At 58.5% G+C, this 57,671-nt stretch carries 41 protein-coding genes and 1 pseudogene (1 of these 42 running past the window's edge); 29 read left to right on the top strand and 13 right to left on the bottom strand.

Annotated features, from left to right (window positions below):
- On the top strand, positions 1-522 hold the final stretch of the coding sequence (locus E4631_RS19585) for an NACHT domain-containing NTPase (RefSeq protein WP_133658945.1). The gene continues 3,120 nt to the left of window position 1, outside the view; the window shows 522 of its 3,642 coding nt (coding positions 3,121-3,642); the start codon falls outside the window, past its left edge; it ends in the stop codon at positions 520-522.
- 70 nt (positions 523-592) lie between these two features.
- On the opposite strand, the gene E4631_RS19580 is transcribed toward E4631_RS19585, so the two are convergent.
- The 4 genes from E4631_RS19580 to E4631_RS19565 form a co-directional block, all read right to left on the bottom strand.
- Positions 593-1,183 carry a hypothetical protein gene (locus E4631_RS19580; RefSeq protein ID WP_133658946.1) on the bottom strand — a complete coding sequence of 197 codons (591 nt, stop codon included), beginning with the start codon at positions 1,181-1,183 and terminating at the stop codon, positions 593-595.
- Positions 1,125-6,458, bottom strand: a complete 5,334-nt coding sequence (locus tag E4631_RS19575; RefSeq protein ID WP_133658947.1) for a hypothetical protein — start codon at positions 6,456-6,458, stop codon at positions 1,125-1,127. Before E4631_RS19575 ends, E4631_RS19580 begins: the two co-directional genes overlap by 59 nt.
- 1,399 nt (positions 6,459-7,857) lie before the next feature.
- Positions 7,858-10,002: a P-loop NTPase fold protein gene (locus E4631_RS19570; RefSeq protein WP_133658948.1), complete on the bottom strand. Its 2,145-nt coding sequence runs from the start codon at positions 10,000-10,002 to the stop codon at positions 7,858-7,860.
- Positions 10,003-10,096: 94 nt separating this feature from the next.
- The gene (locus E4631_RS19565) at positions 10,097-11,554 is read right to left on the bottom strand and encodes a phospholipase D family protein (RefSeq protein WP_133658949.1); all 1,458 of its coding nucleotides are present in this window, start codon (positions 11,552-11,554) and stop codon (positions 10,097-10,099) included.
- A gap of 406 nt (positions 11,555-11,960) precedes the next feature.
- Between E4631_RS19565 and E4631_RS19560 the strand changes: the two genes are divergently transcribed.
- A complete protein-coding gene (locus E4631_RS19560) occupies positions 11,961-12,284 on the top strand; it encodes a helix-turn-helix domain-containing protein (protein ID WP_133658950.1) in 324 nt (107 codons plus the stop codon).
- 252 nt (positions 12,285-12,536) lie between these two features.
- Here the strand turns inward: E4631_RS19560 and E4631_RS19555 are convergent, their stop codons facing one another.
- A complete protein-coding gene (locus E4631_RS19555; protein WP_133658951.1) occupies positions 12,537-13,406 on the bottom strand; it encodes a hypothetical protein in 870 nt (289 codons plus the stop codon).
- A 343-nt stretch (positions 13,407-13,749) separates the two neighbouring features.
- Here E4631_RS19555 and E4631_RS19550 point away from each other — a divergent pair, with 343 nt between their 5' ends.
- Positions 13,750-16,794, top strand: a complete 3,045-nt coding sequence (locus tag E4631_RS19550) for a Tn3 family transposase (RefSeq protein ID WP_133658952.1) — start codon at positions 13,750-13,752, stop codon at positions 16,792-16,794.
- Positions 16,795-16,848: 54 nt separating this feature from the next.
- On the opposite strand, the gene E4631_RS19545 is transcribed toward E4631_RS19550, so the two are convergent.
- The gene (locus E4631_RS19545) at positions 16,849-17,529 is read right to left on the bottom strand and encodes a DUF6624 domain-containing protein (RefSeq protein ID WP_133658953.1); all 681 of its coding nucleotides are present in this window, start codon (positions 17,527-17,529) and stop codon (positions 16,849-16,851) included.
- A gap of 349 nt (positions 17,530-17,878) precedes the next feature.
- On the opposite strand from E4631_RS19545, the gene E4631_RS19540 reads away from it, so the two are divergent.
- The 5 genes from E4631_RS19540 to E4631_RS19520 all read left to right on the top strand — a co-directional run bounded on the left by E4631_RS19540 (position 17,879) and on the right by E4631_RS19520 (position 29,033).
- The gene (locus E4631_RS19540) at positions 17,879-21,937 is read left to right on the top strand and encodes a PKD domain-containing protein (protein ID WP_133658954.1); all 4,059 of its coding nucleotides are present in this window, start codon (positions 17,879-17,881) and stop codon (positions 21,935-21,937) included.
- A 19-nt stretch (positions 21,938-21,956) separates the two neighbouring features.
- The gene (locus E4631_RS19535) at positions 21,957-26,597 is read left to right on the top strand and encodes a DUF6443 domain-containing protein (protein WP_166648194.1); all 4,641 of its coding nucleotides are present in this window, start codon (positions 21,957-21,959) and stop codon (positions 26,595-26,597) included.
- Positions 26,598-26,706: 109 nt separating this feature from the next.
- Complete coding sequence (locus E4631_RS19530) at positions 26,707-27,207, top strand: hypothetical protein (RefSeq protein ID WP_133658956.1); 501 nt, start codon at positions 26,707-26,709, stop codon at positions 27,205-27,207.
- A gap of 506 nt (positions 27,208-27,713) precedes the next feature.
- Positions 27,714-27,998, top strand: coding sequence for a hypothetical protein (locus E4631_RS19525; RefSeq protein WP_133658957.1), 285 nt, complete (start codon positions 27,714-27,716; stop codon positions 27,996-27,998).
- A 333-nt stretch (positions 27,999-28,331) separates the two neighbouring features.
- Positions 28,332-29,033, top strand: a complete 702-nt coding sequence (locus E4631_RS19520; protein WP_133658958.1) for a recombinase family protein — start codon at positions 28,332-28,334, stop codon at positions 29,031-29,033.
- A 545-nt stretch (positions 29,034-29,578) separates the two neighbouring features.
- On the opposite strand, the gene E4631_RS19515 is transcribed toward E4631_RS19520, so the two are convergent.
- Together E4631_RS19515 and E4631_RS19510 are read right to left on the bottom strand one after the other, a co-directional pair.
- A complete protein-coding gene (locus E4631_RS19515) occupies positions 29,579-30,532 on the bottom strand; it encodes a site-specific integrase (RefSeq protein WP_133658959.1) in 954 nt (317 codons plus the stop codon).
- Positions 30,533-30,589: 57 nt separating this feature from the next.
- Entirely contained in the window at positions 30,590-31,018 is a 429-nt protein-coding gene (locus E4631_RS19510; protein WP_133658960.1) for a hypothetical protein, read from the bottom strand.
- A 251-nt stretch (positions 31,019-31,269) separates the two neighbouring features.
- Here E4631_RS19510 and E4631_RS19505 point away from each other — a divergent pair, with 251 nt between their 5' ends.
- The gene (locus E4631_RS19505) at positions 31,270-32,190 is read left to right on the top strand and encodes a toxin-antitoxin system YwqK family antitoxin (protein ID WP_133658961.1); all 921 of its coding nucleotides are present in this window, start codon (positions 31,270-31,272) and stop codon (positions 32,188-32,190) included.
- Between the two features lie 39 nt (positions 32,191-32,229).
- Positions 32,230-32,751 (top strand): hypothetical protein, encoded by a 522-nt coding sequence (locus E4631_RS19500; RefSeq protein WP_133658962.1) that lies wholly within the window; start codon positions 32,230-32,232, stop codon positions 32,749-32,751.
- Positions 32,752-32,763: 12 nt separating this feature from the next.
- Here E4631_RS19500 and E4631_RS26005 read toward each other — a convergent pair whose 3' ends face one another.
- Complete coding sequence (locus tag E4631_RS26005) at positions 32,764-32,913, bottom strand: hypothetical protein (protein WP_166648195.1); 150 nt, start codon at positions 32,911-32,913, stop codon at positions 32,764-32,766.
- A 51-nt stretch (positions 32,914-32,964) separates the two neighbouring features.
- On the opposite strand from E4631_RS26005, the gene E4631_RS19495 reads away from it, so the two are divergent.
- Both E4631_RS19495 and E4631_RS19490 read left to right on the top strand, forming a co-directional pair.
- Entirely contained in the window at positions 32,965-33,243 is a 279-nt protein-coding gene (locus E4631_RS19495; protein WP_133658963.1) for a transposase, read from the top strand.
- A gap of 45 nt (positions 33,244-33,288) precedes the next feature.
- Entirely contained in the window at positions 33,289-34,176 is an 888-nt protein-coding gene (locus tag E4631_RS19490) for an IS3 family transposase (protein ID WP_133658964.1), read from the top strand.
- 219 nt (positions 34,177-34,395) lie between these two features.
- Here the strand turns inward: E4631_RS19490 and E4631_RS19485 are convergent, their stop codons facing one another.
- Together E4631_RS19485 and E4631_RS19480 are read right to left on the bottom strand one after the other, a co-directional pair.
- On the bottom strand, positions 34,396-34,830 hold the full coding sequence (locus tag E4631_RS19485) for a two-component system response regulator (protein WP_133658965.1): 435 nt from the start codon (positions 34,828-34,830) through the stop codon (positions 34,396-34,398).
- A 21-nt stretch (positions 34,831-34,851) separates the two neighbouring features.
- Positions 34,852-37,719, bottom strand: coding sequence for a PAS domain-containing protein (locus tag E4631_RS19480; protein ID WP_133658966.1), 2,868 nt, complete (start codon positions 37,717-37,719; stop codon positions 34,852-34,854).
- A 395-nt stretch (positions 37,720-38,114) separates the two neighbouring features.
- Here E4631_RS19480 and E4631_RS19475 point away from each other — a divergent pair, with 395 nt between their 5' ends.
- From E4631_RS19475 to E4631_RS19450, 7 genes are all read left to right on the top strand, one after another.
- On the top strand, positions 38,115-38,717 hold the full coding sequence (locus E4631_RS19475) for a hypothetical protein (protein WP_133658967.1): 603 nt from the start codon (positions 38,115-38,117) through the stop codon (positions 38,715-38,717).
- Positions 38,714-38,884, top strand: a complete 171-nt coding sequence (locus E4631_RS26000) for a hypothetical protein (RefSeq protein ID WP_167797039.1) — start codon at positions 38,714-38,716, stop codon at positions 38,882-38,884. Before E4631_RS19475 ends, E4631_RS26000 begins: the two co-directional genes overlap by 4 nt.
- A gap of 287 nt (positions 38,885-39,171) precedes the next feature.
- On the top strand, positions 39,172-40,089 hold the full coding sequence (locus E4631_RS19470; RefSeq protein WP_133658968.1) for an AraC family transcriptional regulator: 918 nt from the start codon (positions 39,172-39,174) through the stop codon (positions 40,087-40,089).
- A gap of 127 nt (positions 40,090-40,216) precedes the next feature.
- On the top strand, positions 40,217-41,077 hold the full coding sequence (locus E4631_RS19465) for an SDR family oxidoreductase (RefSeq protein ID WP_133658969.1): 861 nt from the start codon (positions 40,217-40,219) through the stop codon (positions 41,075-41,077).
- A gap of 191 nt (positions 41,078-41,268) precedes the next feature.
- The gene (locus E4631_RS19460; RefSeq protein WP_133658970.1) at positions 41,269-41,571 is read left to right on the top strand and encodes a transposase; all 303 of its coding nucleotides are present in this window, start codon (positions 41,269-41,271) and stop codon (positions 41,569-41,571) included.
- Positions 41,568-41,816 carry an IS3 family transposase gene (locus E4631_RS19455; RefSeq protein ID WP_133658971.1) on the top strand — a complete coding sequence of 83 codons (249 nt, stop codon included), beginning with the start codon at positions 41,568-41,570 and terminating at the stop codon, positions 41,814-41,816. Before E4631_RS19460 ends, E4631_RS19455 begins: the two co-directional genes overlap by 4 nt.
- A complete protein-coding gene (locus E4631_RS19450; protein ID WP_133658972.1) occupies positions 41,817-42,437 on the top strand; it encodes an IS3 family transposase in 621 nt (206 codons plus the stop codon).
- A gap of 88 nt (positions 42,438-42,525) precedes the next feature.
- Here E4631_RS19450 and E4631_RS19445 read toward each other — a convergent pair whose 3' ends face one another.
- The gene (locus tag E4631_RS19445; protein ID WP_240735085.1) at positions 42,526-43,419 is read right to left on the bottom strand and encodes a diacylglycerol kinase family protein; all 894 of its coding nucleotides are present in this window, start codon (positions 43,417-43,419) and stop codon (positions 42,526-42,528) included.
- 71 nt (positions 43,420-43,490) lie between these two features.
- On the opposite strand from E4631_RS19445, the gene E4631_RS19440 reads away from it, so the two are divergent.
- From E4631_RS19440 to nadE, 7 genes are all read left to right on the top strand, one after another.
- Positions 43,491-44,495, top strand: coding sequence for an App1 family protein (locus E4631_RS19440; protein WP_133658973.1), 1,005 nt, complete (start codon positions 43,491-43,493; stop codon positions 44,493-44,495).
- 1,518 nt (positions 44,496-46,013) lie between these two features.
- A complete protein-coding gene (locus E4631_RS19435; RefSeq protein WP_240735083.1) occupies positions 46,014-46,475 on the top strand; it encodes a RimK/LysX family protein in 462 nt (153 codons plus the stop codon).
- 280 nt (positions 46,476-46,755) lie between these two features.
- Entirely contained in the window at positions 46,756-48,081 is a 1,326-nt protein-coding gene (locus tag E4631_RS19430) for a TolC family protein (RefSeq protein WP_133658974.1), read from the top strand.
- A gap of 81 nt (positions 48,082-48,162) precedes the next feature.
- Complete coding sequence (locus E4631_RS19425) at positions 48,163-48,639, top strand: enolase C-terminal domain-like protein (RefSeq protein ID WP_133658975.1); 477 nt, start codon at positions 48,163-48,165, stop codon at positions 48,637-48,639.
- 64 nt (positions 48,640-48,703) lie between these two features.
- On the top strand, positions 48,704-49,138 hold the full coding sequence (locus tag E4631_RS19420; RefSeq protein WP_166648197.1) for a nuclear transport factor 2 family protein: 435 nt from the start codon (positions 48,704-48,706) through the stop codon (positions 49,136-49,138).
- A gap of 105 nt (positions 49,139-49,243) precedes the next feature.
- The gene (locus E4631_RS19415; protein ID WP_133658977.1) at positions 49,244-50,221 is read left to right on the top strand and encodes a hypothetical protein; all 978 of its coding nucleotides are present in this window, start codon (positions 49,244-49,246) and stop codon (positions 50,219-50,221) included.
- A gap of 184 nt (positions 50,222-50,405) precedes the next feature.
- Positions 50,406-52,319 (top strand): NAD(+) synthase, encoded by a 1,914-nt coding sequence (gene nadE, locus E4631_RS19410; RefSeq protein ID WP_133658978.1) that lies wholly within the window; start codon positions 50,406-50,408, stop codon positions 52,317-52,319.
- Positions 52,320-52,394: 75 nt separating this feature from the next.
- Here nadE and feoB read toward each other — a convergent pair whose 3' ends face one another.
- Complete coding sequence (gene feoB, locus E4631_RS19405) at positions 52,395-54,518, bottom strand: ferrous iron transport protein B (protein WP_133658989.1); 2,124 nt, start codon at positions 54,516-54,518, stop codon at positions 52,395-52,397.
- A gap of 814 nt (positions 54,519-55,332) precedes the next feature.
- Between feoB and E4631_RS19400 the strand changes: the two are divergent.
- The 3 genes and pseudogenes from E4631_RS19400 to E4631_RS19390 form a co-directional block, all read left to right on the top strand.
- Positions 55,333-56,228 (top strand): annotated as a pseudogene (locus E4631_RS19400) (efflux RND transporter permease subunit); the annotation flags it as partial.
- 215 nt (positions 56,229-56,443) lie between these two features.
- The gene (locus E4631_RS19395) at positions 56,444-56,764 is read left to right on the top strand and encodes a DUF6660 family protein (protein WP_135318625.1); all 321 of its coding nucleotides are present in this window, start codon (positions 56,444-56,446) and stop codon (positions 56,762-56,764) included.
- Between the two features lie 156 nt (positions 56,765-56,920).
- Positions 56,921-57,671: efflux RND transporter permease subunit (locus E4631_RS19390; RefSeq protein WP_133656220.1), on the top strand; the 751-nt coding region annotated here is incomplete at its 3' end.

The following is a 57,671-nucleotide window of genomic DNA, read 5'->3' as shown; positions in this document are numbered from 1 at the left end:
TCGCCAGCGGCCCCGGTCTGGCATGTGTTGACGTTTGCGGCGTTCCACGGGTCGCTGTTTAACGCAGTGGTAGTCAAGCAGCTACCGACCGTGGCCTGGTGGGCTATCTGGCAACACCTGCTAAGCTTCAGCCCCGAGTTAGCGGTTAGCCTGATGGAGCGGCAGTCCGGTCGGCTAAGTTGGATTACGCCCCTGCCCCCCGACCTTTCCGATGAGCACGTAGTCTCCCTGCTTCGATGGGTAATAAGTGAGGTCGGAGTAAGTGAAACGAAGACCCCAAACGGGCGTCGGCCGGTGGGGGCTGACCGGCTGCGTATTTTTCGTAATATGCTCAGCAAGCTGCTGGCCGGCCGCGCCACGGCCGAGGCCTATGAGGCCCTGGCGGCGCTGGCACACGAATACGAATACCCCAGTTGGCTGACCTACCATCTGGAGGAGGCCCGCGAAACCTATAGCCGGCGTAAATGGGAGCCGCTGGCTCCCGCCCAGCTCTTTCGAGTTCTTCGGCAGGCTACTGGTTAATCGTCGTCAAAAGGTTTGGGGAGCGCGGCAGCACTGAGGGGCGCCGGTCAGCAGGGATACGGGCCGGGACTTAGGTAGGAGGTGAAGATGAAACTCGGGCGAAAAACTGCTGCCGTTCTTTCGTAATGAAGGCCAAAAATTCAGCCAGGCGGTCAACCGGTTCCGCCGTGGACGCGGACGTAGTTTCTTCTTGTATTTCACTCCCGTCAATCTCCACCGCTGCTTCCTGGTTGAAGAAAGGCAATTGCGAGGCATTGGTCACGAAATAGAGGATGTTAGCTTCCTCCTCCGATAAGTCACTCTGGTGTTCGGCGAGCAGTTGACGCATCTCTTCCCGCAGTGGGGCTGGAATTTGGTCGCGTATCGCCAGGCAGAAGTAGCGCAGTTCCTTACGTTGTAACTGAAGCAGATTAGTTATCCAGCCAATAAGTTGGTTTTCTTCTGGCCGGCTCTCTCGGGATTCCCATAGCCGAATGATTAAGTCCTGGCACTCGCGCTCGGCAGCTTCTTTCACTGCCGGGTCTACGGAAGCTTCGGCCCGGCGCAGCAGCTCGGCTACGCGCTGAGCCATCCATCGCCCCAGCACGCCGTTTCTATCCTCGTTACCCAGCTCCCGGATTATCAGCTGGCTGAGGCGTACATGGTCCTGCCACTGTTTCAAAGTGGCCGTTGGGGTGGAGCAGGGCGAGGCGTCGGGTTCCGGGGTCACTGATACGCTGTTTTTGGGAATACTCACGGGGCGATACGTTACGTGCTAAGGTAGCGTGAGTTAAGAGGACCTGGCCGGCAGCTGCCAGATAATGCAACAACAGGTCCTGGCGTACCCAAATGCGGTGCCCAAAACTATGGGCTTCGGCACTACGGTTGCTACGCTCCCCGTGCAGACTATCGTCCCAGAACTCGTATTCAACGGCTCGCTGCCCATCCGGGTCAAGATAGTACTGGCCATCTTTGCCCGCCGTAAGCCCGCCGTGCGAGACAAAGTGGGCACTCAACGTAGGATAGCAGGTGTAGACGCTGCGAGCAGCCATGTCGTGGCGCTCGAGCCCCCGTTCATCCCCTCCCATTTCCTCGTCTAACAGCGGCGTTAGGGTAAACAGCGCAGGTATACCATCCAGCATTTCAGGCTCTCTGTCGGAAAGCCCGAACGTTGGAAATACATAGTCATACCGCCACGCTGCCTGTAAGGCCCCCAGCAGCGACCGGCCAGCTTCAGCGGCTACGGCTACGCTACTCACGCTGACACTGCCCTCATATTCGTCTTCTTGGAAGCTATGCCGCCCGTGCAGCACCAGCCACCCAATTCGGCTTGGCTCGCCGAAGCCCAGGACTTCGTAGTAATGTCGTAGGGGCTTCCGCCGCCATGGCTTGGGCAGCACTCCCCAGCATTCGGGACGTAGCGGCGCAGGCCCGCGCCAATCGGACAGCCAGCCCGGCGAACCGCTGTGCGGCAAATAGCGCGTCAGCCATGCTTCCCAGGTAGAGGTTGGCTCGGGGTAGTCATCCATCCGGATAGGGTACTTGTCGACCAAAGAACCGGCCACGCACATCAGCGCGTGATGCGTCAGGTGCATTTCGAGACTATCCACGGTGGTGTCGTCCATTTTGTAGTGCGACAATAGTCCCGATTGGTAACGGTCCTGGTCCTGGAGCCGGTCTGCTTCGCACTCAGCCGCCGTGCGATGCCATTTTTCCAGCATCCACTGCTCAACCAGCGCAGTTATCTTATCCGTGGTTTGGCCAAACGTTTCGGCCAGTGACTCAAACCAGTGGTCGACCGTGTCAAGCTCGTTGAACTTGAACTGGTTGGAGCGTTTCACTTCCGGAAAAGCTTCGACTGCCCGGACGTGTGAGCCACGTTTTACCAGCGAGGAGGCGGGACGATTGCGCGCCTGCACGCGCGCCAAATCGCTGGGGGTAAGCGCCGTGGGGGCATAGGCGTGGGCCTTAAGCAGAATGCGCCGGGCCAGCTCCCGAATCTGCGCGTGCGGAAACTGGGCGTCGCAGAGATGGTGCCTCAGTATCGCCACATGGGGCACCAGTGCACTAGGCTGCTCGTCGGCCAAGCGGTCAACTATTACTAAGGCCCACACCCGCGCACCTTGCCAGTAAAACTCTTCCGAAGTGGGCAGCCAGCTGGTAGTGGTGCGCGTGAGTTTTAGCAGCTCGGCTAGAAAGTGCTGACTGAAATCGTCATTTTCCGACAAGCTCATCAGCTGCCGGGCCGCGTGGGCGGCTTGCCAGCGCACCCGTTTGTCGGGGTCGCCACTCACCGCCCAGATAAGCTGCGCAAACAACGCCGGCGGTGAGACTACGGCGTCCGGGTGGGCCAGTAACTCGCTGAAGGGCAGCGATTTTTTCTCGGCCTGCAACTGCGCCTGCATTCGGTCCAGTAGCCACTGAACGAAGGATAGTAGCTCCGTTGCGGGGCTATTTTTAAGGAGAGTTGTGGCAACCTGGCAAAGGGCCGCCGAGCTGAGCGAGTCTAGTTGCTTGGAAACAGCAGGTAGCAGCAAGGCCGCCCGCGATTGATTTACCAAGGGCAGCTGGCAAAACTGCTCCAGGTGAGCGGGCTGGCCGCTGTCGCCTACCAGGCGCGCCAGGTTAGCGCCGTAGAAATCAGCTAAGCCCCGCACGGCCCATTCCCGCACGGGAATAAGGGTATGCCATGCGCCCAGCAGTTCAGCAAGGGCATTCAATACGGCGTAACCCTGGCTTTCCCGGTGGCTGCGCACCCGCAGCAATAAATCAAGCACTTCCACCCGGCGAGCTGGCAGAACGGCGTAGCCTAGTTGCAGCAAAGCCGGTACCATAGCTTCCTGAGAAGAATTGTTGGTAGTCAACCAGTCATCGAATGCAGCAACATCACCCCGCTGGGCAGCAGTGGCCCATTGCTGCTGGCGTTGTTGGCGCTCTAACTCGTAGTGGCTCGGCTCTTCAGCCGTAGCGCTACCCCCGGCAGGGGCCAGAGCGTTGGTAAAGTCAAGGGTTTGCTGAATGGCCCGAATGGCCGGCAGGTGAGAGAGTTGCCGGTCGGTTGCCCACGCGGCAACCCGTCGCAGCGCGGCCGGCCGGCGAGCCAGGGGCGTATCCCGCGCTACCCAATCGGCTAGCGCACTCAATGACCCGACAAGTTGCTGCCGCTGCGCCGCAGTGGTATGAGGCAGCTTGGCTAATACCTCCAGTGCATCAGGGGAAATGTCCAGAAATTCTCCCCGGAGCTTGAGGAGCCAGAGCGCCTGCGCCGGCTGCCAGCAGTGCGCCCCCGTGGCGGCCTGCACGACCGGCCTGATGCCCTCCGGTAGCCGAACGACATCCAGCGCATCCCAGCGCAGGCCCAGGGCTACGCCCGCCGCCGGACTCAGGGTGGTAGCCGCGGCCAGTACCGCGTGCGTGGGCAGCTGCGCATCGTCTTCTGACAGATAGGGCTGATAGGCTTCCACGAGGCCAGCCAGCTGCGTGGCAATAGCATGGCCCTCCGCCGGCGGCATAGTGTGGCCAAGCTGGCTGGCAGCCTGCGCCCCCACCGCCAGGCGATGAGCCACATCGTCGCCTACGCCCTGATAGGCCGCGTTAATGGCGTCGGTATAAAGGCCCCGGCTGAAGGCTTCGTCGTGCGGAAAGCTGATGGCCGCACAGCTCAGCAGGATAGACCAGCGGGTATGCACGGCCAGCTCGTCGGCGCGGGCATCGGCAGCTACCCGCTCCAGGCACTGAAACGCGAGCCCGGGAGCCGGCCAAAAACGAAATATTTCGCAAGAGGTGTACTCCCAAAGTCTTCGCGCCAGGGCCCGACTGGTCAGGCGCGCAGCCTGGTCGAGCAGTTCGGTAAGCAGGACCTCGGTACCCGAAATCCGGACCAGCAACGAACTAGCGCTGCGCAGCCACTGCGCCTGCCGGCCCCGAAAGCCCGCCGTGGAGGTTCTGCGAGGGGGACGTAGGTCGAGCAGGCGCGTCCGAATCAGCTGCTGCACGGCGTCGGACACCACCGCTTCGCTGAGCCACTGCGCCCAGTGGGTGTAGAGCGCAATAAAATGGTCGAGGTCTCGCCGGTAAAAATCGTCTTCGTGATAACCATAGCTTTTGTACCGGTAGTCACCCTGTTTCAACGGGGGCAACAAGTCCAGACCAGTAAGCGGCTGAGCCTGTAAGTGGGCTCGCAGGCAGGCAATGCGAATAGGGGCCACAAGCTCTTCGTAGCCCGAATCCTTGAAGGCCTCCCGAAACGAAAAGGAGGGTAGCATACCCAGGAGCAGGAGCGTAGTTTCCTTCGCCAACTGCCGGCGAGTAAACAGTTCGGCTAAGTGCAAAGGCCAGAGTAGCCAGCCACTGGCTTCCCAGCCCATTGACCAGTGGGTAAGCGCGGATTTAATTTTCTGTTTCTGTAATAACGGCAGCAGGCGGGCGGCCACGGTACTACTCCAGGCTTCGCTGACTACGTAGCCCGTTTCCCACAGCGCTGCCTGGGCTAGCGCTTGCGCCATGAGGGGCAGCTGCAAGGAGCGCAGCTGCGTTTCCAACGCTGGCCCTGCTACGCGCTTGGCCAGGCGCTGTAGCAGCAGGTAGAGCGCCTCCGCCGCAAACTCAGCAGGTGACCAGCGTTGCAGCATCTGAGAGGCTGCCTCCGGGCCACGTAGCCAGTAGTATGCTTCCGCCTCGCAGGCAATGTCTGAGGCCTCTAATTTCCAGTTATGCCGCTCGTAATCAGAAACACTGAAGTAGCGGTCGACCCAGCTATGGCCGCTACCTAAGTGGTGCTTGGCCCGCGCCCGTTGCCCGGGGTCAGTGGCATAGTAGGCAGCCAGTTGATAATGCACGGTTCCCAACCAGGCGTCATCAGTACCGTCTCGGAAGTAGTCCGTTACGGTGCCGACATTGCCGAAGTGCGCGGCTAACGCGATGTCGGCCGTAACCAGCGCCTTCAGCGCGTGGTTAGCCTGCAGCCGCTCGGCGGCCAGTACCAGCAGCTTGGCCCCGGCGAGGTCAGCGCCCAGCTCGGCGGCCGCCTGTAGCGCCAGTTCCAAGCGCTTCCGTTCGATGCGCACCCGTTCCGCACTGTCCGTAATGAACGTCAGGGGCGGGCTTTCCAGCGCCAGGTCGATAAGCTCTCCGCGGCGCTCCGCGGCCGCGTACTGCTCGGCCACGGCCTGGGCCGCGTAAGCGCTGGTAGTTGCCAGGGGCCGGAAGTAGTCGCCGAGCCGTTGGTGCGTAGCCAGCAGCGGGCCATCGGCCCGGCTACGCTCCCGTAGCTGGGTTTCAAAATCTTCGTCCTGAAAGCTGATAAAGCCGTTTTGCAGCAGAAGACCAGGGGTCAATGAGTGGCAAAACGTAGTTGCCTGGGCTGATGATATGCGGCAGGCTGCCGCAAAAATGTCCAGCGGGATGGGGGTATTCAGGGCCGCCAGGGTGGCAAGCTGTTCGGTAGCCTGCTCCGGCTCGGCCACCTCCACCAGGGCCGCGTTGAGGATATCATCAATGATGGTAGCCGCGCTGGTGGCCGGTCGCGCCAGCGTATGCGCAAGGGCCGCTTCGGAGCCGGGCACGTGAGGACTAGGGTCGAGGCAATAATATTGCACCCGGGGGTTGCCATTCGTGCGCCGGTGAAATGTGGCCGCCTGGGTTGCAGTTGCCGCGGGAAATACCTGCCGCAAACGAAGGGTGGAAGCTGCCAAATCGAACCCTGTCAATGCTAGCTCCCGGGTGCCGGCCGGGGCCTGCAGGCTGGCTAGGCGGTGCGTGCGGGCAGTCATCAGCAGCCGGCAATTAACTGGTAGCACCAACTCCCATAAAAAGGGAATAAAACAGTCGCTTTCCAGGTCTTTGCGGGCTTTAAACGCGGAATTGTCGGCCGCATCCGCCACCAGCACCAGCAGCCCGCCCGCAGCTTCCACTACTTTTGCCGCCGCCGTGAGCCGGCGCTGAAAATGGTCCCGCAAGGTATATTTATCAGCAGGCGGGACAACGAGAAAAGGTAGACCAGTGGCCAGCGCCAACTCATTGCTCAACTGCCAGAAAGCGCGCCGAAGCGTATGGCGACCACTACTTTGATTGGTATATTCTCCCTCGCCGTAACTCCCTCCGTAGCAGTCATATACCAGCACCACGGACTTCGCGGGCAGGTGCGACGGTAATTGCTGAATCGTAGTAGTTTTGCCAACCCCGGCCTCGCCGTGCGCTAAAAACCGCTGGTCAGTGGTTAAGAGGGCTTGTGCGAGCTTCGCCGCCTCCGCAGTAGGAACAGGCTGAGTGGGAACATTAATCTTCGATGGCTCTGGAAATAATTCACTCTCATCAACTACCCCGAGGGCCGCTAATACGCTAGTACGAGTAAGCAGTCGGGGCGAGGCACCGGCATCGTCAGGTGGTAGTGCCTGCCGGCGGACTAGGTCGGTAAGTTGTAGTGTTACATCGCGCCCGCCGTGCGGGACAGATGGTACTAATTCCTGCATTAAGGCCAACTGCTGGCCCATTCGGCTTTCAGCGCCGCACCCGCTCAAGTCGAGCACCCGCCAGAAATCAGTAAATTCCTTGCTTTTCGCGCCCTGCTTGCTTGCTACCCCAAGCAGGTCATACAGCTTATCCAATTCGGCATGGTGCTCGGTTGGCAGCTGCCGTAGCAGCTTGGCGTAGGTGACCGGCGAGGAGCCTACGACCTGTAGGGCTGCTTGAGTAGCGAGCCACAACGACAGGAGCTTGGCATGTAGCGGCTGGTTGCTGATAAGCCGAACCGTAGCTTTTTGCTGCACATCGGCACGAGAATTTCCTGCGGCCAGCAAGTCCTGGTAAGCGGCCAATAGCCGCTCAAAAACCGAGTTGTTTTTGCCTTTGCTTTCGCGCAGCCGAGCGGCTGTCCACGCTTCGTCAGGGTGTTGAGTGCTGTATTTTAATTGGGCGATTACAGTGCGGGTAGCCGTTGCAAAATGCTCTCCACCATAATATTCGGTTAAATCTGCGGCTAAAAAATGTTCTTTATCCGCCGGGAGACCAGCAGTGTCTTCTGCCGCAACGCCCTCCATTCTAACGGCACGCAAGGTGCTGGCAGGGTTAAGAAGCTCGATGATGCGTCGAGTTGCCCAAAGCACATGAAAATCATGGCCGGCGTTGGAGTAATGAACACTAGAAAGCGCCCTGGAAGGAGATGGCGGTGGCATACTGCTGGGGAGAAAGACTGGAAGCTGACACTCGGCGCACGCACGCAGCCTTGAATGGAGGGGTATGTTTTATAAGGGTAAGCGGCAAGCTACTGGTAGGGTTTGCCGGACATTAGTACTGCAAGGAGCGCCCCCTCGCTGTCCCTTTTACTTAACCAGCTCAAGTTATCGCTTTACCCCTAGTTCATTTCGCTGGCGTTGGCGGATGCTGGCACCAGTAAGCAAACTGGCGGAGCAGCAGGTCATCAGCGGCCGGCTGCCGGTAGCCGGCGCTCGGAAAAGTAGGCGGTACCTCCTGGTGAGCCGGCGATAAGAGCCGGGCGAAGGGCGTCGGGTCGAAAAGCGACTGCATGAAGGTGAATTCCGGCTGGCCAAAATCGCTGAGATAAGGCGCTGCCTGCGAGCTGCTATTTGTGGGATAGATGAACGCCCGAATCAACTGTAGTAGGCTGGCCTCGTCGGGTAGGTGCTGGTCGAGGTACTCGCTCAGCGAGGCCTGGCCCCGTACCTGCGCCCAGATTTTAAACAGCAGCTGCACGGCAGTCTGGTGTAGCGCGACCAATGAAACCGGGCCGGCCTCCTGCAAGGCCCGCGCCAGGAGCCGCGTGCTGGCCTGGGTTTGAAGGTCTTTGCTTACCGGCTCCCCCCGCCGCTGGGGGCGGAGTAGCTCGTGCGTCATTTGGTAGAGCAACTCAAACGAGACGGGAGCCGCAAAAACTGCTTCGAGCACCCCTAACTGGTGCGGCGCCGCCACGTTGAAAGTAAGCAGCGAAGCTATTTGCCGGGCGGTATCAAAGTGGTGGTCAAATGAGTCATCGGGCCGCTTTTTAGCCTTGATTTCCACTTCGTGGCCAGCTAATATGGAAATCAAAGCGGTAGCCTGGTCGCTGGTAAACTCGTTGCGCTTGGCGTAGAAGCGAAAGTGTAAATCCCACAGGTTGCCAGCTGCGAGCAACTGCCGCCACAACTCCTCCGCTTTGAGTGGGTCGCCCGAGAGCGCGTTGAAAAAGGCATCGTATACCACGTCCGATACTTCGCCCTTCAAAATAGTGTAGGAGAAGTAACGGTCGAAATAATGCGCGGAGGCAATGCGCTTCTCATTAAAGAGCTCCTCGTGCTCGGGGTGGAAGTACCTGGTTGGCCACAGCTCGGCCAGCTTCGGGAATAGCTCCGCCAGCAGCTCTTTTACAGAAGCCTGGCTATCGGGTGAGAAAGAACTTAAGTGCTGCTCAAAGAACACCGTATGGCGCTTTTTTTCATCCTGCGCCGACCAGTGCCTCACTTCGAAGCTGCCGAGAAAATACCCAGGATGCTCCCTGATAAGGGCGTAGATACTCGGGTAGAAGAGCTTCGTCGCCTCGATAAGCAGTAAATCGGGGTAGTTTACTTCGTTTTGCAGCAGCGGCAAGACAAAGGACAGGCTGTTGACATACCGCTTTGCCAGCCGGGGTGTCGTGAAGCGAGCGAGAAAATACTTGCCAAAGCTTTCCCGAAATTTATCCAGGTCGGCCGCCGGCACGCTTACCCCGACCTCTTCGATAGCTTTGGCCAGCGAGCTAAACAGGTAGTCGCGCAAATCGCGCTTCGTGGCCTGGGGCAGGCGCAGGGGCACGTGAATAATTTTCTCCAGAAATTCGTGCCCCGATTGCTGGCTGCCATCCGCAAATCGTTCGCCGATGGACGAGGCCACTATCCGGTCGTCGAAGCACAAAATGTAGCTCGTATAGGGAAAGTCAGCCGTGAGCCGGACGAGGCGGAAAACAGCGTGAATCTCCGTTTTTTCCAGGCGGTCGATATCGTCAATGATGACGACTATCTTGCGTTGAGCCAATTGCAGAAACTCTTCGATGCGCACTTTGAGCTTTTCCAGGGGCACGTCGGCCAGGGCCTTACCCAGGCCCGGTAGTGCATCGGCCAGGCCGGAAGCGGGCGTGGCCTTCAGCACCGTGGCGTAGCTCGCGTATTTGAGCACGGCCTCCCCGATGCTTTCCTTGCGGGTTTTGTACCAGCGCGTATCCGGGCTCAGCGGCTTTAAGCGTTCGGCCAGCGTGGTGAAAAAGGCCAGTAGCAGCGACGGCTCATCGGAGAAGCGCCACGGGTTGAAGTTGATGACAATGGCGTCGCTGTGGGCCGCGAGCTCCTGTTCAATGAAGCGCATGACCGAAGTCTTGCCTTCGCCCCACGCCCCGTACACGCCCAGGGTAATGCTGCTGCTCTCCCGCCGGTTGAGGAGCACCTGCGCAATCCGGCTGGCGAAGCCGTAGCGCTGGAAGTAGTCTTCGGCCTGGGTGGTGGCTGGCGGGTCAGCCGAGAAGTCAAACTGATTCATGGGCAAGCGCTTACTGGCCGCTGAAGCACTTGCAGAGGCGGAATGATAAAATCATTTTACCACGAACAACCGCTTGAGCAACAGGCAGGTATAATCAATAAATTAGTAGCGGAGCCGGTACTTCTCCAGTAGCTTTTTCAGCCGTGGTACCCGGTCCCCATCCAGGGCGAGTTGCTGGGCGATGCTGGCCGGCTCGTAGTAGCGCTGGCGCAGGGGCTGTTCGTACGCCGCCGCTAGATAGCGCAGGTTGTAGGGAGAAAACTGGTTGTCCAGCTCCTTGAAAGCGGTGGGCGGGGCGGGCTCGTGCTCGTCCCAGAAGGCGGCGCCAAATACGTCGAGCTTTCCCAGCTTGGCTTTGCGGCGGTAGCGCACCGAGCTTTCCATCGCCCAGCTTAGCCACTGCTCGGCCGGCAGGTCGGGCAGCACCGCGCGGGGGACGTCCGGAGCCGGGGGGGCGCTCCCCAAAAGGGAGGGTAAGCTGCTGGTTTAAGGCCTCCGGCGCAGCTTCCAAGTGCGTGCGCACTTCCTCGGTGGCTTGCCAATCGCGCTGCCAGTGGGCGGTCTCATCGCGCTCGCGGGGCAGCAGGTGGAGGGCGGCGGGTAGTTTATCCAGTACCAGCAGGCTGGCCCAGAAGCCGAACTCGCGCAGTTCGGCCGGCGGCAGCGGATGGAGCTGGGGAGCCACGTAGGGCAACGTCTCGGGCGGGCGCACGGCCAGGTGCCGTTGGCCAAACGAAAGGTCGTAGGACGAGGGTACGTTCCGGTCGATAGCGCCCTGGTTCTGAATAACAACGCCGTAATGGGTGGTGAGGCCGGTAGACAAGTCGTAGGCCCGCAGCACCACGGGCGTATTCGCGGCATCGGCCTGAGCGAGAGCGCGGCGCTCGTCGGGGGCCTGGCCCAGCAGCAGCAGCGTTTGGCGCGCCAGCGTGGGCATTCGGGCCGAGTGCCACGCCACCGGCAGCACCAGGCATTCGGGCTCGGGCTCATCGTCGGGCAGGCCTTGCAGCTTTTTGTAGTCGTCAAGCCGCGCCGGGTCAAAGCGGTGGCAGTGCGCATCGGCCCGAATGGCTTCCAGGTAGGCGCGCACCTGCTGATACAGGGCCGAGCCCTGGGTAGTGGTCAGCACCACTGAGGCCTCGCGGTTGGCTCCCAGGAGCGCCTGTTTGGTGAAGTTGTAGCTGCCCACCCACACTTCGGCCTGCCCGAGCGGCAGGTCAAATAATAACAGCTTGGTATGGAGCAGGTGGCGGTGCAGATGGCGCTCGCCGCGCTGGCGCACTTCGTGGCACTGCACAAAAAGCTGCCGCGCCCCCAGGCGATGAAAGGCGTGCAGCTTTTCCACGTCTGTGGGCAGATGCAAGTCTACGCAGCAAAACGACTCGGGCTGGCTCAGTAAGTCTACCAGCTGGGCGTGCAGCACTTCGGGGCCTATCGTCCAATAAGCTACCGCCCCGTACAGCCCCTCCGCGCGGCAAATGGTTGCCCCTAACTGGTGATGAATACTTCTATCGGACCAGGAATTGGGAAAAAAGCGGGTAGAGTTGGGCATAGGGTAAGCAAGGTATCACCCGGCGAAGCGAGCTGCTTAGCGCTAAAGGGATTCGGGTAGACTTGCCGCGGGCGAACGGGCGAGACTGTAACTGCAAAAAGCTGGGTAAGGGAAGCGCAGCCACTGACCTTTTGCATAGAAATGTCCCATCTGCTTTACTTTACAACGCAACGTAGAACATTCAATACGGGCGTTTCTTGATGTGCTAATGGGCGGCCAGCCCGCATTGTTGCTCCGGAGATGGCGTTAGGTTGACGTCTTGTATGCCGAGTAGCCTAGCGTATGACAGGTAACTCAGGCAGGCAAGATAAATTGAATGTGCCGAGTCACTCTTTCACATAAAATGCCGCTTAATGCGCAATAAGCTGAGCATTCGGTGCCGCCATTGCGTAGTATGTTGCGCACTATGGCGAAAGACCCCTTAGTTATGCTGCCCCGGCTGCGGCAGTTGTTAGCGCAAGCAGGCGAAAATATTCGCCTAGCCCGCCTACGACGCAAGCTCAGCACCACCCGCGTAGCGGAGCGGGCGGCTATTAGCCGTAATACCCTACACGCCATCGAGCAAGGTATGTCGACAGTGAGTCTGGGTGCTTACTTACAGGTATTGTTCGTGCTGGAGCTGGAAAAGAGTATTCTGCAACTAGCGGCCAACGACGTGCTGGGGCGTAAGCTGCAGGACGCCGAGCTGATAGTCAGCACGCGAGCACCTAAACAGTCACCCTCCGAGTAGCTTCATGGCCAAGACCATTGAACGCCGCCAGCTGTACGTGTATGCCGACTGGCAGGGCTGCTCCAGGGTCCGCAACTGATGGGCACTCTTTCGGCCGTGCCGGTGCGGGGCAAAGAGGTGTTTTCCTTCACTTACGAAGCGCAGTGGCTGGCCCAGCCGCACGCCCCCGGCGCCAACTGGTAAAGGCCACTTGGGGTCATTGCGCTCGCTAAATCAAAGGTGGCTGAGTACCTCTGCGAGTTGACCCGTTGACTATTGTTCCGCGCTAGGGAGAATGGGCAACAGCTTAGATAATCTGGTTTCGGTACCAACGGGAGTGTGCACGAAGCCATGCTTTTTAAGGTAAAAGTTATGCAGGCGCCCCCGGTGCGCCTCACTAGTAATGGAGTGCGTAAGAAAGCCAAAGATTTCCCCTACCCCCTCCTTCTTGGCCCGTTTCACCAGCCAGTCCATTGCCAGGGAGCTTGCCCCTTGGCTTATGGTCGCAGTCGGCTCAATGTAGAGTTGGTACTGGGTAGGTTTTTGCTGCCAGAGGTCTCTGATAACGGTAATGTGGATATGGGCTTCGAACACCGGCCTTATTAGCATCTGGAGGTCTGCCTGCGCTAAGACCTTCTGTGGTTGCAAGACGACGATGTGAAAAGAATCCGCCTCCTCATCGTCGGCTTTATCGGTCAGCACAACTACCGGCACTCGCTCCACAGGGCCCGCCTCGTCTTTCTTGACAGTAAAAATGGGGACGGGTATAAAGATGTCGGCTTCACTGCCCCGATGCGGCCCCGATTGCTCTTCCGTGGGGATGGTTTGAACGGGGTGCTTGCGGATAGTGGTAAGCGCTAGTAGTGCTCCCCCATTTGCTACATAATTGGCTACAAAGTCCCAGGTGTTTTGGCTGCTCGTCGCTTGCGCCTGAAAACGGGTGAGGTCGGCCGTCAGCCCCGCTATTTGCTCATTGGCTTGACCTAGCTTTTCCAGGGTTTCCCTTTTGACCCTTTCGTAATAACAAGATGACCGGTGCCAGAAATAGGCGCGTTCTGCGGCTATTACGGCCATACAGGCAATTAGGAGTAGGCTGTCAAATAGCCCAAAAACGAGTTGATAACCAGTGGATAACTGCATCATTAAATTTATTTAAATATATATTTGTGCACTATCCTGGTATTCCCTCTCCCAGATGCATATGCTGGTGATGGAGCCGGGTTTTTTGTTTCGCCCTTAGTGGGTATGTCCCTTCGAATTAGCTAGCAGCCGAGGCGCTACGGGTAGAGCGGCGGGTTTGCTCTAGTTCTATCAGGGGTAGCACAAGAGTAGGAACAGAAATTCCCGCTAAGATTATAGAAAATGTTTGCTTCTCTAATACTCCCTAGCCGGTAAGGGAGGGTTAGGTAGCGGCCGTTAGCTTTACCTGCCGCTTTTGCCAGGCTCCCGTATTCCTCTGGTTATCCGAAGCAGGTGCTTCCAAGCAATGCCGGTTGAATTTCTGAGCGACGAGCAAGCGGCCCGCTACGGACGCTACCACACAGACCCTACGCCCGAGCAGCTAACCCAGTTTTTTTACCTCAGTCCTCAAGACCTTGACTTTATCGCGCGGCGTCGGAAGCGGGCAAATCAACTGGGCTGCGCGCTGCAACTCTGTACGCTGCGCTTTCTCGGCACGTTCCTCCTTAACCCTACTCAGCTTCCGGAGCGGGTTGTTCACGTGGTGGCGGAACAGTTGCAGGTGGATGTAGCTGAGTTGGCAGCTTTCAAGCGGCCCAGCACCTGGTACGAGCAACACTCCTTTATTCTAACATACCTGTCCTATCAGGTCTTTGATGCCCGGCAGGGATTTCGTCTCACGCGCTGGCTCTACGCGCAAGTGGCCACGAGCACCGTGCGGCCCAGCGTGCTGTTCGACCTGGCCACGGCCCATTTAGTAGCCCAGCGCATTGTCTTGCCGGGTGTCACAGTACTGGCCCGGCTCATTGCCCGCATCCGCGAGCGCACGGGGCAGCAAACCTACCGGCAGCTAGCCGTCCGCCTCACGTCGGCGCAACGCGACCAACTGGAAAGCCTGCTTGTCGTAGCGCCTGGCGAACGGCTCAGCCGGCTCGAGCAACTGCGGGTGGCGCCCACGCGCGTTTCGGGGCCTGCCCTGGTAGCGGCGTTGCAGCGGCTCGACCAGATTCGGGCGCTGGGCGTCGGCGACCTCGCCCTGGACGACCTGCCGCAAGCCCGACTGGCCCGACTGGCCCGCCACTGCGCCAGCACCTGGGTGCAGAACCTGGCGCGGTTGGGCCCAGAACGGCAGCTAGCCACCCTACTGGCGGGGGTGCAGGCGCTGGAGCGCAGTGCCACCGACGATATCCTGGACCTCTTCGACGGATTACTGACCACGCTGGCCCTGCGCGGCGAGGTCAAGCGTCGGCGCGATCGGCTACGCTCACTCAAGGACCTGGACCAGGCTGCCCTGGTGTTGCAGCAGGCCGTGCGCATCATGCTCGACACCGGAGTGCCCGATGCCGCTATTCGCGCCCAAGTATGGCAACGCATTGGGGAAAGCTCGTTGCGGGCGGCAGCGGCCACCGTTGAATCGCTGGCCAGCGAAGCCGACGAGGCCGCCAGCCAGGCGCTAACTGGCAGCTACCTCACGGTACGGCGTTTCCTGCCCGCCCTGCTGCGCGGCCTCCGCTTTGAGGGCACCCCGGCCGCTAAACCTTTACTTGAGGCCTGGCACTTTCTGCAGCAGCAGGAGTTGACAGGCCGGGGGCGGCCCCGGTGGGCAACTGCTCCCCGCACAGTTATTCCGAAAGGCTGGGCCAGCCGGGTGTTTCCCACAAAAGACGAGGTCAACCAGGCCGCGTATACCTTGTGCGTGCTGGACCGGCTGCACCAAGCACTGCGTAGACGCGAAGTTTTCGTACCGGTGAGTGAGCGCTACGGCGACCCGCGGGCGGAGTTGCTGCAAGGTCACGCCTGGGAAGCGGCCCGCGAGGCCGTGGCCCGCGCCCTGGACCGCTCGACTGACCCGCATGTTGAACTCACGCAGCTCCAGGCCCAGGTTCGGGCGGCCTATGCAGAAGTAGGGGCCAACCTGGCCCATAATACGGCCCTGGAAGTACGCGAGGAAAACGGGCAGCCCTACGTGATGGTCACGCCGCTGGTCGCCCAGCCCGAGTCGGAGCAGCTGCAACGCCTACGCGCGCAGCTGACAGCGCGCCTGCCCGCCGTCGAGCTAGCCGCCCTGCTGCTGGAAGTGCAGGCCTTCACGGGCTTTGCCGAAGCATTCACCCACGTGGCGGATGGGCAAACGAAAGTAGCGGACCTGCCGCTGAGCATTTGCGCGGTGCTGCTGGCCCAGGCCTGCAATATCGGCCTGCAAGCTGTGGCCCGAGCCGATGTCCCGGCCCTAACGTATCCTCGCCTGGCCTGGGTACAGCAGCATTACGTGCGGGCCGAGACGCTAACGGCGGCCAACGCCCGCCTGGTCGAGGGCCAGTCTCACCTGCCATTGGCGCAGCTGTGGGGCGGTGGGGAGGTTGCTTCCGCCGACGGGATGCGCTTTGTGGTGCCCGTGCGCACGATTCACGCGGGCTGGAACCGTAAATACTACGCCGCCCAGCGCGGCATCACCTACTACAACTTTACCAGCGACCAGTTCTCGGGCCTGCACGGCATCGTGATTCCCGGCACGCTGCGCGACTCGCTCTTCACCCTGGCGGGCCTACTGGAGCAACAAACCAACCTGGACCCGCGCGAGCTGATGACAGACACGCATGGCTCTAGCGAAGTGGTCTTTGGCCTATTCGCGCTGCTGGGCTACCGCTTCAGCCCCCGATTGGCCGACCTTTCGGACCAGCGGTTCTGGCGAATGCAGAAGGAAGACGATTATGGCCCGCTCAACGAGCTAAGCCGCCACGTAGTCAATACGCGCCTGATTGCCGAGCACTGGGACGATATGCTACGCCTGGCCGGCTCGCTGAAGCTGGGTAAGGTTAAGGCAACGGCCGTGATGCGTACCCTGCAGCGGGCCGGCTCACTTTCCGGCCTGGGCCGGGCAGTCGCCGAGTTTGGCCGGGTGGAGAAAACGCTGTATTTGCTGGCCTACGTGCAGGATGAGGCCTATCGGCGGCGCATCCTGGTGCAGCTCAACCGGGGCGAAGGGCGGCACGCGGTAGCCCGCGCTATCTTCCACGGCAAGAAAGGCGAGCTGCGCCAACGCTACCGCGAGGGCATGGAAAACCAGTTGGGGGCCCTGGGGCTGGTGGTGAATGCCGTCGTGCTCTGGAATACCCGTTACCTGCAAGCTGCGCTGGAGCATGAAGAGCGGCAGGAGCTGGGACAACAAGGAGCGCTTCCGGAAGAAGCAGCACGACTCTCCCCCTTACTGAGCGAACATATTAATATGCTGGGGCGCTACGAGTTTATTTTGCCGGAAAGCATTGCGTCTGGTCAGCTGCGCTCTCTACGCAACCCAGACGCTTGGGAGGTGCCTCTATCGTTCTTATCAGGGAAAGCTCTGCCGGATTAAGCAAAGCTACTCATTTCAGGGTGCAATTCTTTGAAATTTTATATATAAAAAATATTATTTAATATTATGTTTCGGCTGATGTTTGTTCTTCTGTTTTTTCAAATAGTCTTCCAGCGGTTCTAACCCAATATCGGTCCGGCGTTTGTTTACCTTCGCTGGGTCTAGTAGCGGCTCTCGCACCACTAGTCCTGTACCTTGGTACGCTAACTGTGTTCCGTAGACTTGTGGCCGGCCAGCGCGGAGTTCCAGCACGTCCGTTAACGTAGCATAGGTTATATCGTCCGCGTTGTCTTTTTTAACTTCTTTAGCCATCAACTGTTGCACCTGCTGCTGAAACTCCGGAAAGCGATTATAGCGTAATACGAGCGCCCCAAATCGCCGCGAAGTGGCTTGTCCAACCATTGTGTACGTTGGAAAGCCATAGGTAGTCGTGAGCGCCTGCACCCGCAGTTGGTGTCGCTCCAGCGTGTTGGCTAGCTTCCGCTCCAACCTTGTTCGAGCGCTATCACCCTGCGCAACGGCCCATAGCTGGTAGAGAGTTGCCTCCACAGTATACAAGCTATCAAGTGTGCTTTGCAGCTTCAACTGCGTTAGCTTCTTCTGAGCGTAAACAGGGGCCGCTGAAAATACGAATGCCGTGCAGGCCGTGAATAGTAATGCTCGCATAGTAGAGTTGAACAACCAACGATAGTAGTATAAAGCGCAGCAAGTTACCGCAATTTCAGGAGTTTGCAAACGTGAAGGCCCCGTGAAAAAAATATTTTTTTCACGGGGCCTTCACGTTTGCAAACTCCTGAAATTGCGATTAAGTTTGGCCTTCGAATGTAGTCACTAAGCGCTAACTATCACTTTAACTCGCGCCCCTAGTTGTATAGCCTTCGCTCAGCCATAAAATAGTTGCCCCATTGTAAACTCGACTTATCAGCGCAATCTGAGCCGTCGCGTCGCACTGGTTGTTTGCAAGCACTTGCTACTATTACTGGTAAGAATTGCCAGTCTGCTCTCCTCTCTTCCGCATTTAGTTTATTCATTATCCAACTTACATTTTCCCTCGTGCCTAATTGCTTCACTTTTACCAGCTTCCATGTTTATTTCTCCACCGCTTACCCGCTGGCTGGTGTTCCTAGTCGCGTGCTTTGCAAACCTGACCCCCACCTATAGTCAAAGCCAAGACCCAAATGCCCGCGATAAGGCAGTCGCACAGCCACCAAGTGGTAAGGGGCTGGGGACAGCCGTTGTCGGAGGCATTCCAGTCAATCTATTTACCGGTACCGCCAGCCCGGCTTACCCGTTGTGCGAACTGCCAGGCCGGAGCTTAACCATCCCTATTTCTCTAAACTACGTAGCTGGCAACGGAGTGCAAGTAGCCAGCGTGGCCTCCGAAGTGGGCACAGGATGGGCCTTAACAGCGGGTGGAAGCGTCACTTGTGAGGTACGCGGGCGCCCCGATGAGTTCGATACGGAATCTAAATCTTGGCTGACCAGTCTGATTAACCACACTGGCGGCACGGAGCTAGCCAGCAAAATTTGTGAGGGGAAGGATACGGAATACGATGTCTATCATCTCGTCGCCCCCGGCTTACAGGCGGACTTTGTTATTAGAGACCCGGCTAGCAGCCCTTCGCAAGGAGAGGTATATGTCTTAAATGACCGTACTCTCACCATCACCCCAACTTATTGGTCGGCCCCCGCTACGAGCCGCAGAATATTCTCTTTTCTAGTTATTGATGCCCAAGGAACCCGCTACACGTTCGACCAAAAGGAAGACACGCGGGTCCAAACCGAAACGAAGAACCTGCGCACGGGCAATCTCTCTAATAAGGACGACTATACGTACACCGCCAAGTGGTATTTAACCAAGCTACAGGATGCCACTGGCGACCAGATTTCATTCTCCTATCAAGGTTATAATGCTACCCCGGTAAGCTACAAAAGCTACGCGCATGTTACCCACGCTTATTATAAGTGCAATGCTTGGGACCAAAACTGTCAGACAGCTACTCCCTATCCCAACAGCTACCTCGATACTCGCTACGAGACCACAACCACTATTCGACCCACTTTAGGCTATAGCATATCTCATATATTTTCAGCTACGGGCTACGTTCGCTTTTTCCGGGATACACACAATCGCTTGGACGTTCCCGGTGAGAAGGCCTTGGATAAGATAGCGGTTTATGATAAGAATGACCGCGTAATTAAGAGCATTCTGCTTACCTACGGCTACTTTGGGCCGTGGCGTAATATTACGCCCGATGAGGTGCGCCTACGCCTGGATAGAATAACCGTGAAGAGTAGCGGCTGCCAGGCGACCAGTACGGATTTATTTTACCGCGGCATGTACGGAGGAACTGTTTCCCGACAAGCAACCAACCGCGACTACTGGGGCTACTTCAACGACAATTCTAGCGGAGAACTGTTGCCGTTTGTCGAGTCGCGCTATGCTTCCGGGGACCGCACGCCTTCTACTGGCTTAACAGCGCAGAATTGTATTCTGTATAAGATACAGTATGGCACCGGAGCATACACCGAGTTAACCTATGGGCGGCAAATAGACGGCGTTGGAGCAACCATCGGCGGCGTGCGAGTAGAGCAGATTCGCGTACATAATGGCATCAGCACAGCCCAGAACCAGCTGTTTACACTTAACTACAATACGTTCTTCCCTAACAGCGGCACGTTCGCTTCTACTTCCTCTGCCCCGCCAGTGCCCATACCGAAGCTGTACGAGTGGCAGAACGTCCGCTTTTCCACTGTATATCCAGGCCAAAGCTACTACTACGGAGCCGATTTAAATATATGCGATTCTCAGGACGATTTAACGGACAAGTTTCTTTATCGCAGTAGTGATGCCATAGCGCCTATTCCGTTAGATTACATGCATTATCAATGGGTGACTATCCAGCACCCTAATAGCTCCCGGACTGCCTATCAGTTTACTACTACCCAGAATTACCCGGATACTTACAATACAGAATCCGTTAAAATTACTTCCGACCCTTATAATACAAATTCAGGCTGCTATACCTCAGCTGGCGCATTGCCGCTCAAGTATGGCGGTAGTTGCAACGGCGACCCAATGGCCCCGCACCGGGCCGGCGACTACCTCTCATTGCCCCAAGACCAGCGCCCGTATGGCATTATGAACAGTGCTACCGCTAAGCGAGGCTTGGTCTTGCAGCAAGTAGAAGTGGACGCGGCCGGCCGCTTGATAAGTCAGACAACTAATGAGTATGACTTTCTGCAATCCGATGCCACGCCCCTAAAATCGGTGGTAGTTGACAAAGAGCGCCGGGTATTTGGATTCATCATGTACTCCTATTACTATAACGCGAAAGTCTACAAGCACGAGCGAAACTGGATTCCGCTGATTCGACAAACCGCTTTGCGCTACGACCAACGGCGAGGCAATTCGGGGACTATTTCTTCTCAAACTCAAATTACAGAATATGCTTATAAGAATTACTTTGTCTCCAAGGTTAAATCATATAATGTTGCGGGCGGTGATGCCCAAGTAGTCGAGTACCAGCGCGGCAAGGACGCGGGGGCTCCCGCAGTACTCGTGAATGCTCAGAGCTATGCGAGCGTATTTCAGAAAGAAGAATATCGGCTAGATGCCGCAGGTAATAAGAAGGGCTCACTTTATTCGCTTTATGAATACCAGCCGAATGCTAATAACTACGTATGGCCTCTACGAACGGGGACTTGGGATACCTCATCCGGTGTAAACCAGTGGCAATACCGGGTACTGGCAGTTGAGTTTGATGACTACGGCAATACTGTCAACTCACAATCTAGTAGCGGGCTCTGGTCGGGCACCCTCTTGGGAGCTAATAAGCTGCTTCCTATCGCCACGGTAGCAAATGGCAAGTTTGGTAATGGCTCCGTAGTTGCTACAGCCGGCCACACCAGCTTGGAAGAAGACGGCGACCCGGACCAGTGGAGTTCAGGAACCATCTACACAGCCGAGGCCAAGACAGGACTGCGTAGCGTGCAACTCTCGAACTCTAGTAACACTTACGGGCCCGGCAAAACCTTCACCCTGGAGCCCAAAGACCAGCACGGTAAATACTTTTTCTCTTGCTGGGCGAAGGTTCCTCAGGGTCAAGCTGGCCAGTCAAATGTGACAATGGTCACCTATGTGGGCGTATCAAGTGGGAATAATTCGTGGCGCGGGACGACGCAAACGGTGAGCAGTGGCCAGGCGTGGCAGTTCTGCCGGGGCATAGTAGACTTAGATGACCCTACCATTCGCACAACGCTGCCTAGTAACCAGAATATTACTATACAGTGCTACCCGTGGATTAGTTCGGGCTCGGGCAACGTGCTCGTAGACGAGTTTCGGTTTCACGCTGAGAACGCCCGCATGGCGACGGCTACCCATCAGCTCCATGTAGGCAAAACCTCCACAACGGATGAGAATAACGTGACCACGTACTATGTCTATGATTCCGAGAGTCAGCCCTTGTTGACAAAAGATGCGCTGGGGAATATATTAAAGCGGACCAAAACAAACTCCACGGCGACCACGCAGGAGATTCTCGCTACAGTTGCCCAGACGGGGGGTAATGCGTACCCGAATACCGATGCGACATTTACCGCCGCCGCTCCCGACTGCGCTTCCAACATCAACTATACGTGGAACTTCGGGGATGGAAGTACCGCGAAGGGTAGCGGTAGTCAGACGCACGCCTATGCCCAACTCGGTACCTACCCGCTCACGGTAGTAGCCGAAGCACCTGGTTTCAATCCCGTAGAGAAAACCCTGTCCGTGCAGGTAGTAAGCCCACTGGGTGTTTATGCTACTTATTACGGGAGCACCTACATGGATTTGTGCGACCCCTACGGGTCAGAATATGGCGGGGGCGGCCAGCGCGACGCCAGCATCACTGTTCAACCGCAACAGGGCTGCGGCACCTACACCTATCGCTGGGAAACGAATGAATATACCTCCTGGAGTAATAGCTGGGGCGGCTGGGTGGACGCTAACAACTACAGTCCGACTTTCAGCTACTACCACGGGTCGCCCCGGCAGTTGCAAGTCCGCTGTACAGTAACGGATGCCTGCGGAAACAGTGTCGTCTACCAGGACCAGTTCTATACCTACGCAAGCTCCCCACAGTGCGCCACCGTTATTTACTAGCGCTTACCAGTTCGTCTATATGAAAACCTCGATTTCATACTTGCTGCTGCTCAGCTACCTATGGCTCGGCGGAGTTCTCGCTTGCCAAGCGCAGGTAACTGTCACGGCTAGCGGGCCTACAGTGTTGGCCCCAGGTGGGACCGTTACGTTGTCGGGCCCCGGTGGGTATAGCTCGTACCGCTGGACGCGCAACAATGCGGACGTGGTGGGTACCCAGCCAACCCTGCCCGTCACCACGCCCGGCTACTATCGGTTGCAGGTGGTCAATGGCGGCACGGCCACCGTCTCGGACGCTGTTCGCGTCACCGTGCGCCAGGGCGCCGGCAGCCCCGACCAGAACTACACGCAGGAGGATGTAGTGTTGAGCGAAGGAATTGTAGTAGAGAGCAACATTGACTTGGCGCAAACTAAAAGGAAGCGTACTATCACCTACGCAGATGGATTACTGCGGCCTACTCAGAAGATAGAAGTAAAAGCCAGCCCAGGCAATAATGATGTAATACAATTTTATGATTACACGGCAACCGGGCAGCAGCCACGGCAGTACCTCCCCTATACCAGCGGTGCAGATGGGCTATTCAAGTCCAATGCATTGGCTAATCAACAAGCCTTTTATTCTAATTCGGGACCAGGAAAAGTTGCTCGCGAGACAAACGGATTAACATACAGTGAGTCGGTATTTGAAGATACTCCAAGTGGGGGTGTCATTGAGCAGGGGGCCCCAGGCTCATCAGGACAGATTGCCAAGGATGGGAACAGCAATTCTACTTTTCAAGGCCACACGAAACGCACGCTTACGCGCGCAGTTGGTGGAGGCGAAGTAGCCATATGGACCTATAGCTCTAGTCCAGATGGTGTTATTGGCACAGCTTCAATCAGTTTTTCTTCCCCTAACTCACTTACTGTCACACTCAAGACAGATGAAGACGGTAAGCGGAACTGGAAGTATACTAACATGTTCGGCCAAGTCGTGGCTGAAGAGGTATTGGCTAGTTCGGGTGCATGGATTACTACTGCTTATGCCTATGACCAAGCTGGGCGAACAGTTATGATTATGTCACCTGAGGGTGTAAAGCGAGTCGCAAATACTGGTGAGCCGATAACCAGTGATTTTATCTCACGCTGGGCCCATTTATTCAAATACGACCAACGAGGAAGACTTATTTGTCAAAAAGTACCAGGTAGGGCGTGGGAATATTTGGTATACGACCGCTGGGACCGCCTAGTAGCCACGCAAAATGGCAATCAGTATAAGCAGGGCAAATGGAAATTTTCTAAATATGACGAACTGAACAGAGTCATAGCAACTGGCTTGATTAGCAATTCGCGTACACGTGAGCAACTCACTGCTGATATAGAAAATGCTATTTCTACCGGAAGCATTGGACGTTATGAAGTGAAGTTGGACAATATTTCGGCCTCCCTTCGCCTCGGATATAGTTTAAATAAGACTTGGCCTGCAAATACAACAGGCAGTGACTTATTAGTTATAAATTATTTCGATAGTTATGAATTTCTGAATACCTATTTCCCTTCATTACGCTATACTCAAGAGTCATTGGCCGATTTAATGAGTCCAAGTCAGCCTTCCATATTCACAACTAGTCTTCCTACGATTAGCCAAACTCGCATCCTAGGTTCAAATAGTTGGCTGGTTGCGGCAACTTATTATGACGATAAAAGCCGAGTTATTCAGACTTGTAAGTCGAACCAATTAGGAGGATTCGACAGGGTTACAGCTGAGTACGATTTTTCCGGCAAGATACTTAAAACATATACCGCTCATAATGTGGTGAATGGAAGTCCAACTCACACGGTAAGATACCGCTATACATATTACGAAAATAACAGTGCTAAAGACCTCTTCGCTTGGTTCAACAAAAAGGATGGGACTATTGAACTACTACTATCTAAGAAGGAGTACAATGAGTTAGGGCAATTAGTTGACAACAAACTGGGTATTAATCTAGGAACCGGCAATTATCTCCAATCCGTAGACAATCGTTACACACTTAAAGGGCAACTTAGTCATATCAACAATCGTGACCTGCTCAATGGAGTAGATTCTAACGATGATACTGATGCAGAGCCAGACTTGTTTGGATTAGAGCTAAAATATGACTCTGACTTGCAAGTCAACGCTACTACAGCTTGTTATAACGGCAACATTACCGAAAGCATGTGGAAAAGCAAGCGTGATAACAAATTGCGCAGTTACGCCTATCGCTATGATGGCGCAAATCGCTTAACGGATGCGAAATACGCGGCTTGGGGAGCAGGTTGGATTGATGAAAAAGATGATATTAGCGCTAATGGCAGTACCGGCGGCATTGGACGTTTTACAGTTAGCGACATTCAGTACGATTTAAACGGTAACATTCAGCAGATGAACCGCGTTGGTCGGAGAAATACTCCGTCCCCAAATCAATTTGTTTATGGTCCAATTGACCAACTCAGATATAATTATGGTAGTGCTGGTGGCAATCAACTGCGTTCCGTAGCAGACCAGGCTGGGTACTCAACAGCTACTAACGATTTTGAAGATGTAATTAATACAGGTGATGAGTATGTCTACGACGATAATGGTAATCTTATTACAGACTTAAACAAGGGACTTAATGTCACTTATAATGAAATAGATTTACCGAACTCTATCGGAGTTGGACGCTTTCAAACTATTTCATTTACCTACTCAGCTACCGGAGAAAAACTAAGTTATTCTGTAAATCAAAACGGCGCTGTCACTACCGAGACTTACGTGAACGGTTTTGTATATACAACGGCTGTTGGACCGTCTTTGTCCGTGCCTACTCCTGTAGGTCGAGCGCTTTATGGAACAACACCAGATAATACAACGCCTCACTGGATTCAAGAATACCATATACGAGACCATCTAGGCAACTTACGCATTGCGTTCCGTGATGAGGGACAGGCTCCCGTTAATAATCGGATTGCAACGATGGAACTTGCTAATGCGTCAAAAGAAGAACAGGATTTTGATAATCTTACTTCGACCCGTGAGTTAGACCCTGCACACGCGCGTACTGGTGACTATGCTACTCGTTTGAATGCCGGACAGAACCAACGCATGTTTGGCCCCAGTTCTTCCGTTCAGCTACATGCTGGTGACAGCTTACACTTCGAAGTCTATGGGCGCTATGATGTCGCTAAGAAAGTAGGAGTTTGGCCTATACTAATACCGCTGGCAGCGAATACGTCCACTCCCACTCCTACTGCTGAAGGTGGACGTTCCGCTGCTAAGGGGGTTTTCTCCAAGTTGGTTGCCGGCATTGCATTAGCTTGGACGGTATTACCTCATGTGGTTCAGCACCAAGTAGCAGTGCCTCGGGCAAGTATCAAATACGATTTCTATGATAAGGACAGTACCCTTATCGCGTCGGAAGTAAAGTATTTGGAGAGGGATGCGGCCAATAACTGGCAACAACTAGAACTTGGCTTCAAAGCACGGCAAGAAGGGTACGTAGTAGTATCCGTACAGAATGCAACTAAGCAAGACGTGTGGTTTGATGATGCCGCGCTCCGCACCACAACTACGGAGTTAATCGTCCAAGAAAACCACTATGACCCCTGGGGTCAAAATTTGATTGACATTGAAGTAGCAGGCGCCCCTGACTGTAAACAGCAGTATGGTAGCCAAGGCCGTATTGATGGTGCTGGTCTAGAGTGGATTGACCACGGAGCCCGCTACTATGATTCGCAACTTGGACGCTGGCATGTACCTGACCCTGCTAACCAATTTTCGTCGCCTTATGCAGGAATGAGCAACAACCCGGTCATGTATACTGACCCGGATGGACAATTTGTATTCATTCCTATTCTTATTGGAGCGGCAATTGGGGCTTATATGGGTCACCAGATTGGACAAGCTGCCGGAGCAAATGGATGGGGCATGGCTGGCTATATAGTTGGTGGTGCTGTAATCGGGGGATTGTCAGGCGGCTTGGCTAATGGAGTTGCTACTTCAGGCGCAGCATTTGCTAATACGATGGGAATTTTTGCTGGCTCTTTTACCAATAGCGTTATGATGAATATGCTCAGCGGTGGAAGGACCGGTGTCACCATTGGATTTGGGGCCGCTTCATATAATTTCAACCAAGAGGAATGGGGCTACTTGGGCAAGGATGGTAATTCGACAATGGATAATATTGGTTATGGTTTAGGAGCTATTTCTAACATCAGTGACGGCTTAGCTGGGTTACATCCAGGCAAAGTTCAACTCAACACGGAACATTCTGATTTAATTGGCCATAGTGCCATTACAGAGGTTGGAGAGTCCAACCCAAATAATTCCATTATATCTGTTGGCCCAACTGAGCCAGGAAAAGTTATATTCAATCCTTTTGCCTTTAAAAAAGGTGACAGTAACTGGCCAAATCACACACTAGATAAACTAGTTTGGAAATCGACAGTCAGTGGCGTAAATAAAAATACGTTATACAGCTTTAAAAGCCTATTAGATAGAGGCGTCAACTATAACCTGTATGCTAGCAGCTGCGTTAATAATACAGCTCGAGCACTGACATTGAGCGGTATACCAGCAATCGGTATTCATCCGTTTATTTTGGGTGCTGAGATGTATCTACGTGGGTTAGGAGTGAGGCCAACTCTATTTTCTTACCATCTGTATACTAACAATTGAGTGCTATTCTGCGACAGTGAAATCAATATTGATTTCACTGTCGCAGAATAGCACTCAATTGTTAGTATAATTTGTTTTCTAATCTATTGTCTTTAACTCAAAACTTATAATGGAAATCATTGCTGTTTTAATGCTGCTAATAAATCAGCAGCATGCTCCTAGTACCATATTAGTTGGGAAAACATTTTTATGGAATGTTTATTGCGACCCCAATAAAGAAATTCCTGTCATTGAAATAGGAGGCATAAAATATGGTTTACATGACAGTCTATTAATCAAAAAAGTAGATGGCTTAGGAAATGTTATTTATTCGAGTAATAATGGAATTCTATATAAAAAAAATAATGAATTTCACTATAAAAATGCTTTACTTAAAATAGAAATGCCGTTGCGTTCCACCCCTTATTCTGAACGAATTGACGCTCAAAGAAAAAACATATACGCGATTAATGCCTATAACGAAGTTCATAAATTAAAATCCAATATTAATACTACATATGTATTTAATTGGAATGTAGACTCAGATTATATGTACTATAAAAATAATACTAGTATGGGGGGGGGGTATTTGCCAAACTATTTAAAAAAGTTTTATGATAGCTTAAAGTAGGATTATAAAAAATATTATTTAATATTAGATAATTATCAATTTATTTTCTCCAGTTCTGCGGTGCTGGTGTGTATATTCTAATTGAACCGATACAGTTACTACTGCCTGCTAATGCTTAATACCTCGAGGAAATGTTTACTACAATCGCTTCCGTTTAGTAATAGACCTAAGGCCATTTCTTCAAAGGGAATTCGTAGTTCTTGAAACCTCGTCCAACCGGGCGGGGGTTTTGTTTACCCAAGGAAGAGGTTTAGAAACGATAACTCTTACTTACCTGCTACTATTGGGCAGTCACTGGAGCTACTAGCCGCGTGGGCCGATACTTGCTCGCGGTGGGTTGTGTGCTGGCTGTCGGCCGTGCGGATATCTCCGAAATTATACTCACTACCTTGTACAGGTCCTGAGATGATACCAGTTCATTTTGGGGCTGATTATTAATGCCGACTACGGCCCCTATTGTACTAGCTAACCCAAGTTGCGGCCTATAAGCCAGCTTGGTGTAAGGTGTGGGCAAAAATAAAGAGGGTGATTTTCAGGGCAAATCCCTGGGCCGTGACCGCGTGAATCTGCTTGGGAAAGCGGGCGGTCACCTGACTGAATGTGGTTTCAATGCTTTTACGAAAGTATTGTATCAGAAAGCTTTGTGCGAGATGATGCGGCCGTTTGCTGTTCTGGCGGCGCGCACTTTGTTGCTGACTGCCGCTGGCCTCGTTGAAGAGGTCTTCGGCTACATAATCCGTATAGCCGGCATCGGTGTAGAGGACACTGCCGGCGGGCAGGTCCAGCGGTAAGCCGCGCCGGCCGGCCTGCTCGGACTCGCCGCCAGCCGCAGGTGGCGGGCGGCGTGTTTGCCGGGTGGGTGAACCGGATGATGTCGTCTAGCAAGCAGTACATTGCAACGGTCTGTTCGCGCATGGTTGGGGCGGTAAAGGGAGGTCAGAGACCCTAAACCTAGCCTGTTCACGCCGAACAGACTTTTTTTATGCCCCGACTACGCCGCAACTTGGGTTAGCTAGGTCTTTCGGCAGCACAATGCCGTAGCTGGTAGACAAAGCTAACATTTTTTAAACGGTCGTTTGGAAAATGTTAGCTTTGCCCCAAACCTCCTTTTTGACCTCTCGCTCATGCTCGCTGCCCCAACTCCTCGCCCCTATTTTGCTTACTACCGGGTCTCGACCCAAAAGCAGGGCGCTTCCGGTTTGGGGTTAGAAGCCCAGCGAGCGGCGGCGCACAGCTTCGTAGACGACCCGACCAGCTTGCGAGGTGAGTACATCGAAATCGAGAGCGGCAAGAAGAATCACCGACCGCAGCTGCTAACTGCCATCGCGGCCGCCCGGCAGGCGGGCGGGGTCCTGCTTATCGCCAAGTTGGACAGGCTCTCGCGCAACGCGGGTTTCATCTTCACCCTGCGCGACGCGGGGGTAGAATTTATGTGCTGCGACATGCCGGATGCCAATACCCTAACCGTGGGCTTATTTGCCGTGCTCGCCCAGCACGAGCGCGAGACCATTTCTAAGCGCACGAAGGATGCCCTTACGGCCAAAAAGGCGCGTGGTGCGCGGCTGGGCACGCCAGCGAACCTCACGGTGGAGGCCCGGCAGCGGGGCCTGGCTGCCCGGCAGCAGAACGCCCGCGAGCACCAAGCCAACAAGCAGGCGAGCCGGGTAGCCACCTTGCTAGCAGCACAGGGGCACAACCTGACCCAGATAGCCCGCGAGTTGAATGAAGCGGGCTATCGGACTCGTCGGGGTAAGGTGTTTCATCTGGCTACGGTACGGCGACTACTTACTCGAGCGGAGCAGAAGCCTGCGACCATCAACGCATAATATTAGATAAGCAAACATTTTCTATAATCTTAGCGGGAATTTCTGTTCCTACTCTTGTGCTACCCCTATCACTGCGGGAAACCGGTCTAGCTGCTGAAGCCAGGGGCGCAGTTTGGGCTCAATCCAAGCGATAAGCTGTAAAATTTCTGGTGTTGCCTCTGCAGCTGGTTTAGCCGCCAGCGAATGGGCTCATTTTGGTACACGCGATTGCGCATCCTGCGTATGTCATTGACCACCAACAATATGATTGAGCGCTGGCGGTCCTGCTTGGGGAGATGAGCAAACGCTCGGCGCAATAGTTTTTCTCTGAAGAGAACATAGCAAACAGGGTGATGGGCGCAGCGTAGGGAGAGGATGTTGGTCGCTGGGAGAGACATAGCGGGCTATGCTCACAGCGGGCTGAATTATAACTGCTTATACCAGTGTAGTAAATCAGGCTACTGCGCAGAAGCGGCGCGCCGAGACGGGGCATGAGGGGTAGCGCAGTATCATATGCTACCCCTCAAGGACTGGTGCGACTTTTTGGCGGAAGTTGGGCGCATAATTTAAAGGCCTAATTCCTTGGCGGCGTTGTGTTGCTTAACATCATCGAGGCGGGTGTAGCGCCGAATCATGGTGCTCGTTTTGTGCTTGGTCTGGTTCATCACCTTGCTGTCGTCGGCCCCGGCCAGCTTAGCTACCGTCACAAAAGAAGCGCGCAGCGAGTGGGCCGTGAAGCCCGCGCCCAGATAGCGCTGTACCAGTACGTTGATAGTTTGGTCAGATAACCGGTTAGTGGTCAGTTGATTATTCTTGCGTAGCGATACGAACACCGGACCCTGCACACGGTCGAGCTGGCTCAGCCAGGCCTTCAGGGAGCGGATGGGGCACACGGCCGACTCGGGCGAGTAGAAAATGGCCTTTTCCTCGTGGTCGCCGAGCTGGTTGGTTTTGCTTTTGCTGAGCGAGACAATCAGGCAGTCTTCCGTAAAGCTCAAATCCTCGATGTTGAGCGCCGTCAGCTCCGAGCGCCGAAAGGCCCCCGTGAAGCCGAGCAGCAGGATGGCCCGGTCGCGCAGGCCGCCCGGCGTGTCGAGGGCCAGCCCCCGTACTACTTTTTTGAAGTTGGCCAGCCCGAAAGCGGGGGCCTGCTTCTGGCGCACGCCGTGCACGCGGCGCACGCCATCCATAAAAATCTTGAACTGCTTGTCGTCGGTGGGTGAGTCTATGCCGCGCACGGCGTAGGCTTTGCTGATGGCCGCGCAGTGCCGCTGCATGGTTGCCACCTTTTTGCCCGCTTCGGCCAGGCTCGTGATGAAGCCCACCAATGCCTCGGTCGCGGCGGGTATCGGCGGGTAGTTGTGGGCCGCGCACCAGGCGGCGAAGCGCTTGAGGTCGGATTGGTAGGCGCGGCTCGTGTTGGCGGCCCCGCTTAAACCGGCCTCCACGTAGCGGCCCGCCGCACCAGTATAGGAGGTTAAACTGGTGCTGCTGGGAGTGGCAGTGGGAAGCACTTTCATGTAGCCTATATAATACGGAGTAGAAAGTAGTGAAAAAGTAGTGAAAATACCGGCGCTTTAGAAGGGCGGCTCGTCCTTAAACTCGTGGCTTCGTGGGAAAGGAAGCGGGGCGGGGCGCGCCGAGAAATCAGTGGTTGCAACGTTCGGGGCCGCCCGCCGCCCGCTGGATTTTTTGCGCTGGCCAGGCTCCGGGGTGATGGCTATTTGCTGACCCATGAGGACGACCAAGTACTTCGTCGTGCCCTCCCAATAATAATCCACGCCGCGCACCGTGAAGCCGACCGTGACGTACTCGCCTAGGCGCAGCCCGTCAAGCAAACTCATGTGCTGCTCGGCAAACTGAATTTTCACCAGTCCTTCGGCTGGCTGGTTGCGGGCCGCTATGCTCAGAATTGATTCCTGATGCCAGATTTTCTTTGTCGCCTGTACGGGCGGAAAAATGGTGGAGACGTGGCCAGTCAGAAAAAGCAGCGGGTCGGCAGCCATAGTAGGAAGGAAGCGGGTCGAATTAATTGGCCCGGCAAGATAAGTCATAGGTAGTGATAAGGCCCAATTATCGTTACCTATCCGAAAAATCAGGAAACCGATGTTTCACTAATAATTTGGGTGCAAAAAAGTCAAAAGTTCTCACCGGCGCTGAAGAAACCGAAAAGTCATTTAGTCAACAGGTGTGAGCAGCGGAACAGCCAAAACTTCCGGCTATTTTTACCGGCCGTATTCCTATCCAATTTCACTTTATGACGCAACGCTACTTTCTACCGTTCTTACTCCTTATTATAAGCCTTCCCGCGCTGGCCCAGCGCCCCAAGCCGGCCGCCGTGAGCTTACCCCCGGCCGACACCGTGTATTTCGACCGGGATTGGGAGCGCACTGAAACCCTGGAAGAAGTTTCCTACGCCCGCATTGCCCACCGCGACGCAACTGGCAAAACGGTGGGCACCGTGCGCGACTACTTTTATCCTTCCTGGAAAAAGCAGTGGGAAGGCAAAATAGCCGCCGAAAAGCCCGATAAGCCCATGGGCCTGTGCTGCGGCTGGCATGAGAATGGCCAGGTCAGCTTTCGGGGGACATATATAAACGGAGTGCAGCAGGCAGACTTTCGCAGTTGGCAGCCCGACGGGCGTGAAATCAAGTGCGCCGCCCGCCTCATGGAGGCGCTGCCGCTGAGCACCGCCGCCATCCATTGCAGCAACTGTATGCACTCCAGCCGCACGGTGTTCACGGTCGATATTCCGGCTGGCACAGTGGGCGTCGTCTACAAGCTCGACGTGCGTGATGAAGGCCAGCCGCCGGTGTCGTGGTCCACGGCCCTGGCCATGGCAGCGGTGGTGGGCAGCGGCGGCTCGGCGGCTCCGGCCCTGCTGGGCACGGCAGCTTCGGCCCTGACCCGACAGGGCAACAGCGCCCCGCCCACGGTCAGCACCAAGTGCCATTGGTACGTTACCCTCGACCCGGCTGCAGCCAACCAGTTTATGGCCACGAAAGGGACCATCACGAGCGCCTGCCTACGAGCGGCGGCGAATACGCCCAAGGAAACCCGGCCCATCACCCTGCCGCCAGGCACACGACAGCTTTTCGTATGCGTGAACAATGACAACTACACCACCGACGCCACAGCTACGCTGAGCGTAAGCGCCTTAGTGCAGGCCTGCAAGTAAGCCTTTAGGCTGCCTAGCGGAAAAAAATACTAAGTTCCTATGATTTCATTCTTCACTTGCACTGGCTACAAGCACTTCGGTGCTGAGCCGCCTTTAAGCTTCCACAATCGCCACGGGTTCGATGAATTTCGTGACAATATGCTGTATGTCAGCGTATCGCTCAGCGACTGGAAGCATGACCAGGAAATGCTGCGCTTCGTGCTTGATACGCATTTTAAGGGCTTTGACGCTAAGTTCATGGCTAAGGCTATCAAGCCTTTTATACAGGACAATCAGACCGGCCAGCTACACCTGCTTATTTGGCAGCACAGCTCGCACACCCAGGATGAGCTAAAGCTTAGCATCGGGACCGAAGTGCCTATTGTGGAGCGGTTTGGTCAGGAGGTAGTTACTGCCCAGCAGTACATAGAACAGCGCCGGGCCTACTACACGGCCGAATATGCCCGCTACGAAGCCGAGGCGAAAAATGAATCTAAGCGGTGGGAGCAGTTGGAGCAGGAACGCGCCGAGCGCCGCCGCAAGCGGGAAGCCAAAACGGCCGGCACCAAAAGTCCCAAATAAGCATACCCTAATCTAATAGTGGAAAGCGAGGCCCGCGCCCCAGCCGTATTGGTTGTCGTAGTTGGTGCTGAGCGAAGCGTACTTGCTGACCATGTAGCGGAAGCCGGGGGTAAACTCGCGGTCGGTATTGGCCCGAACGTCCATAAACACGTTGTTGCTCAAAGTGAGGTGGTCGGGTAGAAATGGACACGGAGAAAGTAACTTTCCCTTGTCATGGAAGCAGCAAAACCAGCCGGTAAACGGCCACGAACCACGTATGATGCGGCCTTTCGGACCGAGGCAGTCCGCCGCGTGAACCAAGATGGGCAGATGGCGGCACGGGTCGCGCAGGCGTTAGGTATGAGCGAGGCCGTGTTAGGCAAATGGGTGCGGGCGGCCCGCCGGCAAGCCGCTCGTCCAGCCGGCAGCGACGCGCTGGAGCTAGAAAACAAGCAGTTGCGGGCTCAGCTGGTCCGCGCTGAAATGGAGCGTGATATTTTAAAAAAGCGCTGACCATCACCCAAATGCTTGACGCGCATTTTCGCAACCGACGGGTCGATGAAACGCTTCGCTTTCATTGCCTTACACGCTCCCGGCTGGCCCGTGCGGCAGCAGTGCCGGCTGCTAGGCGTCAGTCCCAGCTACTACGCGTGGCAGAAGCGCGTCCCTATGGCGGCGGTCGAGTCCGCGCTTGCCGCCTGGCAAGTGGCTGCTCAGCGCGTCTTCACCACCCATGCCGGTCGCTATGGCCAACGCCGGTTGCGCGCCCAACTGCGGCGCGAAGGCCACACCGTGGGCCGGCAGCGTTTGCGCGGCTGGCTCAGCGCCAGTGGCTTACGGGCCCTCTGCACGCGCGCCGGTTCCCGGCCCCCGCGCACTACCCAAGCTGATCCGCGGGCCATCGCCGCCGCCAACAAGCTCGCCACCTGGCCTGCGGCCACCGCCCCAAACCAAATTTGGGTGGGCGACATCACCTACCTAGCCCTGGCTGCCGGGCACTGGGCCTACCTGGCCTGCTGGCGCGATGCTTTTTCCCGGCGCGTGGTGGGCTGGCACGTGAGCGAGTCGCTGCACACGGACCTAATTATGACCGCTTTTAACCGGGCCGTGGCGGTCTGCCAGCCCCCGCCCGGTCTGCTCGTGCATGCCGACCGCGGCAGCCAGTACACCAGTGACGCCTTTACCCAACTCCTGGACCGCACCCAGGCGATTGCCAGCCTAAGCCGGCCCGGCAACCCCTACGATAATGCGCTAGCTGAGAGCGGCTGGAGCACGCTCAAAACTGAGCTGCTGCCCCGCGGCGCCTGCTTTGCTGACCTGGAAGAGGCCCGGCTCGAACTGGCCGAGTACCTCGACCATTACTACAACACGCAGCGCCTACACGCTGCCCTGGGCTACTGCACCCCGCTCGAAGTCGAACTCCACTACCTTTTCAACCTACCTTAGCTCGGTGTCCATTTCTACCCGACCACCTCAGTTTCGCTAACTTCTACTTCCAGGACAACTCTAAATTTTTTCATGCTGTTGTAAAATAAGAAGGCCCCACATAAGTAAGGCCTCTTAGGGGGATAAAAGAGCAGAAAGGGGTCGTCTCGGAAAACGGAAGAAGTAGCACGTTAAGCAGCAGCACCCCGCTTCGGTTCACTAAAAGCAGGGTTGGCCAACCTACTCTGTCAAGGAAGTCGTTGGAGGTGGAGCAAAGTGCTTCTCCAGCAAGGCAGTGACTTTTTCCTTCGTTAGAGGCTTGTTGAGAAAACCGGCAATGGGCAACTCCTGCGCCCGGGCCAGGTCTACCGGGTGCAGCGAGGTGGTAAGCATAACAATGACAATAGCGTACCGTTGGGCCAGTGGCATCTGCACGTAAGCTTCTAGGAAGGCCATGCCGTTGAGCACCGGCATATTCATGTCCAGCAGGATAAGGCGGGGACACGTCGGGTCGGTCGGCTCACCACACGCGTAGTTGAGTGTGCGCAGGGCCTGCTCGCCGTTTTCGGCCACGAGTACCTGCTCGGCCACGCCCATGCGGGTGAGCAGGAGTTTATTGAGGAAATTGGTTGTGGGGTCGTCATCGACCAGCAGCACACTCGTTAAGACGGGCATAAAATGGGAGACAGCGGGGGATTACGCGGGGAAAGTGACCGTGAATGTGGTGCCCGCATCGGGCTGGCTCTGCACGGCGATGGTGCCGCCGGCGTTTTCAATGAGCCGTTTGGTAATATAGAGGCCGACGCCCGTGCCCTCGACGTGGGTATGCAGGCGCTGGAATAGACCAAAGAGCTGCCGCTGCTGCACCTCGCTCATACCCAGGCCATTGTCCTGCACCGTGAGCACCACGCCCTGTCCGGTCTGTTCGGCGTGGATGCGTACCTGGGAGGGCCGGTCAAAAGCGCGGTACTTGGCGGCATTGCTGAGCAGGTTGTAGACGATGCTGCGCAGGTTGGCTGGCGAGAAGGATACGACCAGCTCGGGGGCGACCTCCACCGTGAGCTGCGTGCCGGCGGCGACCAGGGCCGGGGCCAAATCCAGCCGCACGTCTTCCACGACGCGGGCCAGCTCGACCGGCTCGGCGAGCCCCGTGTGAGCTAATTGCAGTCGGGAGATATCGGTGAGCTGGGTGATGGTAACCTGAAAGCGCGCCACCGTTTGGTTGAGCAAGTCCAGCAGGTGAGCCACCATTTCGTCCTGCTGTACAGGAGCTGGCAGTGTGTCGCGCAGGGCCAGCACGATGCCCTCGATGTTGGTGATGGGCGCTTTCAGGTCGTGCGAGGCTGTGTAGACGAACGTGTCCAGCTCCACGTTGGTGCGCGTGAGCTGGGTGTTACTTTCATGCAGTTCCGCATTGGTAGCCGTCAGCTCCTCGTTGATAGCCGCCAACTTCTCGTTCAGGTCCTGCACCTGCTGGCGGGCGTGGACCTGGTCGGTGACATCGGTGACCAGGGTGTAGATGCCCCGGACGGTGCCGTGCTGCACGTCGGGAATATAGCTGGTATGGATATGCTTGGTAAAATGGGGTCGAAAGGGCATTTCCACTTCGAATTCGACCGCTTCGCCAGCCAGCGCCCGCCGCAGATAGGGCGCAATGTGGGGGTAGGCCAGCGGCCCGGCCACCTCGCGGATGGGCCGGCCCAGCAGGTCGGCAGCGCGCACGTTGAACCAGGGTTCGTAGGCGCGGTTGGCAAACCGGTACTTCTCGTCCTGGTCGAGGTAGCCGATGAGTACGGGCAGCGCATCGGTGATGAGGCGTAGTTGGCGGGTGCTGGCCTCGGCTGCCTGCCGGGCCTGCACCTGCTCGGTGACTTCGAACGCAAACACGAGCACCCCGTCGATGCGACCCTCCGCCGCGTAGCGCGGCTGCTGCACGTAGCGGAAGTAACGGTCTTCCAGCACTCCATCTGTGGGCCGGGCCAGCGGAATGAGCAGGGCCTGCTCCTCGTGCGAGCAGCCCGTGTCGTACACCTGGCGAAAGGTCTCGTACACCCGGTTGTCGGCGATTTCCGGCAAGGCCTCCAGCAGGGGCTTGCCCAACAGCTCGCGGCCGGGAAACAGGGCCTGGTAGCCGGGGTTCACTAGCTCGTACACCAGGTCCGTCCCGGCGAGAATGCAGATGGCCGCCGGGGCTTGCATGAACAGGCGCTTCAAGCGCTGGCGCTCCGCCTCACCCTGCTGGCGGGCGTACACCTGCTCGGCCACGTTATAGGCGAAGGTGGAAATGCCCACAATCTGCCCGTTCTCGCGCAGGGCCTGGTAGGTGAAGGTGAAGTACATCTGCCGGGGCGGCCCCTCGGGCTGGGCAATGAGTAAGGGCAGCTCCACCCCATTGTAGGTTTCGCCAGTCTGGTACACGTGGTCGAGCAGGGCCACCACGCCACTGTTCACCGTTTCGGGCAGGGCCTCGGCGACGGATTGGCCGAGTATCTCCCGGCCGGGGAAGAAGTCCCGGTAAGCCTGATTGGCGTACTCGTAGCGGTGCGCGGGGCCGCGCTGAATGCAAATGGCCGCCGGCGTTTGCTCGAAGACCTGGTAGAACGTTTCGCGCGCCTGCGCCTGGCGCTGGGCGGCGGCCAGCAAGTCGGCTTGCAGGGCTAGGGTCTGCTGGGTGCGCTGCTGCACGCGGGCTTCAAGCTCCTGATTCAGGTGCTCGACCTGCTGGCGGGCCAGCACCTGGTCCGTGACGTCGTAGGCGAAGTTGAGCAGCCCATCGACCCGGTCCTGCGCGTCGCGCAGAGGGTGAAACAACACGTTGTAAAAGCGGCGCTCCGGCTGACCGCTGTCGGTGATGTCCACCCACGTTTCCTGCTCTAGGTCGTAATGCGCTTCGCCAGTTTGATACACGTGGTCCAACTTTTCGAGAATACCCTGGCCCAGCAGCTCGGGCACCGCCTCCCGAATAGGCCGGCCCAATAGGGGGCGGCTGCGAAACAGCTGCTGGTAGCGCGGGTTGACCAGTTCGTAGACGTGGGCGGGACCGCGGTTGATGGCCACGCTGGCCGGCAGCTGCAACAGCACCTGGTAGAAGCGCTGGCGCTCGGCTTCGGCCTCGGCCCGGGCGGTCTGCTCCCGAACCTGGCTGTCGCGCAGCGCTTGCTCGACGGCGCTGCGGTCCTGGTCGCTGGTATCGGTGAAGCTCACCAGCAGGTGCACCCCGCTGCGCCGGGCGCTAAGTTTAAAGAAGTTATCCAAGCCGTCGGCCTGGTAGTTGGTTTCGTAGGTCAGCAGCTCGCCCGTCTCAAATACCCGCTGGTAGTAGGCAAAAATCCCCTCGGCCAGGGCGTGGGGAAAGCGGCCCAGCAGCGTGCCGCCCGGCTGCTCGGCGAGGCCCGTCATGCGCTGCGCGGCGGGATTGAGGTACTCAATGGCAAAGTCGGTGATGGTAGAACCGTCCGGCTCATACACCGGGCGCACCAGGTGAATGCCGGTCAGTGACACGTCGAGTAACGCCATCCAGTCTTCCGGCGCAAATAAATCGGTAAGGGGAACCGCAGGAGTCATAGCAGCAATACGGGGAAAGGCGTAACCAAAAGTAAGGAAGCCCTTTCACCGGGAACTTGGTGGGCGGCGTTAGGAAGTGCCTACGAGTAGCGGACCATTGAATGGGCGGCAACAGCGGAGTTTGTGCGCCAAGGCGGGTGGGCAGCCGCTTCGCGTGCGCTATTTCCGTTTTCTAAAGAGACGCCCTATAAGCGCGTTCGTACTCGCCAAGCGGTCGTCGCTTGCCTGCAAGGCGTTCCACTAGCCTACTTATCCTGCTGTTTTCAGGTCTCGCTCAGTTACTGAACCTGATGCTAGCCAACCGGCTCGCGTCGGTAGTTTTGCTTAACCAACTACCTTACTTCTTTAGCTGCTCTGCCTGGAAAGAAGTAGGTCATCGAAACAATCTTCTTTTAATGGCTAAAAATGCCAGCCCTTCGTCTTCAGCTAGTAGGCCGGTTGTACCGACTCCTGAAGCCGATTTTGACTTAGCTGCTCTCGCTGTTCCGCCTAACTTGTCCGTTGAGGAGAAATTGCAGGCTATTGAGCGACAGATTGCTTCCTTACCAATGGAGGTCTGCGTTGTGCTCGATGCCGAAGGGGAGGAAGTGCTCAGGTTGCAGGGCAGTGATTCCAGCGTGGAATTTACCACTCAACAGGTAGGGCAAGCGCAAGGAGGATACATGACCCATAATCATCCGGCAGGCACGGGATTCAGCTGGCGCGACGTACGAACGGCGCACCATTTGAACCTGTTGCAAATCCGAGCCGTTTCTAATCTGGAGCCGCCCGTGGTGCACGTCCTAACCCGACCCGCTGGTGGCTGGGCCACCCAGGAATGCGAACAGCTATGCGTGAGCGAGTTCAATCGACTAAAGACTAAGTTTGGTATGCCCGGGACAGCCCCGGAAGATTACCCAGCTGCTTTAAAGCGGAAAATCAACGTTCGCCTGGGCAAATTCGCGGTGACTCTCGTAAATAAGCTACATTTGCCTTACAACACAGTTGTACTGTCATGAACCTTCCGTCTCCCTTTGCTTTCATGTCTGAAAAGGCCCAGGATAATTGGCTCAGTGAGTTCCTCACTGCTCCTGAAGAAGCGCGGAAGGAAACCAAAGCTTTGCCGGTGAAGCGTAGCAGCAGGAATGAAAAACCAGCTTCTCGCAAACTACTGCTTAAGAAATAACTGCTAGCCCATAAAGGGCTTCGTAAAGAGCTAAGAGCAAAAGCCCTACCCTTACAAGGGTAGGGCTTTTGCTCTTAGGGACCCTCTCAGAAAACGGAAAACATAGCACGTTAAGCCCTTGTGAGCGGCCGTAGAGATGAGTAGGTGCCTGTCGAATAAGGAAGGCAACCGCTGTAGCCGTTTTAAGGAAAGAGTGGTTGCCAAGCACGGCCGCGGTCGAACCGATGCCACGGCATCGGCGACCTGGCCCGCGTAGTGGCTTGCTTTGATTTGCTTACTTTTGCAGCATGCCTCCCCCCGAAACCATTGACCAGTTTTTGCGGCCGCCGGGCCGCCCACCCGCAACTGCCCGCCCCGAACACGTCACGGCGGCCACGACGGGCCGCTTCAACGTGTACGACCGACAACAGTTCTGCAACCGCCAGATGAGCTACAGCCGGCGCGACTTCTTCAAGATTTCGCTGCTCACGGGTTCGGGGCACCTGCACTATGCCAGCCGGGGCGTGCTGCTGGACCGGCCCGCCCTGGTATTTTCCAACCCCCTGGTGCCGTTTGCCTGGGAGCCCCTCTCCCAGGAGCAGGGCGGCTACTTCTGCCTCTTCACGGAAGACTTCCTGCACGGCCACGAGCGGCCCGCCAGTCTGCAAGAATCGCCCTTGTTCAAGGTGGGCAGCGACCCGGTGACCTTCGTGAACGAGGAGCAGTTTGACACGCTGGCCCAGCTGTTTCGCCAGATGCTGCACGAAATGGCTTCCGACTACGCCCATAAGCAAGACTTATTGCGCACCTACCTGCACCTGCTGCTGCACGAAACCCTGAAAATGCAGCCGCAGACCACCTATTTTCAGCACCCGAACGCCACGGCCCGCATCGTGGCCTTGTTTCAGGAACTACTGGAGCAGCAGTTTCCCATTGATGCGCCCGACCACGGCGTGAAGCTGCGCACGCCCAAGGATTTTGCGGCCTGCCTCTCCGTCCACGTCAACCATCTGAACCGGGCCGTGCGCGAGCTGACGGGTAAGACGACCGGCGCGCACATCGCCGAGCGCCTCGTGCGCGAGGCCACGGCCCTGCTGCGGCACACCACCTGGAGCACGGCCGAAATTGCGTACGGCCTGGGCTTCGAGTACCCCACTTATTTCAACAACCTGTTCAAGAAGCATACGGGCACCACCCCGTCGGCCTTACGGGCGCAACGCTGTTAGGGCGGGATTCTGCTGACTGATTGTTTGATTTCCTTACGGATTGGTTTGATTTGTATTGGCTTTGCCTGGAAAGCCGGGGGACCTTTGCGTCGCCGTAGGTCACACCCCCTACCAGGCAAGCAAGCGCATGGCAGACCAAAAAGTATGGTTCATTACCGGTGCGGGCCGGGGAATGGGCGTCGCTATCACCAAAGCGGTCCTGGCCGCCGGCCATCGGGTCGTGGCGACCGGCCGCAAGAAGGACAAAGTGGCCCAGGCCTTCGGCCCCCACGAGAACCTGTTGGTGGTGACGCTCGACATTACGAAGCCGGCCGATGCGGAGGCGGCCGTACAGGCCGCTGTGGACCGGTTTGGCCGCCTCGACGTGCTGGTCAACAACGCCAACTTCTATGCGGGCTACTTCGAGGAGCAAACCCCTGAGGAAGTGAACCAGCAAGTAGCCACCAGCCTCATCGGGCCGATGAACGTGACGCGGGCCGTCTTGCCGGTGCTGCGCCAGCAGCGCGCGGGGCAGATTATCACCATCTCGTCCACGGCGGGCCTGGTGGGCTTTGAGTTCGCTTCCGCCTACGCCGCCTCGAAGTTTGGCCTCGAAGGCTGGATGCAATCGCTGCGGGCCGAGGTGGCCCCGTTTGGGATTGCGGCCATCGTGGTCAATCCGGGCTTCTTCCGTACCGAGCTGCTGAGCGCCGAGTCCACCAATTTTGCCGACAACCCCATTGCCGACTACGACGAGCGTCGGGCGCAGCAGCTAGCGTTCTGGAAAGGGGCCAATGGGCAGCAGGCTGGCGACCCGGCCAAGCTGGCGCAGGCACTGCTCACTATTTCGGGGGCAGAAAAACCGCCCGTGCGTTTCCTGGCCGGGGCCGATGCCGTGGGCGTGGGCGACCAGGTGAGCAGCGAATTGCAGCAGCAAACTACTGCCTACCGCGAGCTATCCAGCGCCCTTAACCACGACGACGCGGCCAGCAAGGGCAACGCGAGCTAGTTTGCTGTTAAAGCAACGCTAAATAGGAGCGCAAGCCGCTCCATCGCGCCTGTTAGCCTCTCCCGCTAACAGGCGCGATGCATTTACAGCGCTCGGGCTGGTTGCATCCGTTACCCCCTGACGAAGCTTAGCGTGCTATATGAGGTGGTCGAGTAAAAACAGCCAGTGGCAAGTCTTACCTTCCACTGCTCATGCCCGACAACCCCCTTCCGAGCGGCTCGCCGCTGACCCGCAAGAAATACACGCCGGCTTTTAAAGCCGAGTGCGTGCGCCAAGTAGCTGCTGGGGCCCGGCAAACCGACGTAGCCCGTGCCCAGGGCCTCGCGCCCGCTTTACTGGGCCGCTGGCAGCGCCAGGCGCTAGCCGAGGCCGTGCCTAGCAGTGCAGAGCGCGAGGAGATTAAGCGCCTGCGCGCCGAGCTCAAACGCGTGGAACAGGAACGCGATATTTTAAAAAAAGTCGTGACCATCTTTGCGCAACCGCCTCAGTCATGACTCGTTATCAATTCATCGAGCAGGTTGCGGCCACCGAGCCGGTGCAGGTGCTCTGCCGTGTGTTGGAGGTCAGTGCCGCTGGCTATTATCAGTGGCTGAGCCGGGCCGCGCGCCCGACACCCAGCTGGGAGCCCGCCGCCACCGCCGCCTTTTCGCGCCATGCCCAGCGTTACGGCACCCGACGCCTGCGAGCAGAACTGCGCGCCGAAGGGCACGCCGTCGGACGCTACGCGCTGCGCACCTAGCTGCGTCGCCGCGGCTTACGGGCGCTGAGCACTTGTCCGCAACGCCCCCGCACCACGGTGGCTGACCCCGCGGCAGTCGTGGCCGAAAACCTATCCCTCGGTCAGCCCGCGTCCACCGCGCCCAACCAGGTCTGGGTGGGGGATATCACCTACCTGCCCCTGGTCGGCGGGCGCTGGTGCTATCTGGCCACCTGGCGTGATACCTGCTCGCGGCGCGTAGTGGGCTGGCACCTCGACCAACACATGCCCACTGAACTGGTGCTCACAGCCCTAGAGCAGGTCTTGACGCTGCGCCAGCCGGCTTCCGGCCTGGTTATTCACGCCGACCGCGGCAGTCAATACACCAGTTTGGCTTGCCGGACGCGCATCGAAAAAGCCCAGGCCCTGGCCAGCTATAGCCGGCCGGGCAACCCCTACGACAACGCCCAGGCCGAGGCCGGCTGGAGTACGCTTAAAACCGAACTGCTGCCCCACGGCGGCGCGTTTGCCAGTCTCGAAGAGGCCCGCCTGGAGGTAGCCTACTACCTCGACACCTACTTTAACCTCGACCGCCGCCACTCCGCGCTCGGCTACCGCTCCCCGCACCAATTCGAACGCGATTTCCAATCCAGCTTATCTTAGTGCACTGTCCGTTTTTACTGGACCACCCCAAAACCAAACAGGACCTTAGGTATAAAAGAGTGGTCCACTTGGTAGGGGGCGAGTCGGTTTAGCTCCTGGGCACCAGCACGCGCAGCGCACCGGCCCGGATGGTAGCTTCCACGTGCGTAAGCTGGCCGCGGTACTCGCCGTCGACCTGGAACGCCACCCGGTGGCGGGTGTCCAGGGTGACCGCAGTGGTGGAGAAAATCTCGACTGCGGCCGGGTCGAAGGGCCGGAAGCGCCAGAACATCTTCAGCAGCTCGCGGCCCACGAGGCGGCGCAGCACCACCACTTCGAAGCGGCCGTCGGCCACGTCACCGTTGGGGTTGATGGTGGCGCCGGTGCCGTACACGCGGGCGTTGGCCAGCACCACCATGAAGGCCGTGCGCTCCACCTCGCCGGTATCGGTGCGGATGCGCACGTGCAGCCGCCGGCGGCGCAGCAGCGACCAGAACGCAGCCCGCGCGTAGCCGAGCAGGCCGCGCCAGTGGCGGGCGTGCGCATGGCGCACGAGTTGGGCGTTGAGGCCGATGTCGCTCAGGTGCAGGCACAGGTCCGTGCCGTTGAGGTAGAGTACGTCCACGCTTTTTTCGGTGCCGTGCACGGCCACGGCCAACGCTTGGGTGGGGTCGGCGGGCAGGGCCAGCTCGCGGGCCATGCCGTTGGCCGAGCCGGCGGGCAGCACGGCCAGGGGCCGGTTGGCGGCCAGGGCGGCGGCGGCTACCAGCTTGACAGTACCGTCGCCGCCCACGGCCACCAGGCGGTCGGGGTGACTGGCGGCGACCCGCGCCCGCAGGGCCGCCTCGTCGCCGTGGCCGGTGAGGGTGAGCAGCTCGGCCGTGTGCGGCAGGGCCGCAAAGTAGGCGCGGATGGTCGGCTCCCACGCCGCCTTCCCGGAGCTGCCCGCGACGGGGTTGACGACGAACAGGAAGCGCAGGGCAGGGGGCAGGGGCAGGGGCATGGGACGGAACGGCAGTTGATGTTTGTCCGTAACGGGGTTGGCCCGTGTCCGGCCACCTTTTCGCCCGTCCGATGTTCGAAACACTCCTGGCTTGGCTGCGCCTCTCCCGCCGGCCCACCCTCAAGCTGTACCGGGGCTTCGGCCGCCCCGGCCGGGTGGTAGTGCAGGGCCACGCCTTGCGGCAGAGCCCTCTGCCGCGCACCCGCTACCGGCCCAGCCTCTGGGCCAACGCCTGGGGGGTACTGCGCCTGTTTGCGGTGCAGCCCTGGGCCGACGCCCCGGTGCGCGTACGCGTGGGCGGCCAGGTCGCCCACGCCCGCACCCGCACCGACGGCTTCTTTCGCCTCGAAATTGAGCTGCCCGCCCCGCTGCCCGCCGGCTGGCACCCCGCCGAGGCCGCGCTGCTCGACGACGCCACCGGCGCCGTGTTGGCCTGGGCCGCCGCCGAAGTGCTCGTGCCCTACGAAACGCCCTACGCCTTTATCTCCGACATCGACGACACATTTCTCGTGTCGCACTCGGCCGGCCGCTGGCGGCGGCTGTGGGTGCTACTGAGCCGCAACGCTCGCAGTCGGGCCGCGTTTGCGGACGTGGCGGCCCACTACCAGTGGCTGGCCCGGGCCGGCGCCCCGGCCCCCGGTCCGGCTAACGCCTTCTTTTACGTATCAAGCAGCGAGTGGAACCTGTACGACTTTGTTCTGGAGTTTGCCGGGCGCAACGGGCTGCCCAAGGGCGTGTACCAGCTCAGCCCACTCAAGCGCCTGCGCCAATTGGGGCGAACCGACCCACGCCGGCACGCCCCCAAATTCGACCGCATCGTGCGCGTGCTGGCGGCCTGCCCCGGCCAGCAGTTCGGCCTGCTCGGCGACGATGCCCAGCAGGACCCGGCCATCTACGCGGCGGTGGTGCGGGGCTTCCCCGGCCGCATCCGGGTGGTGTACCTGCGGCAGGTGTCCGCCCGCGGCCGGCCGGCCGCCGAGGCGGCCCTGGCCACCATCGCGGCGGCGGGGGTGGCCACGTGCTACTTTGCCCACAGCCGCGAAGCGCTGCGACACGCGCAGGGCGCGGACTGGTAGCCGGCCGCCGGGCGAGGGGGAGCAGGTCAGGCAAAACAGCAAGATTTAACCGATAACGGTTACGTAGCAACTCTCAATTCCTTTTCTAGATGTGTGAGGTGGCGTGCAACTGCCGACCCCGAAGTCACCGTCGAGTATGCTATGGAATCCTTCCGTAATGCAAAGGAAAATCATGCACTAGCTCGTCGGAAAGCAACAAAAAAGTGAAACACCGCATGCCAACTTTCTAAAAATCGGCACGTATGCAAATTTTAGAACCCAACTGGGAATTGGCTGTGGAATGGCGGCGGGTGGTACCGGATTAGGTACCCTACCTTTCAAACATCAGTAGCCGTTCTTCGAGCAACAACGTATTTCCTTGCTTACTTTGTAGTCTGATGCGAGTAACCGTTCTGTTTTGGGCCTTTTACGTTACCTTAATCTCGTGCCTATCGTGCGTTGACGGCGTGACGGCGTACCAGAATGACAAGGACTGCACCCTAGCTGCCGTTACCCAGACCAACGGTGGAGCAAATGGGTTGAGTGACTGGTGTTCCCCTTTGTGCCAGTGCCACAGCTGTGGCGGGGCCATAACGCCCTTGTTAGACGCGGTACAGATTGAGGCCCCCCGACCGGCGAATTGGGTTACCAGTCGGCGGTATGGCCATTTAGTCGTGGCTGCGCCTGCTTCCGCCTCCGGTTCGTGTTGGCAGCCGCCGCAGCTCTAATCCAGCCTGCCATTACCGCACACCGGTCTTGAACCCGCCCATCCCGTTAGAGTAACCGGACTAGTCGTAACCTCTCTACGGGAAGCCCCCTCGCTCCTGCTTATTAGCCAGCGCGGCTGGCTGATTTCTGATGGATAGAAGTCGTAGACGGGATGCCTTGCCAGCCCTTGGAAGCCACCCTCGCCCAAAGCGCCTGTCGACTTGTAAGCCAACCGGAATACTTAGAAGCCGCAACTTGGCTTACCGCAATAGCGGTAGGGTCTAGGATTCCCTTAAGTAGCTAGCGGAGCCGGTATCGTGTTCGCGTAAAACATAACTGTGCCCCAGGGCACGGGCTTGCCATTGACTCCGCATTCCATAACTGCGCTGTTGAGCATTGGCGCCCTTGTGCTTGGGCAGGGAAGCACAGCTGAGCGACCTAGACAATAGCCGCTAAGCTGCCGAAAATTGGCATTTGGTAGGTTCCGGGGTTTATACCTGGCTGGGGTTGCGATGATGCCCGGGAGCTCGTCGCCCCGTGGTTCTCCCACCCTCTCATCGTCCTCACCCGCACCCCCGCGGGTCACCTCTCACCTTTGAAAAGCACGGGCTGGAAACGGCGCGGGTGTGCCGCCGGCGTAGCCTTCTTTGTGCCGCCTCGGAGTTGCTCAACCTGAACGTCAACCCTCCCTTCGTAGATGCGGACCCCTTCGCTGGCGACACCATTTTTGAGTACTAGTGCAGTATTTCTGCCCGCAAGGTGCTTATCAAGGAGCCAGCAATATCATCCGCACAAACCCAATTAATTGTAACGAATCCTTTTTCTAACCACGTGCAAACTCCGATTAAACTTCCTGGCAAGACCAAGCAAATCATCGGCCTGACCGAACTCATTGACTTACCCGATATGGGCCTTGCCGGGGTACCCGCCAAGGTAGACACGGGGGCCTACACGTCCGCCTTACATTGCGAAAGAGTGCGGCTGATTCAGGTCGGGAACGCCACCCGGTTAAGTTTTTGGGTAACTGATGGCAGCAAGGGCCCGAGTCGGGAAATACAAACCGACCACTTTAGCGAGCGCACGGTACGCAACTCGTTCGGGGACGCGCAAAAGCGGTACGTCATCACCACGTACGTCGTCCTCTTTGGTCGCCGCATCCGGGTAGAATTCACGCTGGCGAATCGCAAGCGCCTGAAAACGCCCATCTTGCTGGGCCGCCAACTGGTTCGCAACCGCTTCGTGGTAGACGTCGCGCAGAGGAATCTATCCCACCGACTCCAAGGCAGCGCTTAAGCCCCCCGGGCCGGGACAGCGCCCCTAGCCCACCATAAAAGATTAGTTGGATGAGACAGCTTTTGCTCCTGCTGGGGGGCTGTGCCCTGGCGCCCCCTGGTTTCGGTCGTGTTTGCTACTGGGCAACTGTCCACAGCACCTGTCCACAAACCTGGCTTCGCTCTAGCTGCCCCTTACAGCTTGTTTGGGCCTTAGTGAGCAGCTAGCATATAGTTAAAGCGGCCCGGCTAGCAACCCACTGTAAAAAGATTCCAGGAGGATGTACTATCAGGATAAGACAATGCGATTTTTCCGTTATTCAGCAACTGCGTTTTTTTGGTGGGCGGGCGGCCTGCTCGCCGGTTTGCCCGCCCGGGCGCAAACGCCGCGTCCCGCCGCGCCGCCCGATACGCTGCGCCTCAACGCGGCCCAGGTGGAGCAGACGTTCCTGGCCCGCAACTTTCAGCTCCTGGCCCAGCAGTACCAGGTGGACATCGCCCAGGCCGGGGTGGTCCAGGCCGCGTTGCGGCCCAACCCGAATGTGCTGTTCATGACCAACTTTTACAACCCCAACACGGGGCAGGTGCTGGCCTTGCGCACCCCCTCGCAAGCCGACCTTGCCAACCAGGTCTACAACAGCGGCTACGTGCAGCTGCAGGTGCAGCAAATCCTGCTCACGGCCGGCAAGCGCAGCAAGCTCGTGGCCCTGGCCACCAGCAGCCGGGAACTAGTCCAATTGGCCTTCCGGGAGTTGCTGCGCACGCTGCGCTACCAGCTCTATTCCACCTACGGCAACCTGTACTACGACCTGAAAGCCCTGGCGCTCTACCAAAGCGAGTTGGCGCGGCAACAGCGCCTGGCTGCCGCCTACCGGACGGTGTTGCGGCTGGGGGCCATTCCCGCGTTTGAGGTGACCCGGCTGGACGTGCTCAACCGCGACCTAGAGGCCAACGTCGCCCGCTACCAAAGCCAGGTCGCCGACGAACAGGCCGCGCTGCGGGTGCTCTTGCGCCAGGATGACAACCGGTTCCTCTACCCCGCCGCCGCGCCCGATGCCCGGGCCGACGCGCCGCCGCTGGCCGCCGCCCTGGACTCGGCGCTGGCCCACCGCCCCGACGCGGCCCTGGCCCAGGAACAAATCGCGTACGCCGAGCGCAGCCTGGCCCTCGAACGCGCCCGGCGCCTGCCCAACGTGACCGTCGGACTGGACTACGAACGCTACGGCAACGCGTACCTCAACTTCGTCGGCGCCCAGCTGCTGGTGGATTTGCCGCTGCGCAACCGCAACCAGGGGGCCGTGCAGGCCGCTGAGCTGACGCGGCGCAGCGCGGGGGCCGGCCTGGACAACCAACGCACGGCCGTGGACAGCGAGGTGCGCAACGCCCACGCCAAACTCCTTACCTACCGGGCCCTGCTCGGCACCCGCCCGGCAGCTTATTCGGCCAGCATCCGCGACATCGCCGTCGACGCCACCCGGCTCTACCGGGCCCGCAGCATCGACCTGCTCAAGTACCTGGACAGCATCCGCACGTACCAGCAGGCGCAGCTGAACGACATCGCCTTGGCCAACAGCCTCTACCAGGCGCAGCAATTGCTCAACTACGTCACCAATACCCGCTTTTTCTAACCAGCCGGAGCCGGGTTTCTGGGTTATGCATTATTTGACCACCGGTTTTCAACCATCAATTTCCCGCCTTGCTACGGAAGTATGAAAATCACCCGATTTACCCTCTTTCAGGTACCCCCGCGCTGGCTGTTTATGCACGTCGGCACCCTCACCAAGTGCAAGAGAATCATCAGCATGACCGAGGCCTTCGATGTGACCGCTGCTCCGTATTGCCCGCTGGGACCCATAACCTTGGTCGCCTACCTGCAGGTGGACGCCACCTGCCACAACGCCTTCATTCAGGACCAGAGCATGGGCATTTACTACATGCAGGAAAACGACCTGCTCGACTACCTGGTCGATAAATCGGTGTTTGATTATGAGAACGGCTTCTGCAACATCCCGCAGGGCCCGGGCATTGGAATAGTTGCTGAGCCGGGCGGGCAGCGGGGCCCACTGGCGCAACCCCGCTGGCAGCGGGGCGGAGTGGTGAGAAAATGCGGGCGGCCACACCTCTTACTTCCTTCTGCTCGGCCTAGCCATGAACAACCCGGCCCCCAGCCCTTCCTGCCCCGCTGACTATCGGATTGGATTCCCCCGTCCCACGTGCTTTCTTCTCCTAACTCGCTTTTCCTCCTCTTCCATGAATACCAACCAAAAAGTAGTTGAATCGTATCTGGCGGCCTTTCGCCGGCTGGACTTGGACGGCCTGATGCGCCATTTTGCCGAGCACGGCGTCTACGTGAACCTGCTGCCGGGCCCGTTTGCCTCGCCGCTCGGCGGCGTGCACGGCCGGGACCACATCCGGCAGGTTTTCCAGCCCGTGCTGGGCGCGCTGGTGCGCAACGATTATATCAACTCCCGCACCTATACGACCCCGGACGACGACGAACTCGTGCTTGTGGAAAACACCTGCGACATGGAATTCCCCAACGGCACGGTGTACCGCGGATTCATGCTGTACCGGTTCGAGGTCGTTGACGGCAAAATTCAGAAGCTGACCGAGTTGGTCACCGACCCGCAGCAGCAGCTAGCGGCCTGGCAACTAGGCCAGCCAGGCTTCGAGTTGCGGGGCTAGCTCTGGGCCGGACCTTAAAGCTCCCCCGTAGCTGGCCTGTTTGCGTTCGATACCGCCTGGCCGGTAAGCGCCTAAAGCCAACTAAACTACTTTCTTATTTCTCTCATGCGTATTCTCACCCTGCTGCCGGTCGCCCTGGCGGTACTGCTCGCCTCGTCCTGTTCGCAAGCCCAATCCGACTCCCAGGAAGCGGGGGGCGCCGACAAGGCGTCCAAAGGCAAACACCACAAGAAAAAGACCAAGCAGAAAGATGAAGCCCAAGCCAGTCCGGACGGGGGTGCGGAAGTTAAAAAAGCCGGCGGCGACCCGCACTTTGACGCCGCCGCCGCTGCGGCCATCCCCGGGCTGCGCACCATCGGGTCCCTGGCGGGCGTGGTCCCGGAGAATTCCGGGCTGGTGCCCGCCGAGCAGGCCGGTGCCTATTACAGCTTTGGCGACGTGGACAATCCCCCCCGTTTGTTTAAGTTTGACCTGACGGGTCACCTGCTGGGCACCGTGGACATTGCCGCCCCGAACAACGACTGGGAAAGCATAAGCCGCGACGGCCAGGGCAACTACTACATCTGCGATTGCGGCAATAACCATTCCGACCGCCGCAACCTGGCCCTGTACCGCGTACGGCCGGACCAGCCCCGGCAGGTGGGCAGCATCCGCTTTACCTACCCCGACCAGACCGAGTTTCCGCCGGCCAAAAAAGTGCGCAGCTTTGACTGCGAAGCCAGCTTGTGGCACGCGGGCAAAATCTGGCTTTTCACCAAGGACCTGGCGCAGAAACGCACCAGCACGGTGTACACCGTGCCCGACCGCCCCGGCCAGTACACCGCGCAGCGGATGACGTCGCTGGCCATTCCCGGCGAGGTAACGGACGCGGCCCTGAGCCCCAACGGACACCGCCTCGTGCTGCTCGGCCGTGGCGAGCTGTTCCTGCTCGACGGCAATAGCTGGGAAGACATTCTCAAAGCCACGCCCCGGCGCGTCGACTTAACTGGCGCCGGCCAGACCGAGGCGGCCTATTTTAAAGACGACCGCATGCTGCTCCTCACCACCGAGCAGGGGGCCATTTACGAATACACGCTGCCCTAGCGCCGCTTGGCGCTCACGGGCCAGGAATCCGGTGGAGACTGGAGACAGTTACCGGAGCGGCCCGTACGGTTGTGCAAACCGCGGCGCTGGCTGCTCCGAGCGACCCGGTAGCGCCGGGCAGCAACTATCAGGAACTTACTAGAAGGCATCTAGCCAACAAAAACCGCCATTTTACCCATCCACCATGCGCATCGCCGGAGCCGCTTTAAACCAGATTCCCTTTGATTGGGCGCACAACCTGCGTAACATCCGCGCGGCCATTGAGATGGCCCGGGAAAACGGGGTCGAGCTGCTCTGCCTGCCCGAGCTGTGTTTGACGGGCTATGGCTGCGAGGATTTATTCCTGAGCGAGTGGCTACCGGAAACGGCCCTAGGGCATTTGCAGCAAGTGCGCGCGTGGACCCACGGCATCTGCGTGGTGGTGGGCCTGCCCGTGCATCTGAACCACCGCACCTACAACACGGCCGCAGTGCTGCGCGACGGCCAAATTCTGGGCTTTGCCGCCAAGCAGTTCCTGGCCAACGACGGCGTGCACTACGAAACCCGTTTTTTCGTGCCCTGGCCCGCCGGCCAGACCGTTGCGGTGGACTATGGCGGGGAAACGTGGCCCCTTGGGGACCTCGTGTTCGAGCACCGGGGCGTGCGCTTCGGCTTTGAAATCTGTCAGGATGCCTGGCAGCCCGCGCATGAGCGACCGGCCGGCCGGCTGGTGGGCCGGGTCGAGTTGATTGTCAATCCGTCGGCCAGTCACTTTGCCATGAGCAAAACCGACGTGCGCTACCAGCTGGTCATGCAGGCCTCACGGGACTATCAGGTAACCTACCTCTACGCCAACCTGCTGGGCAACGAGTCGGGCCGCATCATCTTCGATGGGGAAATCCTAGTGGCCCGCAATGGGCACCTGCTGCTACGCAACCAGCTGCTGAGCTTTAAGGAGGTGGACCTGGAGTGGATGGACGTGGATTTTCAGGCGGAGCTGGCCCCGGCCACCGAAATTGTGCCGCTGCCCGCCCCCGACGAGTACCAGGAACTCAACCAGGCCATGAGCCTGGGCTTGTTCGACTACCTGCGCAAGGCCCGCAGCCGGGGCTTTGTGCTGAGTTTGAGCGGCGGAGCGGACTCCTGCTTTTGCGCCGTGGCCGTGGCCGAAATGGTGCGCCTGGGCGTGCAGGAGCTGGGCGTGGACCTGTTCAAGCGCCGCAGCGGCTGCTTTCCGGGGGCGGCCACCGAGGTGCAGCAGCAAGGCGCCGGGGGCAAAGCAGCCCAGGTAGTGCTCCCCCCGGCCCCGGCGCCCGAACTCACCGTCAACCAGCAACTGGTGCAGCACCTGCTCACCTGCGCTTACCAGGGCACGGTCAATTCTTCCGATGACACTTCTAACTCGGCCAAAGAGCTGGCTGATAGCATTGGCGCCCGGTTCTACCATTGGGAAATTGACGAGGAAGTCTCCGGCTACGTGGGCAAAATCCAGGGCGCGCTGGGCCGGGAGCTGACCTGGCAAACCGACGACCTGGCCCTGCAGAACATCCAGGCGCGGGTGCGGGCCCCTGCTATCTGGCTGCTGGCCAACGTGCAAAACTGCCTGCTCATCACCACTTCCAACCGCTCGGAAGCCAGCGTGGGCTACTGCACCATGGACGGCGACACGGCCGGTAGCATCTCGCCCATTGCGGGCGTCGACAAGGACTTCGTGAAAAAATGGCTGCGCTGGGCCGAAACCGAGCTGGGCTACGCTGCCCTGCGCCACGTGAATGCCCTGCAGCCCACCGCCGAACTGCGCCCGCTCGAAGACCAGCAAACCGACGAGCGCGACCTGATGCCCTACGCCCTGCTCAACCGCATCGAGCGGCTGGCCTTCTACGACCGGCTCAGCCCCAAGCAGGTGCTGGCCATGCTGGAGGGCGAAGACACCGGCTTCGACGAAGAACAGCTGAAAACCTACGTGCGCCGCTTCTACAATCTCTGGAGCCGCAACCAGTGGAAGCGCGAACGGTACGCCCCCAGCTTCCACCTCGACGACTACAACGTGGACCCGCGCTCCTGGCTGCGCTTTCCCATCCTCAGCGGCGGCTTTGCCGAAGAGCTGGCAGCCCTGTAAACAGATTCGCCGCAGGACGCCTGAGGGTCTGTTCTCTTAACCGGTGGGCTCCTTGTTTCTGCCCCAAAGGGTCACTTACCGCAGCAGGTGATACACCCCGTAGGCCGCCGCGTAGGCCAGCCCGGTCATGTAGAGCAACTGCAGCAGCGGCCATTTCAGGCCCCTGGTTTCGCGGTAGACCACCGCCAGCGTGCTCATGCACTGCATGGCAAAGGCATAAAACACGAGCAGCGAAAACGAACGGGCCGCGGTGAACACGGGCTGGCCGTTGACGTCCTGCTCGGCAGCCAGCTTCTGCTGCACCGTGCGCATGTCCGCGTCCTGGCCCACGCTGTAGATGGTGGACATCGTGCCCACGAACACCTCCCGGGCCGCAAACGAGGTGAGCAGCGCAATGCCAATTTTCCAGTCGTAGCCCAGCGGCCGGATGGCCGGCTCCAGCGTGCGACCGAACACGCCGGCGTAGGATTCCTGCAGCTTGGCCGAGGCCACCCGGGTGTCCGTCTCGGCCGGTGCCCACCGCTGCCGGGCGGCCTGGGCGCGCACCCGGACTTCGGCCTGGTGCTGGGCCTGGCCGGGGCCGTAGGAGGCCAGCACCCACAGGATGATGGACACGGCCACGATGACCTTGCCGGCCTGGAACAGGAAGGTCTTCACCTTCTCCACGATGGTGAGGCCCACGTTCTTCCAGCGCGGCCACTTGTAGACCGGAAACTCCATGATGAAGTAGCTGCGCTCCTTGGTCTTGAGCAGCCCCTTCATGAGCAAGGCCGACAGCAGGGCCGCCGCTAGCCCGAGCAGGTACATGCCCATCAGGGCCAGGCCCTGCAGGTTGAAGAAGCCGAGCACTTTCTGGTCCGGCACCACCAGGGCAATCAGCACCGTGTACACCGGAATGCGCGCCGAGCAGGACATGAGCGGCGTGACGAAGATGGTGATGAGGCGGTCTTTCCAGTTTTCGATGGTGCGCGCGCTCATGATGGCCGGCACGGCGCAGGCCATGCCCGAAATCAGGGGCACCACGCTCTTGCCGTTGAGGCCGAACTTGCGCATGATTTTGTCCATCAGGAACGTGACGCGGGCCATGTAGCCGGTTTCCTCCAGCACGGCAATGAAAGCAAAAAGCAGCGCAATCTGGGGCACGAACATGAGCACCCCGCCCAGGCCCGCCAGGATGCCCTCCGTCACCAGGTTCACCAGCGGCCCGTCGAAGCGGGCCTGAATCAGCCCGCTCAGGCCGGCAATGCCCCGGTCAATCAAATCCATCGGGTACTGGGCCCAGGCGAAGATGGCCTGGAACAGCAGCAGCAGCACGGCGAAGAAAATCAGGTAGCCCCACACCTTATGGGTGAGCACCTTGTCGAGCTTGTTGCTGTAGGGCTCATTTTTATCGGTGCGCGTCACCGTCACGCAGTCGAGCAGGATGGCGTTGATGCGGGCGTAGCGGGCAATGGTTTCCTGGGCCTGCCGGGCCGTGGGCTGAAAGTCGTACCGGGTTGTCAGCTCCTGCAGGAAAGCCCGGTCCTCGGCCGTGAGCAGCTTGATGTGCGCGCCCTGGTGGGCGTAGTGCAGCGCCAGGTAGTCGTTGTGCAGGTCGAAGCGGGCGCGAATCTGCGCCACCAGGGGGGCCAGGTCGGCCTCGGGCGCGTAGAACCGATTCCGGGGCGCGGCCAGCTCCCGGGCCATCACAATCTTGAGGGCCGCCACGCCGACGCCCTTGCGCGCGTTCATCGGGATAACGGGCACGCCCAGCTCGCGCTCCAGCGCCGGCACGTCAATGTGCACGCCGCGCTGGGCGGCCACGTCCATCATGTTCAGGGCCAGGATGACGGGCAGGCCCAGGTCCACCACTTGGGTAAACAGCAGCAGGTTACGGCGCAGGTTGCTCGCGTCCACGGTCACCACTACGAAATCCGGGTACTGGGCCGACGTGCGGTCGTAGAGCAGGTCGGTGATGACCTTTTCGTCCAAGCTCTTGGGGTAGAGCGAGTAGGTGCCGGGCAAGTCAATAACTTCGGCGCGGTGCTGGGGCGTAAGCTGGCTGATGCCGGTTTTCCGGTCCACCGTCACACCGGGGAAATTACCGACTTTTTGGTTGAGACCCGTGAGTTGATTGAACAGCGAAGATTTGCCCGAATTGGGATTACCAATGAGCGCCAGCCGGGTAAAAGCTGCCCGCCCGGCGCCCGGCTGGTCCATAAGTAATAGCGGAGCAGCGGAGGGGGGCAGAGTAGATGCGGACATGAGCCTGAGTCTTATTTATAATTTTTCTAAACAAAGTTACCGAAACTCCGTTTCATTTACTTAAAAAGTATGCGGTCAGTAACGGGCTCTTGCCAAGGAGCTTTGTGGCAACTTCTGGCTATTTTCTGGTGTTTTAAGTTCACGCTGGGCAGCCGCTAGGGTACCAAACGGGAGCCCAAACCCGTTACCCGTATATCCTTCTTAGGGCAAACTGCGTATGTTTGCACCGTTCCGTTTAGCAGTAATGCGCTTCTTCTCCGTTTTTTTTGCCGTCTATATTGCCTTGCTGGCTTGTCTGCCCTGCGCCGACAAGGCACCGGCATGGGCTTTCGGCAGCAGGACGCAGGTGGAAGCCACCGAGCACGGTGCCGGTAGCCATACGAACCTGGACTGGTGCTCCCCGCTGTGCCAGTGCCAGTGCTGCGCCGGGGCCGTAGTTGCTTCCCTTGGGAGTAAGCCGCTGGGCTTAACGCCACCCGTTCTGGAGTGGCCTGTTCACTTGCGGCACGCGCCGCTGCTGGTAGGTACTCCGACCCACGCGCCCGGGGCCGTGTGGCAGCCGCCGCAGGCCTAATTCTTCCCCCTCTTTCCTGCTGACCCCACCGGGCCGCCGGACACCGCGTGTGTTTCCGGGGCCCCTGCCGTGCTTTTTGCACGTCGCCGGGTCAGGTCGCCCCTCCCCCGCCCCTTGGGCCGGGGATGCCGCGCCGCAGGATTTCACGGAAGTTTTGGACTTAACCCCCACAGCGGATGCTTAACCGGCTGATATATTTTTTCTATCCATAACAAACTCATTATCGAGCTGCTGACGCTGGCACTCATCGCCTGGGGCGGTTATTCGCTCAGTCAGCTGCCGATTGATGCCATCCCCGACATCACCAACAACCAGGTCGTGGTGTACACGGTGGCCCCCTCGCTGGCCGCCGGCGACATCGAGCGCCTGGTTTCCTTCCCCGTCGAGCAGGCGATGGCCACCATCCCCGGCCGGGTCGAAGTGCACTCGTTTTCGCGTTTCGGCCTCTCGGTCGTGACCATCGTCTTTGATGACAAAACCGACATTTACTGGGCCCGCACCCAGGTAGCGGAGCGCCTCAACGAGGCCGAAAGCCAGATACCGGCCGGCCCGAGCTGGCCCCGCTCAGCACCGGCCTGGGCGAGGTGTATCAGTACCTGGTGCGCGCCAAGCCTGGCTACGAGAAGAAGTATCCGGCTACTGAGCTGCGCACCATTCAGGACTGGCTAGTGCGCCGGCAGCTGCTGGGCACGCCCGGCGTGGCCGACGTGAGCAGCTTCGGCGGGCTGCTCAAGCAGTACGAAGTGGCCCTCGACCCCGAGCGCCTGCGCTCGCTGGGTGTGACGGTGGATGAAGTATTTCAGGCCGTTTCGCGCAACAACCAGAACGCGGGCGGGGCCTACCCCGACCAGAACCCCACGGCGGCCTTCATCCGCACCGAGGGGCTAGCCACCTCCACCCAGGACATCGACGCCATCGTGGTGCGCAGCACCCGCACTGGCCTGCCCGTGCTGGTGCGCGATGTGGCCCAGGTGCGCATCGGCGCGGCCGTGCGCTACGGGGCCATGACGCTCAACAACCAGGGCGAAGTAACCGGCGGCGTGGTGCTCATGCTCAAAGGTGCCAACGCCGCCGAGGTGATAAAGGGGGTAGCGTTAGAGCAGAAACAGAAAGTATCGGTAGGAGAAATCTGGGCGGGCGGACCGTTTCAATAACGCAGCGATTACTCCCTCCAAAACCGTAATACCCACTGAAATTCTTGTCAGCGACTTCTATTTCACTACTACAGCCTGCTACCTTCAATTAAGCCTGATTGAATCATTTGGGGCGCGGTAGCGTATGTTTGCCGGGTTCCCTGCTTCTGTTCATGCGGTTTTTCACGACTTTTTTTGCCCTGTACCTGCTCCTCCTGGCGTGTCTGCCCTGTGCCGACACTAGCCAGGCGGTGGCGCGGCCGGCGCATTTCGTGACCGCCCAGCACCGGGACGCTTCCGATACGCACCATACCGATTGGTGCTCGCCCCTGTGCCAATGCAGCTGCTGCGCCGGCGCTTACCTGCCTGCCGCGCTGGCGTCTTTCCCGGCCCCGCCGCCCCAGGGCTACGCCGTAGCGGTGCGGTGGACGGCGTTGCCCACGCCCGCTTGCCACGATGCCTTCGGCAGCGTGTGGCAGCCCCCCCAAGCCTAGTTAGCCTGTTTTTCCGGTTCAGCCGCGGTCCCGGGCACTTCGTGTGTCCGGTGCCTTCTGCGCACGCGCTTCCCGCGTCCCCGGCTTTCGCCGCCGTCGAGCCCCTGCACTCCGGCCGCCCCTTTCCCAGGATTTCTAGTCTTACCCCGCGCCAGCATGTTCAACAAGCTGATTTATTTTTCCATTCACAACAAGCTCATCATCGGCCTGTTGACTTTAGCACTCATCGCTTGGGGCGGCTATTCGCTCTACCGCTTGCCCATTGATGCGGTTCCCGATATCACCAACAACCAAGTCGTAGTGTACACGGTGGCCCCCTCACTGGCGGCCAACGACATCGAGCGACTTGTCTCCTTTCCCATCGAGCAGAGCGTAGCCACGATTCCGGGCGAAGGCAGCGTCCGTTCGTTTTCGCGCTTCGGGCTCTCGGTCGTCACCATCGTTTTTGAGGACGGCATCGACATTTACTGGGCCCGCCAACAGGTAGCCGAGCGCCTGCGCGAGGCCGAAAGCCAGATTCCCACCGGCGTGGGCCGGCCTGAGCTGGCCCCGGTGAGCACCGGCCTGGGCGAAATCTACCAGTACCTGGTGCGGCCTAAGCCCGGCTACGAAAAGAAGTACAACGCGCGGGACCTGCGCACCATCCAGGACTGGATAGTGCGCCGTCAGCTACTGGGCACGCCCGGCGTAGCCGATGTGAGTTCCTTCGGCGGCTTGCTCAAGCAATACGAAGTATCCCTCAACCCCGAGCGATTGCGCTCGCTGGGCGTCACCGTGGACGAGGTCTACCAGGCCGTCGCCCGCAACAACCAGAACACCGGCGGGGCCTACCTCGACAAAAATCCCACCGCCTATTCTATCCGTACCGAGGGCCTGGTGGCGAACCCGCAGGACATCGGCAACATCG

The organism is Hymenobacter sp. UV11 (genome assembly GCF_004684095.1).
Lineage (GTDB): Bacteria > Bacteroidota > Bacteroidia > Cytophagales > Hymenobacteraceae > Hymenobacter.
Note: the sequence above shows the minus strand (reverse complement) of the source record. Positions and strands in the feature narration are given on the sequence as shown.

Bases quoted from the DNA above. Each gene is read 5' to 3' on its own strand.
- E4631_RS19500 (WP_133658962.1), top strand. From the start codon at position 32,230: ATGATTTCATTCTTCACTTGCACTGGCTACAAGCACTTCGGTGCTGAG.
- E4631_RS19420 (WP_166648197.1), top strand. From the start codon at position 48,704: ATGAATACCAACCAAAAAGTAGTTGAATCGTATCTGGCGGCCTTTCGC.
- E4631_RS19570 (WP_133658948.1), bottom strand. From the start codon at position 10,002: ATGAATCAGTTTGACTTCTCGGCTGACCCGCCAGCCACCACCCAGGCC.
- nadE (WP_133658978.1), top strand. From the start codon at position 50,406: ATGCGCATCGCCGGAGCCGCTTTAAACCAGATTCCCTTTGATTGGGCG.
- E4631_RS19460 (WP_133658970.1), top strand. From the start codon at position 41,269: ATGCCCGACAACCCCCTTCCGAGCGGCTCGCCGCTGACCCGCAAGAAA.
- E4631_RS19535 (WP_166648194.1), top strand. From the start codon at position 21,957: ATGAAAACCTCGATTTCATACTTGCTGCTGCTCAGCTACCTATGGCTC.
- E4631_RS19485 (WP_133658965.1), bottom strand. From the start codon at position 34,830: ATGCCCGTCTTAACGAGTGTGCTGCTGGTCGATGACGACCCCACAACC.
- E4631_RS19550 (WP_133658952.1), top strand. From the start codon at position 13,750: ATGCCGGTTGAATTTCTGAGCGACGAGCAAGCGGCCCGCTACGGACGC.
- E4631_RS19520 (WP_133658958.1), top strand. From the start codon at position 28,332: ATGCTCGCTGCCCCAACTCCTCGCCCCTATTTTGCTTACTACCGGGTC.
- E4631_RS19540 (WP_133658954.1), top strand. From the start codon at position 17,879: ATGTTTATTTCTCCACCGCTTACCCGCTGGCTGGTGTTCCTAGTCGCG.
- E4631_RS19510 (WP_133658960.1), bottom strand. From the start codon at position 31,018: ATGGCTGCCGACCCGCTGCTTTTTCTGACTGGCCACGTCTCCACCATT.
- E4631_RS19430 (WP_133658974.1), top strand. From the start codon at position 46,756: ATGCGATTTTTCCGTTATTCAGCAACTGCGTTTTTTTGGTGGGCGGGC.
- E4631_RS19465 (WP_133658969.1), top strand. From the start codon at position 40,217: ATGGCAGACCAAAAAGTATGGTTCATTACCGGTGCGGGCCGGGGAATG.
- E4631_RS19505 (WP_133658961.1), top strand. From the start codon at position 31,270: ATGACGCAACGCTACTTTCTACCGTTCTTACTCCTTATTATAAGCCTT.
- E4631_RS19455 (WP_133658971.1), top strand. From the start codon at position 41,568: ATGACTCGTTATCAATTCATCGAGCAGGTTGCGGCCACCGAGCCGGTG.
- E4631_RS26000 (WP_167797039.1), top strand. From the start codon at position 38,714: ATGAACCTTCCGTCTCCCTTTGCTTTCATGTCTGAAAAGGCCCAGGAT.
- E4631_RS19445 (WP_240735085.1), bottom strand. From the start codon at position 43,419: ATGCCCCTGCCCCTGCCCCCTGCCCTGCGCTTCCTGTTCGTCGTCAAC.
- E4631_RS19490 (WP_133658964.1), top strand. From the start codon at position 33,289: ATGAAACGCTTCGCTTTCATTGCCTTACACGCTCCCGGCTGGCCCGTG.
- E4631_RS19515 (WP_133658959.1), bottom strand. From the start codon at position 30,532: ATGAAAGTGCTTCCCACTGCCACTCCCAGCAGCACCAGTTTAACCTCC.
- E4631_RS19565 (WP_133658949.1), bottom strand. From the start codon at position 11,554: ATGCCCAACTCTACCCGCTTTTTTCCCAATTCCTGGTCCGATAGAAGT.
- E4631_RS19395 (WP_135318625.1), top strand. From the start codon at position 56,444: ATGCGGTTTTTCACGACTTTTTTTGCCCTGTACCTGCTCCTCCTGGCG.
- E4631_RS19415 (WP_133658977.1), top strand. From the start codon at position 49,244: ATGCGTATTCTCACCCTGCTGCCGGTCGCCCTGGCGGTACTGCTCGCC.
- E4631_RS19555 (WP_133658951.1), bottom strand. From the start codon at position 13,406: ATGATGCAGTTATCCACTGGTTATCAACTCGTTTTTGGGCTATTTGAC.
- E4631_RS19470 (WP_133658968.1), top strand. From the start codon at position 39,172: ATGCCTCCCCCCGAAACCATTGACCAGTTTTTGCGGCCGCCGGGCCGC.
- E4631_RS19475 (WP_133658967.1), top strand. From the start codon at position 38,115: ATGGCTAAAAATGCCAGCCCTTCGTCTTCAGCTAGTAGGCCGGTTGTA.
- feoB (WP_133658989.1), bottom strand. From the start codon at position 54,518: ATGGACCAGCCGGGCGCCGGGCGGGCAGCTTTTACCCGGCTGGCGCTC.
- E4631_RS19560 (WP_133658950.1), top strand. From the start codon at position 11,961: ATGGCGAAAGACCCCTTAGTTATGCTGCCCCGGCTGCGGCAGTTGTTA.
- E4631_RS19495 (WP_133658963.1), top strand. From the start codon at position 32,965: ATGGAAGCAGCAAAACCAGCCGGTAAACGGCCACGAACCACGTATGAT.
- E4631_RS19480 (WP_133658966.1), bottom strand. From the start codon at position 37,719: ATGACTCCTGCGGTTCCCCTTACCGATTTATTTGCGCCGGAAGACTGG.
- E4631_RS19440 (WP_133658973.1), top strand. From the start codon at position 43,491: ATGTTCGAAACACTCCTGGCTTGGCTGCGCCTCTCCCGCCGGCCCACC.
- E4631_RS19530 (WP_133658956.1), top strand. From the start codon at position 26,707: ATGGAAATCATTGCTGTTTTAATGCTGCTAATAAATCAGCAGCATGCT.
- E4631_RS19425 (WP_133658975.1), top strand. From the start codon at position 48,163: ATGAAAATCACCCGATTTACCCTCTTTCAGGTACCCCCGCGCTGGCTG.